Genomic DNA, 57671 nt, shown 5'->3' on the forward strand with positions numbered 1-57671 from the left:
ATTTGACACCAGTCAATAGTGAATCCTTAAAAAGTTATCCTTGATCCATCTCATGGTTTACCCCGAATCCACGGTTATATAACCTTGAAACTGATTCATTATTTTCATCAGTTTCTGGAATCCCAACTGGAAGTTAGTATTAACAAAAACGGCTAACCAGGGTTTGATTAGATTCCAGAATATATATGGTTGAATAATTAATCTTAAATTGTTCAAAGTGGACTTCCATCCCAAACTGAAATCCCACCATATATGGTTACTAAAATCTGCTGGTTCTATTGAAATTTGCGGTGAGATTGTTTCATTTTTGCTTTCGCTTTCCAATTTATTTCTAGCTTGAGCCTGCAAACTTACTAAAAAATAGGCGCTCATAACTAGCTCCCACCATTTTTCTATTTGCTGATAATTCGTCAGTCTAAAATCAGCCCATCCCAACTCATTCTTTCCTTGTTTAAAGGCATATTCCACCCAATTACGAAATCCATAAAGATTTCCTAATTTAACAGCCATATCACTTTTTAAATCGGTTTTTACATACCATGTCTGATTTTTTGGTAAATTATTTGGGTCAGTAGTGATTCGCCAATACGTTATCAGTCTAGATTCGCTTTCATTTATCTGTTGTATATATCTTTTTTCTGACTTTCCGTCACTAAATTTCCGCTCAAACTCTTGCCACACACTATACTTCGTCTCTTGGTCTGGCAAGCTAAACTCTCGATGATTACTTCTTATCGCTAATAAATAATGTTTTTTATGCTTGGACAACACAGCAATAAATGTTGGACTTTCGCCATACAAACTATCCGCTAAAACCAAATCAAAATTAAATCCAAGTTTGAGCAATGCTTCAATTATTTCAACTGCCAATTGTGGTTTGGTTTTATAGGCTCCTCCTACTTCAAGTCTTTTTCGTGGCTTATATATTAAAAATATTAAAGGAAAAGTCAAGTCTCCTAATACTCCATAAGCATTAACTGAGACAATTCCATTATCAACTTTTCCCAAGTTGCCAATATATTGTCTCGCAACGTAATCTGTGTGCTTCCCTTTCTTTTTATCTCCAGTTTCATCAATTACTAACTTAAATGAACGTCCCTCTAACATTAAGAGAGTCAGTTCTAAACGTCTGTTTTGTAAATCTTCTACTGACCAAGGTGAATTCGTAAGAAAGTTTTGCAGTGGTTGTGCATCGTGTAAACCTACTGCTTTCGCTATTTCTGGTAAAGATTTACGCTTTATATCAGATAACATCCCAGCATGAAGATGTTTAAAATTTTCAAATGTCCTGACTTCTGGAAACAAATCTCTATAGGCATCGCAGTACTGATCTACCACGGTGATCGTGGAGGTAGCCGTTCTTGAACCCAATTAAATACCCTTGCTAAGTTAAACTCTTAGTAACTAATTATACTCTCATGAGAGTAATAAAAGAGCGTTATGAGCAAAGGGAACTGACCCCTCAAACTTCTCTTTGTGTTTATGTATCGTATTAAAAGCATCATGCATCCTAACCTCAACAACCCAGTACAAAGATTAATTTATATGCTGTACAGCACAGATTATTAACAGAGTAATTACTATTAGCGCAAGGGATTTACTTTATCTTTTTATAAAAAACATCGCATCTTGACATTCAATAAACCTAAATAAGTATAAATATAAGTTTAGGAAGACATTACTTAAAAAAGAACAATAAAGAAAAATTACGTAGGAATAATTGTAAATAAAGTGACTCAACATAATAACAAAACCAACCTTCAAGAAGAAACAGATATAGGGACTTTCATCGCTCAGGCTACTACCACAGACAAATGGGAAGTATTGTCGTACAATGCCCCAATCCTACCCATACATGGCGCTCTACTTCGTACTGGTAAAGTATTCTTTTTCTGTGGCTCAGGTAACGATCCAAATCGCGTAAATAATCTCTATGACAGTGTGGTGTGGGATGTAAATAAGGGAACATTTACCCGTCAAGCGCCTCCATTGGATAGTAATAATAACCCTATTGACCTTTTTTGCGCCGGTCACTCGTTCACCCCTGATGGTATGTTGATGGTTGCCGGTGGAACTCTGCGCTACGATCCATTCTATGGTTCACCTTTTGCTGTAATGTTTGATCCCATTACCGAGAAATGGGTCAACAAACCATCAATGAATAATGGCCGCTGGTATCCTACTGTGTTAACACTAGGCAGTGGTCGGATATTAGCAGTGGCTGGGCTTGGTATAGATGGCAAGCTTAACAGACAACCAGAAATTTATTCTTCTACATTTGCAAATGGTTGGAACGCTTTTCCAATAACTAGTGCCTTACCGTCATACCCACATCTGTTTCTACTAAGTAATGGAAACATCTTTTATTCAGGTGCTCAGATGGGTGGCACTGGAGTGACACCAAGAATATTAACCCTGCCAGGGACATTTACACAATCCATTACAGAAAAAGTAGTACCAGGGCTGCAAGACCCAGCTTTCGGCGATCAAGCTGCCAGTGTGCTTTTACCACCGGCACAAAACCAAGCCGTCATGATTATCGGTGGAGGTAGTGCTACTGCGACAACAAACAGGGTAAATATTGTAAATCTAAAAGCTACTAACCCAACTTACGTAGGATCGAGGTTTCTAAAAAATGGTCGGAAGCATCTCAGCGCAGTTTTGTTACCCGATCGCACAGTGTTTGTTTGCAATGGTAGCAGAATGGATGAGAACACAGCACAATCAATGCTACCAGCAGAAATCTATAATCCAGTCACAAATTCCTGGACAGCAGTAGCTAAACAAAATATCCCCCGCGTATATCACTCTGTGGCCTTGCTCCTGCCAGATGGTAGGGTAGCCACAGCTGGGGGGAACCCTCAACGGAGAGTCGATGAACTGCGATTAGAAATCTACAGTCCTGCCTACATGTCGCAGTCACGACCAATTATTCAGAGCGCTCCTCAAGGATTGAGCTACGGGCTGCAATTTACGATTCAAACACCCCAGGCTGCGAATATTAAATGGGTTAGTCTAATTAGACCAATGGCAACTACCCATTCCTGCGATACAGAACAAAGGTTAGTGGATGTACCGATTAATTTTAGGAATGCTACTTCTCTCAATGTCACGGTAACAGACAATCGAAACATCGCACCACCAGGCTGGTACATGCTTTTTATTAGTGACAACAATGGGACACCCTCAGTAGCGACCTGGACGCGAATATCTTAGCCTTACCCGTTTAGGTTCAATACACAACTACTTAATAAAAGTCATTAATTCTTGGAGTGGAAATATGAATTACAAGCTCTCACGTCGGCGGTTTGGCCAGTTGGCACTTGCTGGAACTGTAGCATCTGGGCTTAGTTATCTAGGCAATAAAGCCTTTGCCCAAACACCAAGCTTAAATATTCCAAATTTAAATATTGTAGGTATAGGTTCTAGCTCTATCATCACTACTGACCAAACGGTTGTTCCAGAGGTAAACATCACTGAATCAGATGATAGCACTGCCCCAAATATTGTACCCACGGTTATTAAGCCCCTAGGACTTGTTTTGCAATCCTTAATTACAGGAAATTCTCAGGTACTTGGAGATAAAAGTACACCTTTATTAGAGCCTAATGAGATATTGAGTGGCTTCACTTCTTTAACCGATGGCACACTTGTTGTAGCCATTACTCCTGTTACGACTAGTAGAAGACAGGCGACATCGACTCGCATTACATTTTTGGGTACGCCTGTAAAAACTTTGATAGTCTCAGGACTTAAAAGGAATCAACAGCTTGGAAGCTTGCTAGGCACTATTGATGGGCGACTCATCGGTCTAGTAGGTAAAAAGAATGGTACACCACCCATTGTATTGGTAGATATTGACCTTCAAACAGGAGAGATAAGTCCTATTAGTAAGGTTAAATTTCCGAACGATGAGCGAGTCAGTAATCTAGCTGAGTGCCCAGATGGAAAACTCTATACGTCTTTACTTGGACTCAATGGTGATACAACATTGGTGCAGCTAGATTCAAATCCAAAAAAGCCGATCGGACTAGCACAATTGAAAGTTGATGATAAAGCATGGAATAATGGCCTACAAAGCTTAGTTTGCTCTGCAACAGGTCAGCTTCTTGCGTTTGGAGCTATGAGGTATGAGACACCCAATGCTGTATATAGTGTGGATAAGAATAGTGGAAACATGACTCGGTTACAAGACTTTGATACTACTCAGATTACGCTTGCTCGTAGTTAGAAGGGATTGAGCCAATACCCATATCTAGCAAAAAAATACCAAGCCCTCGTCTTATCTTGAGGGCTTTTTATTGGCCTTAACTCATCCCATAGCTTTTTGAGTCATTGGTCACTAGTACCAATAACCAATAATATCATGTCCGTTTAAGGACTGATCGTGAAGACCGCAGCTCTTGCTCGGGGCAGGGGGAAAGAGGGTTTTCCGATATTTAATTTTGTCCGTGGATGTGGAATATCTCTAGCACTATTTTTAATTGTCTAGTGCAAAATGTGAGCTACCAAACCTGACTTAAATCTAAAACAAAACCAGGTAACAACGGTTCACCGCTCAGTGTCTTAGGGTTATCTAATACCTCAACCGCAATATTAGGACGATAAATAAAAACTTGGCCACTTCTTAACCGCTAATTAAAACTACGTATCTGTAGTCTTGTCTAGCTGAGGTAGGAACTTATTTTATCTTAAGATATAAAAATAGAATTATTCTTTTCTATCTTTTGGATATTATTTAAATTCTCTAAGATGAATTTAACCTTTAAATAACTATATATAACGGACAACAATATTTTTAATAAAAACATCGTCAGATAGAAGAATTAAAACTTGTCTAAAAGTAATCTATAAACATTGCAATGCTTCATTAGCAAGCAATAACTAATCAATCATTAACATCCTTAGGAAAAAAGCAGATGAGTATTGAAGATAAAGCAAAAGCCTTTGCTAAAAACGTTGAAGGAAAAGTACAAGAAGCGATTGGCGAAGTAACTGGCAACCCTAACGATAAAGCTGAAGGTAAAGCTAAACAAGCCGAAGCTCAAGTCCGCCACACTGCTGAAAATATCAAAGATGAAGTAAAAAAGACTTTAGAATAGGCTGAACTTAATTTAGGAAGAAGGTTTAGGTGAAATAATTATTTACTGAACCTTCTCGCTTTCTTAAATCTGTGTCTTATCTCTGAAGGGGCGACACGCGCCTTATATTCCAACTGGTGCAAAGGTTTAACCGAATTATGGTAAAAAAAGATAGGTCACTCATTGTCAAGAAGACCTACCTATTGAAATAGTGTTCACAGATTTTGTCTATGAACACTATTTCTGGTGGTAAAATGTCCCCACTTTTAGTTTTCGCTTGCTACAGGTAGACGGATAGTGAATCTACTACCCTGCCCGGTCTCAGATGTCACATCAATTGTGCCTTGATGTGCTTCGATAATGCAACGAGATAGATATAATCCCAAACCACTACCAGAACGCTGGTGTTTTCCTTGGCGAAATCGCTCAAATAATATTGCTTGGTCTTGTTTAGAAATTCCTGGGCCTGTATCTTGGATATCAATAGTCACATTTGCCGGAGTGAGATGACAGTGAATATCTACAGAACCTTTGTCTGTAAATTTGATAGCATTGCCGATAATATTTGTTAAAACTCGCCGCAGTTCTACGCGATCGGCCATGACAGTGATTGTAGTTTCACCTCTATCAATATTTGCAGTTAATCCTTTTTCCTCAGCTAAGGGAGTTAATTCTTGGAAAACTTCACTAACTAATTCCTGAATATTGCAGGGAGAAATTTTTAAAGTTTTACAGCCTGCTTCATGACGATAAACTTCTAGCAAAGTATTTACCATTTCTAGCAGGTCTTGATTACTGCCAATCATGGTATCAATTATTTCTTGTAATTGTGGCGAAACTTCGCAAAATCTGCCTTCCAGCAATAGTTTTAAGACGCGGTTGGAGGCTACTAGTGGTATACGTAGATCGTGAGTAAAACGCGAGACAAAATCAGCCCGTAGGTTAGCCATCTGATCTCGTTCGTCGATGCTATGCTTGAGGCGCAGGAGCGATCGCACTCGTGCATGTAGTTCATCAGGATCGAATGGTTTACGAATAAAGTCATCTGCACCAGCATCAAGTCCTTCCACAACGCTAGACTCATAGTGAGCCGTCAGCAGCAGAATAGGGATAAATGGCAACGCCTGGTTCTGTCGGATGCGTCGAGTAAATTCATAGCCATCGAGTTCCGGCATCATCACATCCAAGAGAATTATGTCTGGCGGTGACTCTTCAACCATAGCCAGAGCAATTTTACTATCTTCTACCAAGCTAATTTCATAGTCCTCATCTTCTAGGACAGCTTCTAAGACTAGTAGATTATCAAAAATATCATCGACAACGAGAATTTTATCTTTTTTGACAGTTTTACTTAAAGACATGGCTAAATAAAAAAAGAAGTGCTTGGCTATCCCTAGCAAATCTAGTCATAGCTTACATCACCAGCGCTAAGATGAATTAAGGATTCAGATTTTCCTTTCAAGTTTGCTGAATTATATTGTTATACCAACACTCTTGCCTTAGAAAGGCTTACAAGATAAGGTTATTTATGTCTAATGGTAGATGAAATTCAGTAAATAATACCAAGAGCATTGCTTTTTGTATAAGATACCGAATAGAAGAATGAGATTATTTTAATCTGTACTTGAGATAGATAACAGTAAAATTAAGCAACTATGAGTGAAATCAAAATCCTCGTGATTGAAGATCACAATCTGACGAGAATCGGTTTACGGTCTGCCTTACAAACCCAGCCAGAGTTTAACATTGTTGGTGAAGCAGCCAATGCAGCCGATGGCATCAAGCTTCTGAAAAGTCTCAAGCCAGATGTTGCTACTATTGACATCGGTTTGCCTGACATGGATGGGATTGAGCTAACACGCACGTTTAGACAGTATCAAGCAGAGAACGAAGACTACACAACAAAATTGCTAATCTTAACGATGCAGAATAGCGAACAGGCAGTTTTAGCAGCATTTGCAGCAGGTGCAGATTCTTATTGTATGAAGGATATCGAAACGGAGAAACTAGTGGAGGCTGTGCAAACAACTTATGCAGGTAGCTCATGGATCGATCCGGCGATCGCAGACCTTGTACTACAACAAATACGTCAAGATTTCCCTGACGGTAACAGGGGAGCATCTGGAAAAAGAGTCTTGATTGAAGGTATTGACCCAGATACTGAGAAAAGTATAGTCAGCTATCCTTTAACTCATCGGGAAATGGATGTTTTAGAGTTGATTGTCGCTGGATGTGACAATGCAGAAATTGCTAAAAGGCTCTATTTAACAGTCGGTACTGTCAAAACTCATGTTCGGGGTATTCTCAATAAACTCTGTGTTGCTGACCGGACACAGGCTGCTGTCCGTGCTTTGCGGGCTGGATTAGTACCGTAAATATACTTACTGTTAGTTTTTTTCGGTCAAAAGTATCACCTGTGCAAAGATTCATTAAGAAATTGTTACACAGTTTAGTAAAATGACATAATTGACGAACAAATAAGTATTTTTCCTCATATACATGATAGCGGATCAATTTCCCTGGCTTACCGCGATTGTCTTGCTGCCACTCGTTGCCTCCTTGCTCATCCCTGTGCTACCTGATAAAGATGGCAAACGCGTGCGGTGGTATGCACTGGGTGTAGGTATTGCAGACTTTGCCCTGATGTGTTACGCCTTTTGGAACCATTACGATGCTAGCAGTGCTAGTTTTCAAATGGTTGAAAATTATGCCTGGATGCCTCAGTTAGGTTTAAACTGGGCGGTATCAGTTGATGGACTTTCAGCGCCACTTGTGCTGCTAGCAGGATTTGTCACCACACTCTCGATTTTTTCAGCTTGGCAAGTCGATCGCCGCCCCCGCCTCTTCTATTTTTTAATGCTGGTGCTGTATTCAGCACAGGTAGGGGTATTTGTTGCCCAAGACTTGCTGCTATTTTTCATTATGTGGGAAGTAGAACTGATTCCCGTCTACTTACTAGTCTGCATTTGGGGTGGGCAAAGACGGCGTTATGCGGCTACAAAATTTTTGTTGTACACCGCAGCAGCTTCTATATTTATTTTGGTGGCAGCCCTGGCGATGGGGTTATATGGCGGTGGTGATATGACATTTGACATAATCGCCCTCGCCAAGAAGGAATATCCCCTTGGTCTACAACTGCTACTTTATGCAGGATTGTTGATTGCATTTGGTGTCAAACTTGCTGTTTTCCCCATGCATACCTGGTTGCCTGATGCCCACGGCGAAGCATCCTCTCCTGTGTCCATGATATTAGCTGGTGTGTTGCTGAAGATGGGTGGATATGGACTAATTAGGCTGAATCTTGAACTACTCCCCGATGCACACATTTACTTTGCACCTGTTCTAGCCATTCTGGGTGTTGTCAACATTATCTATGGTGCATTAAACTCTTTTGCTCAGACAAATATGAAGCGGCGTTTGGCTTATTCGTCGATTTCTCACATGGGGTTTGTACTGCTTGGGATTGCCTCATTTACTGATTTGGGAATCAACGGCGCGATGTTGCAGATGATTTCGCATGGTTTGATTGCATCGGTGCTGTTCTTCTTGGCTGGCGTTACTTACGATCGCACCCACACAATGGTAATGAAAGATATGGGCGGTGTTGGTCAAGCTATGCCCAAAGTCTTTGCCCTATTTACAATTGGGGCGATGGCATCCCTAGCACTTCCCGGTATGAGTGGCTTTGCTGGCGAACTATCGGTATTCGTTGGGATGACAAGCAGTGACGTTTACAGTTCGACTTTCTGCACCGTCACAGTTTTTCTCGCCGCCGTTGGAGTCATCCTCACACCGATTTATCTACTTTCCATGCTGCGAGAGGTATTCTATGGTAAGGATGCAGCACTGCTATGCGACATTAATAATGCAGGTTTGGAAAATCAAGAAGATGACGGAACAGTTTGTTTTGGTACAGACTGTCTCGTACCAGAAGATGCAATCTACGAAGATGCTAGACCCCGTGAGGTATTTATCGCTGCCTGTTTTCTGTTGATGATTATTGGTATTGGTTTCTATCCCAAGATGGCAATGCAGATGTACGATGTGAAGACCGTTGCAGTCAATGCTAATCTTCGCCAGTCTTATGCCATAGTCTCGCAAAGCAATCCCCAGATTTATGCTAAGGGACTCTTGGTTCCGCAAATTTCCGAGGTTGAGGTAGCGCCCGTTTTGGGAACTTTGAAGTAATCTTTTTGACCAATAGACTTGTTAAAAATAGCGAACTCTAGGTATCTTTCTGAGGAATAACAGAGTATTGATAGTCTATCCACAGTGATAGGCTATCAATCCCAAATCATTCTCAGGATGCCCAAGATGTTTTTTCTGGAAAAGCTCCTTTTTTCCAATTTTGCCAAACCTTTACTGCTGCTCTTTGAAAAAATGCCTGCGAGTTCTGCTCTGGAGTTTCTTGAAGTTCCTTAATTTCTCCACTCAATTTATCTATCCATAAAGAGCCGAGACGATCTTCATGTGGGCCAAAGCGGTAAGTAACGCCGGTCTCATCCTCCTTTTCTTTTAGAATCAATACGTAAAAAGCCATAACAGATTAATGTGGTCTTTAAAAGTTAGATACTTTAGTTTTAACTCATTTGAGTTATGCTCATGTTACTTAGGGACTCCACAAACGGCCAGAGCGTTCGGTAGCGTCATGAGATGTACGGTAGTTAGTATGGAAAATGCCTTCAAATCTCGATTCAAAGTATTCATGTTCCAGTAGTCTCAAATCTTCAGGGTTAAAATTACCTCGCTGTAACCTGATCCAGGCATCTGCTATATCTGGATCAGGACTAAAGCGATTAAATCCAAGATCGTAATCCAACTGGTGTTCATCATAAAATAAATGTTTTTTGATCCGTCGAATGCGAAACTCTGCCCATCCAGTATTACGTGCAATCACTGCTACATCGTCAGCATCACGAATAGCATCATACGCCTCAGGAGCATACTCAAGAAAGCGCTTTAAATATTCCATTTATTAAAATTAGTTAATATAAATAGTTAATAATATATAAACCGATAATAACATTATTTTTAAATCATTAGGTAAAAAAATAGATTAATAAAATGTAAACACTCAGATGGGTATGCAAACTACTACAACAGATGATTAGCATCACTAATAAACAAATTAACCCTTTACATGGGATGCTAGTTGATGATTACTGAGTTTTTCCCATGTCTGTTGTTTCTACCATCACTGTTACCGTTCCCGCCACAACTGCTAATTTGGGGCCTGGTTTTGATTGCATTGGTGCAGCTTTAAAGCTGTACAACGAGTTCAAGTTCACTCGCATAGAAGAGGGTGGACTAACTATTCATGTCACTGGTACTGAAGCTGAACGTGTCCAAACTGATGAGAACAATCTCCTCTACCAAGCGTTTGTCAAATTCTATCAACATATAGAGCAGACACCGCCGACTGTGAAAATAGAGATTAAGTTAGGTGTCCCGTTGGCGCGGGGTTTGGGTAGTTCGGCCACAGCAATTGTTGGTGGATTAGTTGCGGCTAATCAACTTGAGGGTACGCCGATGAGTCAGTCGCAGGTAATGGAATTAGCGATCGCAATAGAAGGACATCCTGATAATGTAGTTCCAGCTTTGTTGGGAGGATGTCGTCTCGCTGCTACCAGTGGCGCAGGTTGGGAAATTTGTGATGTTCCCTGGCATAAAGATGTTGTACCAGTTGTGGCTATTCCTGATTTTGAACTTTCCACTTCAAAAGCGCGGGGCGTTCTCCCAACTGAAGTAAGTCGCGCCGATGCGATTTTCAATACAGCACATTTGGGGTTATTGTTGCGCGGCTTGGAAACTGGTAACGGACAATGGTTAAAGACAGCTTTGCAAGATAGATTGCATCAGCCCTATCGTAAAGCTTTGATTCCTGGTTATGATGCTCTCAACATTGCAGCTGTTAGTGCTGGTGCTTATGGTATGGTGATTAGTGGTGCGGGGCCGACACTGTTAGCTTTAGCGGATAAATTACACTCAGAGGCTGTGGAAACGGCGATGTTAGCTGCCTGGCAAGAAGAAGGAATTACAGCCGAGGTGCGATCGCTCTCTCTTGATACCCAAGGCGCAAAAAGCTTTTAATATTTTACTCAGCACTTAAAACTCGATTTATGGAGCAAACTCAGGCTGAAATAGCGGCACTTAACTCTCAAATTCAGATTCTTTTAGAAGAACGCGCTACACTCACTATTAATAATGTAATCTCTAGCGAGGGTGATTCACCCCAGGCAATGGTGGAAGCATATCGCCGTCAAGCCAGGGAAAATGCCCAATTATCAATTGAACTCCAGGGCATCGATGCTGCGATCGCCGCCCTAGAAACCCAGATCAAGCAAAAACAAGGTAAGTTAGTGCGATCGCAAGTTGCATCAAAAGAACTTATCCAACAGCAACAGCTAGAAGAAGCAAAAGAACTGGCACAGGTTCATGCTCAACGCATTAATCAACTAGCAGGTGAATTGGCAACAGAAGTCCGTCTCCTTAAACATTGTGCTAATGAACTGAGTCCAATGTATTGGCGGATTTATTACAAACCGTTCATTACTGGGTTCAAGACAATCTCCGTTCCTTATGTCCGCTCTGATGGGGAAGTGTGGACAATTGTCAACCGGATTGTTTAATGCCAGCATTTCTAAACTAGAAATACTTTACTAACATTGACTTTTTCAAGAATCATTTGATATGACAAGACAGTTGCTAAAATCGTCCATATCAAGAGACTTGAACCTATGACGCAAGATTTTGCACTTTTAAAGCGGGGCAGTTGCTAGAGGAGTGGGGGCACAAGGTTTCTCAGTCAGCTGTGCAATAATTGGTATCGGGCATTTTTCCCAGTGGGAGATGAGGCGAGAAAGTTCAATGCCCTAGCGATCGCATTTTCGGGGGTGGAAATAGAGGATGCTTTACAAAGCTATTAATTATCAATGCCAACTTATCTGTACCTCGCAATCTTGTGGTACTATTGTAAAACTGACGCTATTGGCTAATCTTCAGCTGTCTAAGCTATCAAGCGGTAAGCAGAAAGGCTTGATAATGTCATGTGGCGGCATAGCCAAGTGGTAAGGCAGAGGTCTGCAAAACCTCCACCCCCGGTTCAAATCCGGGTGCCGCCTTTTTAACAAATTATTTGTCACTAACCCTTGTTTTGCAAGGGTTTTGTCGTCTATTATAGCAAATCAAAAGCAGCTAAAACCCGGAAGCATCCCTTTTTGGCAGATATACCAGATAAAAATTTCTGGAGCGCAGTGGAAAGTTGACAACGTTAATTCAATACTTTCTGTTCGTTGTGCTTACCTTAACGGAACACTCGCTATTTGATGTTTTCGCTAAAGAGGGATGCTCCCGTCCTAATACAGATAGACTTTGATATCGTTTTGCTTGGTATATTGCCATAGCTGAATTTCAGCCATTTTTGAACACTTGGTGTATTTTCCTTACCCTGCATAGGTTTGAGGATTGTTTCTACCTCAAAAATGTTCTATAGAATGTAACGAAATTGTAATGGTGGCTTTAGCTAGCGTTTTTTATTGACGTAGCAAAAGTTTACATTTAGAATTGAAACGGTAAAAATCGATAAGTATTTATTCTTATTTACTCTGAAGATATAACATTTTATGAGTATATGTTCCTATCAATATTAAAAATTTAATCTTTTAAAGATAAACAATGTTTACAAAAGTAAAAATTACTTAATATAATGTAACTATAAGCGAAAAGGCAGATTGATTGTCAGAAGTGATGAATGCTATTGAATTTCCCTGGTTAACAGCCATAATCCTCTTACCCTTGGTGGCTGCCTTAGCCATCCCCCTGATCCCAGACAAAGAAGGTAGAACTGTTCGGTGGTATGGTCTGGGAGTTGCGATCGCCGACTTTGCACTGATGATTTGTGCCTTTTGGTATAAGTACGACTTTCAGAGTTCAAGACTCCAATTTGTAGAAAACTATCCTTGGATACCGCAATTAGGTTTGCATTGGGCTGTGGGGGTTGACGGTTTATCGATGCCCTTACTGCTTCTAACAGGCTTAATAAATACTCTCGCAATATTCGCGGCTTGGAAAGTTACCACCAAGCCGCGATTATTTTATGGTTTGATGCTAGCGATGTACAGCGCCCAACTTGGCGTATTCGTCGCCCAGGATTTGTTATTGTTCTTCTTAATGTGGGAAATCGAGTTAGTGCCGGTTTACCTGCTGATTTCCATCTGGGGAGGACAAAATCGCCGTTATGCAGCAACTAAATTCATTCTTTACACTGCCGCCGCATCAATATTTATCTTGATTGCCGGTTTTGCAATGGCATTCTCTGGAGATACCGTCACCTTCGACATGGCGACTCTGGGAATGAAAGAATACCCCAAAACCTTGGAATTGTTGGTTTATGCAGGTTTCTTAATTGCCTTCGGTGTGAAGTTACCCATTTTCCCCTTACACACTTGGCTACCTGATGCCCACGGTGAAGCATCTGCGCCCGGTTCGATGATTTTGGCTGGTGTGTTATTAAAAATGGGTGGTTATGCACTCATCCGCTTCAATGTGGAAATGTTGCCCAATGCCCATGTTACTTTTGCCCCAGTGCTGGCAATTTTGGGTGTGGTTAACATTGTCTACGGTGCTTGCTGTGCCTTCGCTCAAACCAATCTCAAACGGCGCTTGGCTTACTCTTCAATCGCCCACATGGGGTTTGTGCTGATTGGGATTGCCTCTTACACAGAACTAGGTATCAGCGGTGCAGTGTTACAGATGGTTTCCCACGGGTTGATTGCTGCTAGCTTGTTCTTCCTGTCTGGCGTGACTTACGATCGCACCCACACCTTGATGATGGATAAAATGGGCGGTATGGCCAAGGTAATGCCCAAAACCTTTGCTCTGTTTACCATTGGTTCAATGGCTTCTCTCGCCTTACCCGGAATGAGTGGTTTTGTGGGTGAGTTGATGGTATTTCTCGGTATTGCCACCAGTGATGTTTACAGTTCCAGCTTCAAAATTGTAGTCGTACTGCTGTCAGCAGTGGGCGTGATTTTGACACCGATTTATTTACTATCGATGCTGCGTCAAGTATTCTACGGCGACCAAAGTCAAGAGTTGCACTTGGATGCTGTAATATCTGATGTTAAACCCCGCGAAATATTTATTACCGCTTGTTTGTTGCTGCCAATCATCGGAATTGGTTTCTATCCCAAATTAGCAACGCAGACTTATGATGTGAAGGCAGTGGAATTAGCTGCCCATGCTCGTCAAGTTCTACCAGTTGTTGCTCATCAGCAACCGTCAAGTCTGTACTCGCAGATTTTTACAACACCAACATTGGCTAATTCTCAAATTGAAAGTTCGATTAACATTTCTGAGTAAATTAACTTCCCATTAAGGGGGCTGCAAGTAAATTCTAAATATTAGGGAAATCTAGGGGTGGTTTCGTAACCACCCCTAGATTTTTTGTATTATTAAAAAATTGAAGGAGATTTTTAGGTAGGGGCAATTCATGAATTACCCCTACTGTGTGGTTAAAAATTATTCAAATTTGAGAGTTCCGTCGATATTAGCAACGTGTTCATCAAGATTAATGTATGTTCCTAGAGTATCTCCGTCAGCTGTCTTGCATTCAGCACGGAGTCTGCTAGCACCAGCTAAACCAATATTGTTGCAGGTCAGAGCAAATTTCTGACTCATACTCTTGACAAAATTCCTAAGAGATCGAATGAAACAGCCCTGCTCTGCTAACGGGGTTTGAGACCTGCTAACGCTGGATATGCCGCGAGCAATGAGAATGTTTGACTGTCAAAAGTTGTAGAATCAGTCTAGATAAGGACAGGAACACAGTAAAAAACCTAGAAAAACTGCTACTTTAGGTATTTAAAATACGGATGGCTAAACCGTGTCTGGACGCAGAGGGAACTGATATGCCGACTCCACCTGATGAAACGTCAAATAAAGGAAGGATGTCCAGAGTTGATGTAGCAATGGTAATGTTAATTAATCATACGGTTATTCAAAACTTTGATAGTTCGGAATTTCAGGCTAATGGACATCACAAATTCAAGCAACGTCGTTAAATTACTTAAGCAGTTGGCGATTAGATCGGTTAAAACCTAGTTTAGTCAGATGCAAGTTTGTAGCCATAAGGCAACAACTATAACTCGTTGCAAGTCTATTAGATTAAGAAATATCAGGGTTTTGGCAAACTAGATTATATGTCTAATCAACTTTCTACTCAAACTTCTTTGTCTACTCAAACCTCTAGTGCATTATTTCCGCTCATAGTTGCCCCAGCAAAAGTAATCCGTGGTTCTGGGGTGTTAGCAGCCGCCGCCGCCGAGATCGCCTGTTTGGGAAGTCGTCCCTTAATTGTGGGGGGTGAGTCTACTCTCGCCATCAGCCGAAAAAATTTGCAACCAATTTTAGAAACGCAACAGTTACATTCTGCCCTAGCTTCTTATGGTGCAGATTGCTGCGAAGCTAGCCTAAAATCTTTACAGAAAAAGGCAAAAGAACATAAAGCTGATGTAATTGTCGGTGTTGGTGGCGGAAAAGCCTTAGATACAGCGAAATTACTCGCACAGCAGTTGCAGTTACCAGTGGTGACAATTCCGACATCAGGGGCTACCTGTGCAGCTTGGAGTGCTTTATCGAATGTATATTCGGAAGATGGAGCATTTCTCTACGATGTGGGACTATCTCGTTGTCCCGATTTACTAATACTCGATTACGACTTGATTAAAACTGCGCCACAACGGACTTTAGTAGCTGGAATTGGTGATGCGATCGCTAAATGGTACGAAGCCTCAGTTAGCAGTGGGCATTTGCAAGACACTTTAATTATTGCTGCGGTGCAACAAGCGCGAGTTTTGCGAGATATCCTTTTGCAAAAGTCAGCCCCTGCCTTGAAAGAACCAGGTAGTGAAGTTTGGCAAGAAGTCGTAGACGCAACTGTTTTGTTAGCTGGGGTAGTTGGGGGACTTGGAGGGGCGCAATGTCGCACAGTTGCAGCCCATGCCGTGCATAATGGTTTAACTCATATTTCAGGACATGGCAGTATTCATGGCGAAAAAGTTGCTTTTGGGATTTTGGTGCAACTGCGTTTAGAAGAAATGCTACAAGGCAATCAACTAGCAGCATCAGCACGGCAACAGTTGTTAAAGTTCTACACAGAAATTGGACTACCCCAAAAATTAAGTGATTTGGGATTGGGCAATATTACATTAGGCGAGTTGCAAACAGCTGCCGATATTGCTTTAGTTCCTAATTCTGATATCCATCGACTACCCTTTAAAGTCGCGCCAGAACAGCTGATGGCAGCAATGGTTTCCACCACTGCACCTATAGATAGTAGAGACACTACAAATCGAGTTTCGCCCAAGGGAATCAGTGACGAGGTTTTATGAGTTTAAATTGGATTGTCCCAGCAGAACGCATACAAAAACTACCACCTTATGTATTTGCCCGTTTAGATGAACTAAAAGCTAAAGCACGGGAACAAGGTTTAGATTTAATTGATTTGGGTATGGGAAACCCCGATGGTGCAACGCCAGCACCAGTTGTAGAAGCTGCGATCGCTGCTTTAAAAGATCCCGCCAATCACGGTTATCCACCCTTTGAAGGGACTGCTAGTTTCCGCCGCGCCATCACCAACTGGTATCGTCGCCGTTATGATGTGATTCTCGATCCTGATAGCGAAGCCTTGCCATTGCTGGGTTCTAAAGAAGGATTAACCCATTTAGCGATGGCCTATGTTAACCCTGGCGATTTAGTTTTGGTTCCTTCCCCCGCTTATCCCGCCCATTTTCGCGGCCCAGCGATCGCCGGCGGCAAAATCCACAGTTTGATTCTTAAACCAGAGAATGACTGGTTAATTGATTTAGCTGCGATTCCTGACGAGGTTGCAAAACTTGCCAAAATTCTCTATTTCAACTATCCCAGCAATCCAACTGCTGCCACAGCCCCTCGCGAATTCTTTGAAGAAATCGTCGCCTTCGCCCGTAAATATGAAATTTTGCTGGTGCATGATTTATGTTATGCCGAGTTAGCTTTTGATGGTTATCAACCCACTAGCTTGCTAGAAATTCCCGGCGCAAAAGATATTGGTGTAGAATTTCACACCTTATCTAAAACCTACAATATGGCTGGTTGGCGCGTTGGGTTTGTCGTGGGGAATCGTCATGTAATTCAAGGTTTGCGGACGCTGAAAACTAATTTGGATTACGGCATTTTTGCTGCTTTGCAAACAGCAGCTGAAACCGCTTTACAGTTGCCAGATGTGTATTTGCACGAGGTACAACAACGTTATCGTACCCGCCGCGATTTCCTCATTGATGGGTTAGAAGAGTTGGGTTGGGATATCCCTAAAACCAAGGCGACAATGTATCTTTGGGTGAAGTGTCCTGTGGGCATGGGTTCCACTGATTTTGCCTTAAACGTGTTGCAGCAAACTGGTGTTGTTCTAACCCCAGGTAACGCTTTTGGGGTTGCAGGTGAGGGTTATGTCAGAATCAGTTTAATTGCAGATTGCGATCGCTTGGGTGAAGCCTTACACCGCTTCAAGCAAGCTGGTATCCGCTATCAACCTGAAAGCGTAGTTTCTCCTTCAGGAGCGATCGCCGATCTCGTTAGTTGAGTAGAGGAAGGAAACCCAACATTACATGGCTCAAATTTTTGCTGATGATGTTTGATTATCATGTAAAAAAGTAGAAAGAGTTAACAATGATTGACATATACCAACAAAGTTAACTCTTAAAAACTCATCTTTGTGTTTTATGTTTATAATTAAGAACGCCTCTAAATATGAGGTAAATTCTTCAACTGAGGATAAAGGTGATGCAATTTTTAGTATCTTTAGCCACTACATATATTAACGATCAAGCATCCAAAAATATTTGGGATAGGTTATCTCAAATATTAGGAGATACTGATGGAATTTGCTACTATAGATACCCTTCTATTACATCCTCAACCAATTCAGTTCCAGATTTAACATTACTTGCTTGTGGATATCAACCAATTATTATCAAATGCTTGCCTTATAATCTTGATGAAATTCAAGAAATTGATGATGAAGAATGGATTGTAAATGATATAAAAAATGACTCTCCATTACTTGAATTAGATGATTATAGTGAAGGATTAAACACTAAGTTTGGTAGAAAAAGAAACTTACGTCGTCGCTTAGAAGTTATTAAAGTTGTCGCATTACCTTTTATATCAGAGATTGATTTTCGCCAGCGATTTAATCTAGAGGAGTTATTGTTAGATAACACAAAAATAATTTGGTCTAATTTATCAGTTGATAATGTTTTGGTTCCTATACCCATAGATAAAAAATTAAATTATAATGAATGGCAATTAGCTAAATCTGTTTTTCAAGGTGTTGCTTTAGACAAAGGTACAATTGATAAATCAGAACAAATTCAATCTTTAGGTCAAGCAATTATCGAATTGGAAAAACAAATAACGTTACTTGACCCAGAACAACATAAAGCTGCTGTTCAAATAGCACCAGGGCCTCAGCGTATAAGAGGGTTAGCGGGGACTGGCAAAACAGTTGTACTAGCAAAAAAAGCAGCTATTATACATAACACACCAGAACTTTCAGAAAAACGTATTCTTTTTACATTTAATACTCAGAGTCTTTATAACCAAGCAAAATCTTTAATATCAAAATATTATAGAGATGATAATACTGAAGATCCTGATTGGGAAGGAAGACTTCATATTCGACATGGTTGGGGAAGCTCAGATACTGAGAGACGTTCTGGAGTTTATTCTGACATTTGTAAACGATATGAATTACCAACAATGTCATTGAGGCAAGCACAAAAGATAGATCCAAAAACTCCTTTCCGTACTTGTTGTAAGCAAATTTTAAATATAGGAATAGAGCCTTTTTATGACTATATTGTAGTTGACGAAGCACAAGATTTCCCTCCTGAATTTTTTCAGATACTGTTTCAACTTTGTATTCCTAATGAACAAACAGGATTAAGATGTATTTATTGGGCTTATGATGAATTACAAAGTCTTTCATCTTTAGAAATCCCAGGGGCTACTGAGTTATTTGGTTTAGATATTAACGGTAGTCCTAATATAAATATTGATGGTGAAGATTACCCTGGAGGAATGGAAAAAGATATTGTATTACGTCAATCTTATCGCTGTCCTCAAAGTGTTCTTATGTTGGCTCATGGAGTAGGATTGGGAATCTATGCGCCTCGTGGTTGTGTGCAAATGTTATCAGACAAAGTGTCTTGGTCAGCAATTGGTTATGATGTTGTACAAGGAAATTTAGCAGAAGGTGAAGATACAGTTATTCTTAGACCTGAAGAAAATAGCCCAAATAAAATTTCTGAGGAATATGAAACAAAATTGGATGAAAAAGTTATAGGCATTCAAGTTTTGCAAAATGTAGAAGAAGAATTAGCTTGGGTATCCCAATCTATTTACCAAGACATTAAAGTAAAGAAAGTTCCTCCAGAAAAAATTGTTGTAGTTAGCTTAGATCAGCGCAATGCTATTAGTTATTTCCAAGTTATTCAAAGGCATCTACATAAGCTTAATATACCTTCACTTATACCAGGATTGATTAGAGGCACTGCTGATTTTTTTGCAGAATCAGGAGCGGTTACTTTATCAACAGTATGGAAAGCTAAAGGTAACGAAGCTCCAATAATATATATAATCAATTTTGATTATCTTTATCAGTATGCTGAAGAAATTGAAAGTAGAAATAGGGCATTTACATCTATATCTAGATCGAAAGGATGGATAAGGATTTCTGGTACTGGAAAGCAGATGCTTGCTGTGGAAAAGGAATTAGAGAAAATAATAAAAAATATACCATATTTTAGATTTAAATTTCCTGATATGGAGAGGGTTCGCCGTCTTGATGCCGCAGAGACATCTAGAAGGCGTAAGCAAGTAAAAACTGTTGAGATTGCTACTCAACAAATTTTAAAAATAGATGATGACGCTTTAGCTTCCTTAAATCCAGAAATCCTGAAGAAACTAGAAGAAAAAGTTACTCGTATTAGAGAAATAAGCGAAAGGGTAGGAGATGAAGATTAATGAAGCTCTAAGTATGCTCAATTCAGCATTTATAGACTGGAAGAATTTGTTAGTAAATCCATGTTATATCCGAAATCAAAATACTATTACTTGGAATAAATATGAATCACTATTTTTTGAAGATAACGTAAAATTAGAAGATGTAATTAAATTAATAGAATCTCAACAATACTCTTTTCAATTTGTAGATGATGGTGCAATTGTTCAAATTTATTATCAATTTGATAAAAGAGGTGAAAATTTAACAGGTGCAAAACTTGCTTATTATAAGATTTTCAATATCTTAGATGATAATGAAAAATCCGAAATAGATGAAATTAATGATGATACTGAAAATGGGCAATCCGAACTAGATGAACTAGAAGAATTTGATCCTAGTGAAAATTTGCCTTCTTTATACGGGAAAAATACTGTTTATTGGTTTAGAATTGATTATCAACCTCTAATAGAAACTGTAAGTTTGGAAAAAAATAAAAAGGAAGTTATTGAATCAACAGGAATATTGCATAGTAAGTGTCACTTACATATTAGTGGGTTTCCCAATTCAAGGTTTCCAGTTTGTGGTATTCCAACACCCAAGCAATTTATAGAAATTATCATTGCTTTCTGTTACCCTGAAAAATATCAAAAATATCGCCTTGATCAACAGGGGAATTATGTAGACCTAAATTGTATAAAAGATGTTAACAAGATAATTGTTGATTTTGATAATGACAATATATTTCAAATGATGACACATATTAAAATTCCCTCTCGCATTTAGTCTGGTTCATATTATTGAGTTAATTTTATTATCTTTTTATTACTAATTCTATCCAGAAAAATTAGATTAAGGTAATAAGGCTAATTAAGCACTAAGAAAAATATTAATTAAGTAGTAAGACAAAATTAATTATATAAACTTAGACCTGAAATCCTTATCTAGCCTAAAACCTAATGTTTAAATTCAGATACTGTATTTGATGAATGGGTAAATTAGAGATTGATATAATATGCATCTTAGTAAAAAATAGTCTTGTTCAAGGGCGATGTCTGACGACAAGCCGCTGCGCGTCTACGCACCTAAGCTATAGTTTATAGTTCACAATAGAGATAGCATATCCTTATAATATCAATATCATTGATGCCAACTTCCTCCTCAGCTACCATTCCTCATTTAATTGCTGCTAGCTTTCATGCCCTTTCTGATCCACTGAGGATTAGTGTGTTGGAATTGCTACGAAAGCGAGAATTATGTGTGTGTGATTTGTGCGAAGCCTTGGGGGTAAGTCAGTCAAAACTATCTTTTCACCTGAAAACCCTCAAGGAAGCTGCTTTAGTTAACTCCCGTCAGGAAGGACGCTGGATTTATTACAGTTTGAATTTACCCCAATTCAATATTCTAGAGGAATATTTGGCAGATTTTCGCCATAATCAGATAATTTTATCCGCGCGTCCCTGCTGCGATTAAGAAAGAGTTTAGATGAGTTAATTCATTGAAACCAGAATCTCACAGCTTCATGCCCTAGAAGTGTCAACTAGGACTGATTCCGTTTGCGCTGAATTAATTTGTTTAGCTCTCAACGATGGGAATGGTTAATACCGCGACTGTATTCCTTAACGCATCAACTTTTTTTGATGGATTTTTATATATGGTGCTATGCTTGGTATTGACACATCAAGTTTTTTTGAAATGACATAAATATGCTTTAAAAATTACCCATAACGGTGAAGTCAATGAACGCAATAGCAAAAAAATTAGCTCTCTTATTTGGAGTGTTGGCTTTTGCGAACAGTTGCACAGCCACACCCAATTCATCAATAGAAACTCATCAATCGCCAAAGGTTACACAGGTCACTGATGCGACAAAGGTGACGACGATTAAGATTGATGGTTCTAACACAGTGTATCTGAATAACGTAGGCGATCGCTAAAGAGACTTTGAATAATGTCAGCTGTATGAACTCTGTAATGAACAAAAAGACTTCAAAACGCCTCTCTTTTATTGATCGCTTCCTGACCTTGTGGATTTTTTTAGCAATGGCTATCGGTGTTGGTCTGGGCTATTTCTTTCCTGGAGTAGAAGCGTTTATCAACCAGTTCCAAGTAGGAACAACCAATATACCAATTGCCATCGGGTTAATTCTGATGATGTACCCACCTTTAGCCAAGGTGCGATACGAAGAGTTAGGGGATGTATTTCGCAACGGAAAAATTTTGGGTGTGTCACTACTTCAAAATTGGATTATTGGGCCAATTTTGATGTTTGCTCTGGCGACTATCTTCTTACACGGTTATCCAGAATACATGACGGGATTGATTCTGATTGGATTAGCCCGTTGTATTGCAATGGTAGTTGTGTGGAGTGACTTAGCGCGAGGCAATACAGAGTACACGGCTGGATTGGTTGCCTTCAACAGCATCTTTCAAGTTATCTTTTATAGTCCTTATGCCTGGTTTTTCATCACAGTACTGCCGCCACTATTTGGGTTACAAGGCAGTATTGTGAATGTCAGCATCGCCGAGATTGCCAAAAGTGTGTTTATCTATCTCGGTATTCCCTTTTTAGCAGGATTTTTCACTCGTTTCTTCTTAGTAAAGGTGAAAAGCAAGCAGTGGTATCATGAGGAATTTGTGCCTAAAATTAGCCCGATTACGCTGATTGCTCTATTATTTACAATTATGATTATGTTCAGCTTGAAAGGGAATTTGATTGTTCAGATACCCTTGGATGTGGTGAAGATTGCAATTCCACTAATCGTTTACTTCATCATCATGTTTCTGGTCAGCTTTTACATGGCTTGGCGCGTTAAGACAGACTATTCTAGAGCCGCAAGTGTAGCGTTTACATCAGCAGGAAATAATTTTGAACTGGCGATCGCAGTGGCAATTGCCGTGTTTGGCATTAATTCGGGTGTTGCTTTTGCTGCCGTTGTCGGGCCTCTGGTGGAAGTGCCTGTACTGATTGGTCTGGTTAATGTTGCCTTCTGGTTTGAAAAACGTTATTTCACAACACCTGAATCGAGAATCTGATAAATTTTGGACTAATGCTCAAACAAATGGAACACGAACAAATTCAACCGATTTCAGAAAACCTGTGGTGGGTGATTCCAGGGAAACTAGCAGGTGTTCGTAAGCCCATATCAGAGGAGTTGAAAGAGTTAGAGACGGCAGGTATATATGCAATTGTCTCTGTTATGGATGACCCCTCTAATTTAGATTTGTATCAACAAGCTGACATTCCTTATCTCTGGTTGCCAATCAAAGGAGGCACTCCACCCAATGGGGAACAGCTTCAGGAATTACAAAACTTTATTGACAGCCAAAATGCTCTTGACAAAGCTGTTGCAGTTCATTGCACGAGTGGGAGACGAAGGACGGGAACAATGTTAGCTGCTTACCTAATTTATAGTGGCTCGTCTTATCAAAACGCCATGCAGACCATTCAAAGCGCCAACTCGGAAGTGGAACTTCGAGAAGCACAACACAACTTTTTGCAAGAGTTGGCAGGAAAGTAAGTATTCATATTTAGCCATAGCGGAGCTTTTGTTGCATAATGACCTTCGATCGCAAACCGAGAATTCTATTTCTATACGGTTCTCTACGAGAGCGTTCATACAGCCGACTACTAGCCGAAGAAGCCGCAAGGATTATTCAAGAATTTGGTGCAGAAGTGCGGTTTTTCAATCCTTGGGAATTACCCATTTATGGCAGTGTGCCAGATACTCATCCCAAGGTACAGGAATTACGGGAATTGAGCATCTGGTCTGAGGGGCAAGTGTGGTCTTCTCCTGAGATGCACGGTAATATTACCGACTATAAATGAGGTTTGCGATCGCTCGAATTAATTTAGCTGGTTCCACAGGTTTGGTGATATGCTGCCCAAATCCGGCGGCGATTGCCTGATGACGATCGGCCTCACCTGCATAAGCGGTAAGAGCGATCGCTGGAATTGTCCCTCCTTGTTCTGGTGACATGGCTCTGATTTGACGGATCAGCATATAGCCATCTACTTCTGGCATTCCAATGTCGCTTAACAGCAAATTTGGCTGGAACTGAGGCATAGTTTGTAATGCTTCCACAGCCGATGCTGCCTGAGTTAGTACCGCGCCAGATTGCTCTAGAATGAAAGCAATTAACTCTCGCGTATCACGCTCATCATCCACAAGCAGAACTTTCACCCCATTTAGATCGGGTAAACGATCGGGTTGTCTATCAATCTGGTGGCTATCTGGATGAATCTCGATCGTCGGTATCATGACTGTAAAGGTTGCTCCCTGTTCTTCGCCTAAACTTTCTGCCTTAACTGTGCCTCCATGTAGCTCAACGATGTGACGTACAATAGCTAATCCTAATCCCAAGCCCCCAAATTTTCTGGTAGTTGCACCATCAGCTTGTCGAAAGTAGTCAAATACGAATGGTAAAAAATCTGGGCTAATTCCCTTACCTGTATCGCTGACTCGAAGTTGAGCCTGAGAACCAATAGACTCTAAACTAATTTCTACCTCTCCCCCTTGGGGCGTAAACTTAATCGCATTAGAAAGTAAATTCCAGATAACTTGCTGCAAGCGACCGGAATCACCTGTTACTATAAATTTTGAATCGCACCTTTGGGGCGCTGGAAGCGCGACTTGGATTTGGGATTTGAGATTGTCAGGTTGGTTGTTAAAATCGATAGATTCTAAATTTATGTGATAATTTTCTAATCCAAAATCTGAAATCGTAAATCGCAAATTAATAGATTTGGCTTGGGCGGCTAGACGTACAGTTTCTATTGCAGATGCGATCGCCATTTCCAGATTCACAGGAGCAATATTCAGACTCAGTTTACCTTGCAAAATCCGAGAGACATCCAGCAAGTCTTCAATTAATTGAGTCTGAAGCTTGGCATTGCGCTCAATGGTTTCGAGGGCGCGAGTGGTGGTTGCTTCATCATACTTTTTCGTTTGCAGTAACTTCGACCATCCCAAAATCGGGTTTAGCGGTGTGCGAAGTTCGTGAGAAAGAACCGCCAAAAACTCATCTTTAATTCGGTTAGCTTGGATCAATTCTTCTTTCCGTCGCTGTAACGAAGTCATTAACTCGGCGCGTTCCAGAGCAACCGCCACCTGATCGGAGGTTGCTTGCAGTAAAGCAATTTCTCCAGAGGTGAAGTTAGTGCGGGTGCGACTGGCAAAGGAAAGGACACCAAGCAGCTTTCCCTGAGCAATTAACGGTTGACCGGCATAGGCTGTAATTTCCAAATTCTGGAGAATGTGGGCATTTGGATGAGTAGAGTTCAGCACATCATTGACGACAATTTGACGGCGTTCTTGCGCTATTAGTCCGCACATCCCTTGATTAAATTCTAGGTATTCAAGTGCTTGAAATACTTCATCACTGATGCCGTTCCAAGCTACTAACCGAAGTTTCTGCTGATTTTCGTGCGTCTCAATTAGATAGTGGAAGTAAAAATGCAAATCCATTTGCGCCGATAGTTTGCTAAACAAGCTGTTCATTAGATCCAAGGGGCGCTCGGTTGAAAGCAAATCACTGGTTGTTTCAGAGAGCAGTTTGAGTCTTTCGCTGCGCTTTTGCAAGGCAAGTTCTGCAAGCTGGCGTTCGCGAAGGATGCGTTCGCGTTCGGTGATATCAACTGCAACCCCTCCTACTAGAAGTTGCCCAGAGGTATTTGCAATGGGAAATTTATACACCAAAAATTCGCCCAGAGTGCCATCTGTGCGTGGGGCAGACTCGATGGTTTCAACAACCTGATTTGTCTGGGCAACCATTCTAATATTATCAAGGAGGGGTTGAGCGATTTTGGCTGGGTAGAGGTCGAAAATGTTTTTATTAATCGCTTTATTTTTGGCGACATCGAATATGCTCAGATAAGTTGGACTGAGGTAAAGCACACGTCCGTCTGCATTGGTAATCCATGCTGCGGCTGGAATATTATCCATAAAAGCTTGAAATTGCTCTTGACTCTGACTTAGCGCTTTTTTAGCTTGGTTGAGATCGCTAATATCGAGAATGAATGCAACTGATTTCTGCCGCGATTCTCCTAAAAGGGAGTAGCCAACTACAACTGGGACAATAGAACCATCCTTGCGAATACATTCCTTTTCATAAGGTGTACAGGTTCCCTTCGCTATGGCCTCGGTAAGAGCCAGTTCATCTAAATATTGATATTCAGATGGCGTGATATCACTCCACCGCAATCCACCTGTCTGGATATCTGCTTGGGTATAGCCCACAATTCGCAAAAACTCGTCGTTGGCTTCAGTGATGCTACCATTTACATCACCAAAGATAATGCCAACTATATTTGCTTTGACAAAACTCCTGAGCCGTTCTTCACTTTCTTGGATCGCTTTCTCTGCTTCCTTGCGATCGCTAATATCTGTAGTGCTGCCAACTATACGTACTGGTTTTCCATCAGCATCCCGTTGCACCACTATCCCCCGATCTAATATATAGATGTACTGGTTCTCTTGGTTGCGAATGCGATATTCGGTAGCATAGCGATCGCCATTTGCCAAAGCAACTTCTACGCGCTGCAAATCCTCTGGATGAACAAGTTCAAGCCACCAATTACCTGTCGGTTCAGCAATGTCAAGGGAATAGCCCAAAATACGCGTTAACCCATCGGTTCTGTCAACGGTATCCTGTTCTAGATTCCAGTCATAAATAAGACAATTGACCGCAGATGCTGCTAATTCAAAACGCTCGTTAGCTAACCTCAGACGTTCTTCTTTCTCCCGCAAGATTTGTTCGGCTTGTTTGCGTTTGCTCAAATCAACAACAAAGCCAATGACAGTTTCTTCACTGTCTTCCACGAAGACAGAACCGAGCAAAACGGGGACTCTTTTGCCATCTTTGCAGATATATTCTTTCTCAAAGGGTTTACAGACTCCGGTAGTTTTCAGTTCTTCTACTGAACGCTCACTCAATAGAAGATACTCAGGTGGGGTAATCTCACGCCACTTTATTTGGTTAACAGACAAATCTTCTCGCGTATAACCGACCATTTTCAGAAAAGCATCATTGGCTTCCATAATGGAGCCGTTCTTGATATCAGTGACAATGACTCCAATGATGTTGGATTGTGCCAGTCGGCTAAACCGCGTTTCGCTATTTTGCAACAATTTCAGGCTTGTCTCGGCTTTGCCTCTGGCAGTTCGCAATTCTGAAGAGAGGGCAGTAATTAAGAAGGATACTAATGAGAATGTGGTTAATTGTACCAAGACGTTCAAGTTGAGTAAATCGAACGAATAGACTGGCTCGATCAAAAAATAGAGCGCAGTTGTTACAGAAAGAGCGATCGCTAATACTCCAAGTCCCATGCCACCATACCAGGCGCTGACTGCCACAGCAGCATAAAATAATGTAAATACGCTCGGATCGAAGACTGGTAGCAACAGTCCCGTCAATAGCAGCGCCGCTATGACTGCTAGAATCATCACACCATAAGTTAGTAACCAAGAGCGCATCATCAAAATTTTTGTGGGTACTTTCACCATCATCTTAAGAGTCCTCCCGTTGCTCCGCTTTTGGGAGATACTCGTTCGCTAGTCTTTTGCCTGGTTCGCCCATCTTTTGTAACATTTCTTCAATCAGCTTTAGTGCCATCTGTGAAGGCACTGTAGATCCGTTCTCCCAGCGATTGACTGTTCGCAGAGAAACTCCCAACTTGGCTGCAAACTTTTCCTGAGATAGATCCAGTTGCTGCCGAAGTTCACGGATTAAATCTGAAATTTTTAGTAGCTTTCCTAGTTCCATAATAGGAAGATTAAGACAGGTGTCTCGCCATTTGTCTCCAACTTGAGGAAGAATTTGAACAGTCATTAGTTGTTATCAATTTCATCTTTTGGCGAAATCCAATATTATTTATTAGTCTTTATTGGTTGCTGTTCACTGATTTAACTCGTTTGCAATAGTTCTGACAATCGTTCGCTGTTTTAAGTGGTGCGACAAAATAAGCCAACTATAAAATAAATATTAAATTTTCTTGGCTATGTGATGCCAAAACAGTATTATTTCCAACAGTTTGATTATTTTCAAGCATCACACATTGCTACAAATTTATAAGTAGTCTGCTAAATTAGCATACTTCATACCAAACGGAGTTTTTCCACTATAAATACTCTCTATAGCAGCAATTTTATTTGAATTGAGAACCAAATCTGAAAATTGGTTTCAAAATCGGGAGCATCCCAATTTAGCAAAAATAAATATACGGGACTGATACAAAAACCCTTTTCAATGCTCTTCCCTTTGTGTCCAACTCTTACGAGACGCTGCGCGTAGCTTGCTTCCCCGTTCGCGCAGCGTCTCGTAGAGAAGGGGTATGTGGTTCGTTTTTTATCCTTCGGGGTAAGTCACAATCCTGTATATAAATTAAACTTGCACATTTGGGATGCTCCCTCAAAATCTGTAGTTAATTTTACTTCTATGGTAAGATTTCAATGGCAAAACTATAAAGCTATAATGCGGTTTTAATCAAATATTTGCCCGATGTTTAACCGCTTTGATTAATCAACACTCCAAAAACCTCCTCGACACTCAACTGGAAAATGCACCAAGTGAAGGCTATATATTTAGCTGGTTTGATTGGTTTTGCCTCTGGTATCCTCCAGGCTGGCTAATTTTATTCAACCGCCATTGGCAGCACTATTACACCGATCCAGATGGTTGGAATTGGCTGGAATATGGATTATTTTTAATTCCTGGCGGATTTTATCTGGCAATGCTAATTCGTTGGTTGCGTCTTGGTTTCCGTTCACCCCGAAAAGAAATAGGTGAATTTGATCCCAAATATCAACAAGCTTTTCGCCAAGAAGTTCTCAGGGCCATCGTCAAATACTATTTTCGGGGAGAATTAAAACAAGTCGAAAACTTGCCGCAAACAGGGCCGTTGATTGTGGCAATGAATCATTCAGGGATGTGTTTTCCTTGGGATTTTTTGACTTTGGGTTATTTATTAAGCGAAGCTAGGGGATGGGTAGTACAACCCGTAGCAAGTCCAACATTATTCGATCATTCTTGGGTGATTTGGTGGCTACCACCTAAATGGTCGCAGGTTTTGGGCGGTGTGCGAGCCGAGTTAGATGATTTTGAGGCAGCTATGGCCCAAGATAAAATTATCTTATATGCGCCTGAAGGTATTCGCGGCCCTCTGAAAGGTTGGAAAAGACGCTATCAACTAGAAAAGTTTGATGTGAGTTTTGTTAAATTGAGCGATCGCTATCATATCCCTATTTTGCCAGTAGTTTGCATTGGTAGTGAATTTTTACATCCTTGGGCTGTTAATTTCCAGAAATTGCAACGACTAGTCAAATTACCATTTTTGCCTTTCTCACCTTTCATCTTTGTCTTAATTCTGTTTCCTTCAATGGGAATTTGGGCAATGAGAACTCGTTTGAGTTATTATATTCAGCCTTTGGAATCAGCAGAATTGCCTAATTTAAACAAAGGGCGTACAGATGTTTATCGGCAAGCACAAAAATTACGAGAAAAACTGCAAATTAAAATTAATCAGAGACTATTTATAAAGTAAATATTAAGTAGGGTGTGTTACAGTTTTAGCCTAACGCACAGTGTTATGTGAAAAGATTTGATATCCACCATATACTTGTTCGCGATCGCCTATTCTCGAATTTAACCCTTAACTTACTATAGGACTAGTTTTTGATTTTTGAAATATCACGTAGGGTGCGTTAGCGTAGCGTAACGCACCATCAGCTTACCCTGGGTGCGTTATGACGTTCCGTCTAACACACCCTACAAATACTTATATTTTTTCAAAAATCAAATATGATTCCTATACCATAGTTAATTCACCCCGCCGAAACAGAAAGTTGCTTGATGAGTGAAACAAATGCCGAATATCAAGTCAGACTTGATGAGATGATTAAGACAGGGAAGCTAAAAGCAGAATATAAAGACATACTTTTAGAAATCGGTGAGTTGGGAAGCAAGGCTTGTGCTTTAGGATTAATTTCCGGTTTAGGATGGGGGGAAGATGCCAATTATATCGTTCTCAATGCATACGAAATACTTGATAAAGACGGTAATTTTTTGTATTTCACCTTGTCGGAAGCGCGTGACTACCTTCATAATTTAATTGCAGATTCATAATAATATTAGTTAACAGTTTTTGCTCTTAATTTGTGTTGCTTCTTATTACAATGACTAAATTGATTTTTCCATAATAAAATTTATCAGCTTTTGCCCTCTACGTTCTACTTCTTGCTGTTTCACAATAATAAAACTCTGCCTTTCAAAAAAAGGTTTAGCTGTAATACTAGCTTCTGTAAATAACTTTTCAACTCCTAAAGCTTTTGCTTTTGATTCAAGCTGTTCTAAGATTTTTTTACTAACCCCTTTTCTTTGAAAATCTTTATGACAGTAAAAACGATCGATATGTCCATTAGCCTCTAATTCCCCAAAACCAATAATTTTACCATTCTCCTCTGCTACATAAGTAAACTTACTTCCTAAACCTTTAATCCAAACATCAATATTCATATTTGCTGGTGCCCAAGCATCTACTTGTTCTTGTGTGTAATCATGAATATTCACTTCATGAATAGTGTCGTAGAACAATTTCATAATTTCTTCGGTATCAGCGATTTCGTATATTCTTAATCTCATTTTTTTCAAAAATCAAATATGAGTCCTATAGAAATATTATCAGCGCTGGTGGAACTACTTCAGGTTCCGTTTTGCCCACACCAGCCGGACTTAGGGACTTCCAATTAAAAAAATATCCAATTTTGTAGGGTGCGTTAGCGACAGCGTAACGCACCGCCAGATATCTCGGTGCGTTACGGCTTTCGCCTAACACACCCTACTGTATATTTATTTTATTGTTTGGAAGTCCCTTACGCAAATAACATAGGTAAGAGCAATATAACTTTGTGCCTACGTAAATTACCTCAGAGAGCGTGTAGTTTTGCGTAAGTCATAAGCAGAATTTATCAGATTAAATCTGGTATACAAAATTTGTATAGTACAAATATACTATTTACTGCTAAAATGCCTTAGAAGTCAGCTAGCCTTACTTGAGGTAGTATGAAAAAAATCTCAGACACGGACAAAAAGCCCATTTTGCTGAAAGTCTCGATGTTGCAGCCTACACCTGTAACTACTGCAATTGTGCCACTGCAACCCCAACAGGAGAAAATCGTCAGCGAACGGGAGCGTTTGATAACACAAGTCGAGCGGATTAATCGGATGGCGGGAGAGTTAGAAGCAGCGATATTGGAGTTGAAAGCGATCGCTAACACACTCAATAGTCAAAAACGTTACCCACTCTTGAAGAAGGAGCTAGGTAAACAGATTTGTCAGTATTTCGCAGTTAGCGTCCCTTGGGTAAAACGAAAGCCTGACGAATCATTTATTTTGACAACGCGAAAAGTTGATTTATTCCGAGCCGAAAGGGAAGCCGCACTGCTAGCACAACAACTTCGTCAGCAAAGCAAAAAAAGATTAGCATCGCAGCGACATAGAAAAAACAAAAGTCGGGTGGAGACTGACATAAGACGTTTGTGCCAAAAGGCATTAGTCAACAAATCTTAAAATTATCAACATTCAACGGCAGTTCACGCCTGGGGTTGTAACAGTTATGCTGATTGGAGTGGCAGAAAGAACTTCTTCGTTAAAATTGCTAGATACTACACTGCCATTACTAATTGCCAACAAACATGGTTGCAATTAGACAAAACTGCCCTAATCTTTGCACTTCCGTAAACCAGAGTGTAACATCAGGGACAATCAATCAGCGCACAGAAGAGGTAAAAAGAAGGTGTTAAAGACACTTTTAGTAATTGCCGTTGGTTTTTTACCGTCCCTGATTTCCCTGTGGGCGATCCGCAAAACCCATGCGCGATCGCGCCTACGGATGAGGCAAGCAGCCATGAATTTTCAAGCGGTGCAGGGACGGCAAAACCTTAGACCTGTTGAAGGCGATCGCTATTATTTAGAAGGGGTGGGTTATCTGATTGGCGATATCAGCTGCAAATTTAATGCCCGTTCTGGCTACATGCGTTGTGCTGTTAATCCCGACGGCCCATGTAACGGTTGCCGTCACTACGAGCCTAAAGGATTACCTGGTAGCGAAAAAGGGGTTTAAAAGTACTTACTTAGTAGTAAACTGAACTGACAAAGCGATCCCCAAATAGAACCGGGGAACGATCAAATCATTACTAATTATAATAATTTGTATTTAGAAGCACTTTGAATATTTGTCTTTGCATGGTGAAATAAGAGTGATTTAATAGAATTCGTGCAAAAGTTTAAATCTGCGTCATTTTGTTTGCAGATTATGAAAGTTAGCATGAGCTTTTGCCGAATATCTAATAACTACATGATTATTTAACGATGAACAACGCGATCGCTCAGACAACAGCATTATTATCAACTTGCGCTTTGCTACTAACAGGCTGTGGCGGTGGCTCTGTGACAAATACTCCAAATAGTACTACAAACAACACTACAACTAACACCACCCAGACAACGACTACATCAGGTGCTATTCCCATCGGCATTGCCTTAGCACAAACCAGCAACGTAGCATTACTTGGTCAAGAAGGATTTGTGGGAGCCAGAATTGCCGAGAAGTATTTCAATAGTAAAGGTGGCATTAATGGCACTCCGATTAAATTGATAAGTCAAGATACTAGCGGTGATGAAGCTGGAGCAATTAATGCTTTTCAAACTTTAATTAATAAGGATAAAGTTGTGGGTATTGTTGGCCCTACTTTGTCACAGCAAGCTTTTAGTGCTGACCCCGTTGCCGAACGTGCGAAAGTTCCAGTTATTGGAGCATCAAATACCGCAAACGGAATTCCAGAAATTGGTGATTATGTAGCTCGTGTATCTGCCCCCGTTTCTATAGTTGCACCTAATTCGTTGAAAGCTGCACTCAAACAGAATCCTCAAATTAAAAAAGTAGCAGTTTTTTACGCCCAAAATGATGCATTTAATAAATCAGAAACCGAGATTTTTCAAAAGGCAGTTAAAGAACAAGGGCTAGAATTAGTAACAGTTCAAAAATTCCAAACTACTGATACAGATTTTCAAGCCCAAGCTACCAATGCTATTAACTTAAAACCAGATTTAGTAATTATTTCAGGACTAGCTGCTGATGGTGGTAACTTAGTGCGACAACTGCGAGAACTAGGTTATAAAGGCATAATTATTGGTGGTAATGGTCTAAATACACCCAATGTTTTATCGGTGTGTAAAGCCCTTTGCGATGGTGTGCTGATTGCTCAAGCTTACAGTCCTGAATATCCTGGTGAGATTAATAAGATATTTCGCCAAGCCTATATTGAGCAATATAAAAAAGAACCAGCCCAATTTACCGGTCAAGCTTTTGCGGCGGTGCAGGTGTATGTCGAAGCTCTTAAAGAGTTGGATAAAAAGTCCAAAATCAGTACATTACCTCTTGATAAACTGCGGACAGAATTGAATAAGCAACTACTAGCTGGAAAATATGACACTCCTTTAGGTGAGATTGCTTTTACACCAGTAGGTGATGTGATTCAAAAAGAATTTTACGTCGCCCAAATTAAGATGGATAAAGACGGAAACACTGGAAAATTCGTATTTATAAAATAGTTGCAATATGGATATCACTCTATTTTTGCAACAATTTCTGAACGGATTATCTATCGGTAGTATCTATGCAATTTTTGCATTGGGATATACCTTAGTCTATTCAATTTTGGGCATCATTAATTTAGCTCATGGCGCGATTTTTACCTTGGGTGCATATTTCACTTATGCCCTTATGGGTGGTAGCTTTGGATTTAATGGCTTGCTAGCTAATGCAACCTTGCCAATAAAATTACCATTTGCTATAGCCTTAATTTTAGGAAGTACCTTGGCGGGATTGATCGGAATAGTGATGGAACGGGTTGCTTTTCAACCTTTGCGTCGTCAAGGATCTGATCCCTTACTAACTGTTGTTTCCAGCTTGGGAGTAGCAGTGGTAATTGTTAACTTAATCCAGTATTTGGTAGGCGCAGAAAGTTACACATATCCCGCAGATACTTATGGGAATTTACCACCTTCTATTAACTTTGGTACTCAAGAAAAGGAAATTCCCATTCGCACCGTTCAGGTGGTAATTTTTACGGTATCAGTTGTAATTGTGGCAATTATTACCTATTTTATCAATCGGACTAAGTATGGTAAGGCCATGCAGGCGATCGCAGAAGATCCGACTACAGCTAGTTTATTAGGAATTAATAGCGATCGCTTTATCATCCTAACATTCTTCATCAGCAGTTTTTTAGCAGGATTAGCAGGAACCTTAGTCGCCTCTAGCGTTAGTATTGCTGGGCCATATTTTGGTATTGCTTTTGGTTTGCGGGGTTTAGCGGTAATTGTCTTAGGTGGTTTAGGTAGTATTCCCGGCGCGGTAGTGGGAGGTTTGGTAATTGGATTAGTTGAGGCGTTTGTCCCTGCTGAATTCTCTGGATATAAAGACGCAGTAGCCTTTGGAATTTTGTTTATTATGCTATTAGTTAGACCCCAAGGTTTGCTAGGGCGGCGGTTTATTCAGAAAGTTTAAAGAGACATAGCACTATGAAAACATACACCAAACAAAAATTAACTTTCGATCAATTCTTAGAACAATGTCCAGAGGAAGGTTTATATGAACTTGTGGATGGAGAAATTGTAGAAGTGCGTGCAACCAGAAATCATGATGATGTCGCTGACTTTGCGGCTGACTCTTTCAAAGATGAAATTAAACGTTTAAATCTGAATTATGTAGTAAAAACCACAGCAGTTTTTAGAACTATAACTGCCAATGGAATAGAACAAGGGCGCAAGCCTGATGTCAGTGTGATAGATAAAGATGTATGGCGCTCAAATCGTTCTGCTTATTCTGCACTTGAAGAACCCATTCAGTTAGCTATAGAAGTGACATCAACTAATTGGGAAGATGACTACGTTGATAAATTAGATGAATATCAACGCTTAGGTGTTACAGAATATTGGATTGTAGATTATTTAGCAATTGGATTAAGAGAGTATTTAGGAAATCCCAAAGTTCCGACTGTATTTGTTTTTCTATTAGATGCTGAGGAAAAATATCAACGCACACAGTTTAGAGGTTCAGAAAGAATTGTGTCACAGACTTTTCCTGAACTAACGCTGACAGCAGAGCAAATATTAACAGCTTAATAGTTGATAAAAGTGATAGTTTGATTAAGCTTAATCCAAATTTTTAAAATGGCTGATTTTTTCGCTACTTACGGTTCTCTAATTGTCTCTATGGTATTGGGGGCGTTATTAGGATTATCACTTTACTTACCGCTAATGACAGGGCAATTGTCTTTAGCTAGTCCGGGATTTTATGCTCTAGGTGGATATATTGCTGCAATTTTATCCACAAAAGTTTTGACATCTAGCAGTAGCTTATATCCCATTCCATTGTTGTTATTGGAGATGTTAATTGCGGGGATAATTTCTGGCTTATTAGGGGTAATGGTGGGAATTCCAGCGTTGAGATTACGAGGAATTTATTTAGCGATCGCTACTATCGCTTTTGTGGAAGTTCTGCGTGTCATTTCCCTAAATCTAGATATTACAGGCGGTGCTGTCGGGATTTTTGGCATTCCTCAACCTTTCCAAACCCAACTGGAATATTTATGGATTGTTCTGCCCTTACTATTAATTAGTATGGTGCTGCTTTATCGCTTAGAACGCATCCGCGTCGGTAGGGCTTTTATTGCTATCCGCGAAGATGAATTAGCTGCGGGCGCAATGGGAATCGATCCAACTTATTACAAAGTTCTAGCGTTTACACTAGGGGCTATGCTTGCAGGGGTTGTAGGTGCAATTAGTGCCCACTTCCTTAATACCTGGAATGCTCGTCAAGGTACTTTTGATGCCAGTATTATATATTTAACTTTCGTTTTAATTGGTGGTTCGAGAAGTTTTTTAGGGCCGGTAGTCGGAGGTATGGTATTTACAGCCTTACCAGAGATTTTGCGAAGTCTCGCCGATACAGGTGGTTTACCCAATTGGCTAGCACAATTTTTGCGCGATGGTAGACTAATTATTTTTGGCTTACTAATAGTAATCGGTACAATCTTTTTCCCCCAAGGGCTAATTACTCCAGATATTTTTCAAAGACGTAAAAGCCAAAAGTGAACTATTCACAATAACATGCAAAAATGTCACACAGTATTTCAGAAACTAAAAGCAGTATTGTCTTAGAAGCAAAAGCATTGACTCGCCGCTTTGGTGGTCTAGTGCCGGTAAACAATGTATCTTTTAGTGTAAACAAACATGAGATTTTTGGACTGATTGGCCCTAATGGTGCTGGCAAAACAACACTGTTTAATTTAATTACCGCTTTCATTCCACCTTCTAGCGGTCAATTAATTTATCAAGGTGCAGCAATTTCCCAACTACGTCCCCATCAAATTGCTGCTTTAGGTATCGCCCGTACCTTCCAAAATATCCGCTTGTTTGGGGAATTATCGGCCTTAGAAAATGTGATAATTGCTCGGCATTTACACACTAAAAGTAATATGATTAAAGGAGTTTTGGGATTACCACCAGCGCCTAGTGAAGAATTTAAAACTAAGCAGAAAGCTTTAGATTTATTGGATTTGGTAGGATTGAGCGATCGCGCTGACGAAAAAGCCAAAAACTTTGCCTACGGCGATCAGCGGCGGCTGGAAATTGCCCGCGCTTTAGCATTAAAACCGCAAATTTTACTTCTCGACGAACCGGCGGCGGGCATGAACCCCAACGAAAAGCAGCAATTAAGCGAATTTATCCGTAGCCTGCGCGATCGCTTCAATTTAACGATCGTCCTCATTGAACACCATGTACCCTTGGTTATGGGTTTGTGCGATCGCATTGCCGTGTTAGATTTTGGGCAGTTGATTGCTTTGGGTGAACCAGCTGTAGTTAGAAACGATCCGGCTGTAATTGAAGCTTATTTGGGTAATGAATAATAACTAACTTGAGAATTACAAAATCTGTTGCAATTCCTCAATAGTATTTGCAGTGACAATATTTCGTAAAATTGTCTTCAAACGCTCTAAATCCTGAATATGGTTAATTTCTGGCATCAATTGTAAGCCGCGATCGCCAAATTTCAACTCTAAATTAATTTCAATCCCAGAAAGTATTCCTCGTAGTTCCCCGCTTGCTTTCCCGCGTGTTTCTCCTTCGCGTAGAATTTCTTGATACCAAGGTGACTCACGTAATACGGTCATATCCCGCCTCATGATTTGTTGCACTAAAGGCGTGTCTAACACAAAGTTAGCAAAAAATGCCAGCAATGATTCTAACTCGTTCAATTGTGCATCTGCTCGTAGCGCCTGTAATGCGCGTTGCACAACTGATACCTCTCCCCCTCCTCGCAGGATTGGCACAAAGGGTAACAACGATGGTAGTGGTTGCTGAAACACTATTTCAGCATCTATCTGTTTTAAGAAATGTATGATTGATGTATCTTAGAGGTTGTTTGAAAAGTGTTTTGCTGTGACTTTAGGCACTTTTAGATCCCCCCTAACCCCCCTTAAAAAGGGGGAAGAATCAAAGTCCCCCTTATTAAGGGGGATTTAGGGGGATCTAAAACTTTTGATACCAGCAAGAGGACTTTTCAAACTTCCTCTTAGATTTTAAATCAATATTTCTGGATATAAACCGCCGATGAAAGCCGATAGTAAGCCAAACTATACAATTTTAGAAGTTCAAGAACTTGATGTTAATTATGGCGGCATCCAAGCTTTAAAAAAGATTAATTTAGTTATTCAAAAAGGCGAGGTAGTGACTCTAATTGGTGCTAATGGTGCTGGTAAAACTACTACACTCCGCGCCATATCTAAAGTAGTTAATCCTAAGAGTGGCGGAATTATCTATAATGGACATAATATTACCCGCCGCCAAACTCACGAAGTTGTACAACTTGGTATCGCCCATTGTCCTGAAGGACGGAGAGTTTTAGCGCGACAAACAGTATTTGATAATTTACTTTTGGGTGCTTATATTCGCTCCAATCAAGCCGAGATTAAAGCAGATATTCAGCACCAATTTGAGCTATTTCCTCGCTTGTCACAAAGACGCAATCAACTAGCAGGAACTCTCAGTGGTGGCGAACAACAAATGTTAGCGATCGCACGGGCTGTCATGAGTAAACCACAACTCTTGCTTTTAGACGAGCCTAGCTTAGGTTTAGCACCTGCGATCGTTCGGGAAATCTTCTCTATTATTGAAAATCTCCGGGCTACAGGCGTGACTATTTTGTTAGTTGAACAAAATGCGAATTTGGCGCTACAAATTGCCGATCGCGGTTATGTTTTAGAAGCTGGTTCTATAACTTTAACAGGTGCAGCATCAGAATTGATTAGTGATGAGCGAGTTAAAAAAGCTTATTTAGGGTAATTAATTGATTAAATGAAAATTTTGGAGGTACAAGCACATGGTAAAATCACCCACTAAACCCCTAATTTTAGAAGAGTTTTTGAGCCTACCAGAAACAAAGCCTAGCTCAGAATACATCAATGGACAAATTATTCAAAAACCAATGCCTCAAGGAAAACATAGTATTCTTCAGGGTGAACTAGTCAGTAATATCAATTCTGTAGCGAAACCTCAAAGAATTGCCCTTGCATTTCCAGAGTTGCGCTGTACATTTGGCGGACGTTCAATTGTCCCTGATGTAGCTGTGTTTGCTTGGGAACGGATTTTATTAGACGAGCGTGGAGAAGTGGCAAATGTCTTTAAGACATATCCAGACTGGACAATTGAGATTCTTTCGCCCGATCAAAGCCAGACTAAAGTAACCGGAAATATTCTACATTGTCTAAAGTATGGTAGTCGCTTCGGTTGGCTGATTGATCCAGATGAGCATTCTGTTTTAGTTTATCCACCAAAGCAGCAACCAGAACTTTTACAAGAAGAACAAGAAAAATTACCAGTTCCAGATTTAGTTAGCGGCTTTCAATTAACTGTAGGGCAACTATTTGGATGGTTGAAGTTATAAGCAATTGTATAAGTTCCTATATAGCTTTGGGAATACCAAAGGGATAGCTACAATAACCCTATCTTGCTACCAGACTATAGAGGCTTGACGATTATTACCTGGTAACAATTCCTTTGTTGATAGGATTGTTACTAGTGGAGTTTGTCACCTGAAAAGCTTATGTCATTTACAGATAGATTTAACCAACTTGCAGTAATTCTTTCTAATGAACTGGGCGTGCAAGCAAAAAATATTACTCTTAATACACGGCTTCGGGAAGACCTCAAAATAGATGGTGATGATGTTGATGCACTATTTTGTAAAATTGCTGAACAATTTAGCATAGATTGGCAGGGGTTTGTTTTTTACCATTACTTCCATGAAGAACCACATTTATTTTCTCTACTTTTTGAATGTTACTATCGCAAACGTCACGGCACACTCAAAACAATTACCGTGAGCCATCTACTATAGCGGTGTGCAGTTCAGTGAGATACAAAAACTTTGCTGAAATGATTTGACAGCAAGGACTTTGGTGTTCTCATCCAATCGATAACCGCTATATCAGTTATTGAGCGTGGAGTTTGGTTTGAACCGTCTCAGTCTGGTACTTACATTTGAGTTCTTTACACAATCTTAACTAATTTATACTTATAACTTTTCCTAATCCTTAGTATGTAGGGTGTGTTAGCGACAGCGTAACGCACCACTATCAAGGGTTTCGTGCGTTACGCTGTCGCTAACACACCCTACGTATCTTTTCAGAAATCAAACCGGATTACTATAGTCGATATTGCTTTAGAGACTTGGCTAAAAAGGCTTTAATAAAAGCTATATTGACAGCACTTATAACTTTTACTAATCATTAGTATTATTAAATATTATTACGATTTTTGTCCTATATTAATATTTGCAGGCCTCCTTGCAGATATCTATATATTTGTTTAGCGGCGAATTCTATTCACCGGAATGATTAAACTTATGAGTCAAATAGTCTGGATAGCAAGACACGCTAACCGCCTCGATTTCGTAAACCCCGATTGGTTTCTCACCGCCGAACGACGCTACGATCCACCCTTGTCTGATGATGGTATGCTTCAGGCACAGCAGTTAGCTAGACGATTGAAAAAAGAAAAGATTGGACATATTTTCGCTTCTCCTTTTCTGCGAACCGTACAAACAGCAAACGCAGTTGCAGAAATGCTCAACTTGCCGATTAAACTCGAAACAGGCTTGAGTGAATGGCTAAATCCAGTTTGGATGACGGAAGAACCCGAAAGACTGTCAACTCCAGCATTAGCAAAGTTATTCCCCAGAATTGACAACAGCTATACCTCACGGATCGCCGCCAAATTTCCTGAAACTCACGAAAAAGTGCGAGAACGTTCTGGGCAAACTGCTAGATGTTTAGCTACTGAGTTCTTCCCAGAGGATATACTGCTAGTGGCGCATGGTGCATCTGTGTTGGGCGGAGCAATGGGGCTAGTAGGGGACATTGCCAAAACAGAAGTCAAAGCTTCTTTGTGTTCTCTGGTAAAAGTGGTACGCCAAGACCCAGAATGGTTATTAGAACTAACGGGAGATACTTCCCATTTAACCCACATAGAAGAAGTTATTCGATTTGCTTAAACCTTTGATAGAGATTTGCGTTCATGGCTTCTGGTACGTTGGGTATATCCTACAAAAAAAGTAATTAATTCACGTATAAATTCTATGACTTTGTTACTAGCAGGAGACATCGGCGGGACGAAAACTATTCTGCGATTGGTTGAAACATCAGATTCACCAGCTTCACATACTATTTATCAGGAAAGTTATCACAGTGCTGATTTTCCCGATTTAGTACCCATAGTGCAGCAGTTTTTGCTCAAAGGTAATACACCAGTACCAGATAAGGCTTGTTTTGCGATCGCCGGGCCCATCGTCAACAATACTGCCAAGCTAACCAATTTAGTCTGGTTCCTGGATACCGAACGCCTACAAGAAGAGTTGGGTATCCCGCATATTTCTTTGATTAACGACTTCGCCGCCGTTGGCTATGGCATTTTAGGTTTACAAGAAAAAGACTTTTTGACGTTACAAGTTGGTCAATCCAAACCCGAAGCCCCCATTGGGATTATTGGTGCTGGTACTGGCTTAGGGCAAGGATTTTTAATTAAACAAGGAAACGACTATCAAGTTTTTTCCTCAGAAGGTGGACACGCTGATTTTGCTCCTCGAAACGAGATCGAGTTTCAACTGTTAAAATACCTGCTGGATAAGCATGATATCCAGCGCATTTCTGTAGAACGGGTAGTTTCTGGAATGGGAATTGTGGCAATTTATCAATTTTTGCGCGATCGCAAATTTGCCACCGAATCACCAGATATCGCCCGGATCGTCAGAACTTGGGAACAAGAAGCCGGACAAGAAGAGAAAAGTGTCGATGCTGGTGCTGCTATTGGTACAGCTGCATTGCAAGGTAGCGATCGCCTTTGCGAACAAACCTTGCAATTATTTATAGAGGCTTATGGTGCAGAAGCCGGCAATCTGGCCCTTAAACTCCTACCTTATGGTGGTTTATACATCGCTGGTGGGATTGCGCCCAAAATTCTCCCCTTAATCCAAAATAGCGGTTTCTTATTAAACTTCACCCAAAAAGGCAGGATGCGCCGCCTCCTCGAAGAGATCCCCGTGTATATTATCCTCAACCCGCAAGTGGGGCTAATAGGTGCTGCTTTATGTGCTGCTAGGTTATAACAGCTAGCATCATCAGTAAGATCGGCATCTCAAAAGGTAAAACTTATGACAGTTAAAAATCTGTTGCCATTAATCGCCGCCACCTTTATCTGTGGTGGTTCTATTCTCGTGGAAGCGCGTCAACCTAAACCTCCCGTGGCTGTTGTCAAACCAACAGTCTCTAAAACCGTACAGCCACGATGGAAGTTATACACCCCTCCCGATGGACGTTTTACTATTTTGATGCCGGGAAACCCCAACAGAAATACCCAATTCCAAAAAACTTACATGGGGGAAATTACCTTAGAAATATTTTTCGCTCAACCACCAAAACAGGAAGTAGCATACATAGTTACTTACAATGATTTTCCTTATAGTTATGGTCAAATAACTGACCCCCAAGCTGTACTTAATAATGCCAGAGATATGGCTTTAAAGACTACGAAAAGCAATTTAATTAGTCAGCGAAATATTCGTAGTTATAATAATCATCCTGGTAAAGAGATTGAGTACATCAATTCTGGAGGAAAAATCACTATAAATAGAATGTATATTGCCGAAGGAAGGCTATATCAAGTAATGGCAATAACTACAAAAAAACAGCAAAAGACATTAGCTAAAACTATTACTGGGTATTTAAATTCCTTCAATGTAGTTTTGAAAAACTGAAATAATTCGTACCCTGCGGGTACTCTGTTGGAGAACTCGCAGAGTAGCCGCTACGCCTCTATGGATGTAATCCACTCTGACCTTCGCTTCAAAGCCTCTCTCCTAAAAGGCTACAAGCGTTGGATCTGCTCTTGTTGGGTCTGTATTCCATGCAATTGAGAACCGCTATATTACCTAGAGCGGTAAAACTTGCTAGAGGTAGGTTGGAAGCATAGTAAACTCGTTTGATATTTTCTAAGACGCATACGTAATTAAGCCTTTAGTCTCACCTCTCCAGTTAGTTTTGCCGTTCTAGTATATTACAAGTAATTGAGCGAACTCAATATAAGCAGGTAGACGCAAATAATTAAAAATAGTATATAGTCTGTAACAGACTTTGTAATGCACTGCAAACCTGATAAAAAATCTTGGATTGTCGCTAACAAGATTTTTCCTTTGACTCCTAACTCATAAATTCTGCTGGATTTTAATTATTTAATTTTTTAGCTGAAATATTAGCTAAAGTTATACAATTTATACGCTACTCAACCACTTACTAAAACATGATTTCTAACACTAGGATGTCATGCTAAAACTAATTAGCAAATTACACATAACCAAGTGAAATAAATGGCTAATATTACTGATACTGCCGTTAACGCTGGTTCTTTTAGCACCCTAGTTGATGCAATCAAGGCTGCCAATCTGATAGATACTCTCAAAGGCGTTGACTCGTTCATCGCCTCTGCATCTACAAGCCAAGCGTTTGCCCTGTCCATCTGGTACTGTAGAGACGTTGCTCAACAATATTAATAAAATCCAGGAACTCCTGACGTATCACGTTGTTTCCGGTAAGGTAATACCCATAAAGCCGATTGAAGGTTCAAGTTTTAAAATTGATCCTTTCAATAGTATTAATGCAGATTATAATCAACAGCCTCAAGACCCGATGCTGCTGATGATAACCGTGTCATCCACATCATTATTGATTCCTCGGTAAATATATAGATAGCGAGTAACATCTGTGGGGTAGTGACTATAGATAGTTTCTACCTCATTACTGTCTAGATATATTTTAAAGAACTCAACTTTCATCAAATATCAAACCTCTCTCCTAAGAGGCTAAAGTTTACACACAAGTCTTCTAACAATTGAGGCTTTGAAAATGAAACATTTATTTACGAGTCAAAGTAATTTGATTACTGGTTCCAGCCAGAATCATATATCTACAGAAATCAGTCAATCTATGAAGGGAAAGTATACTTGTCTTTGCTGTTCAAATACTTTACTCCGTCACGTGAGTTCAGGGGGAGCTTACTGGCGTTGTAGCTACTGCTATCAAGAAATGCCAGTTTAGCAATAAGGTCTTTAATCAAGTTCAATTAATTATTGTTATCCATTATGAATTTATTTCAATCTAATCAATCAGAGCTTGCTTGGTGGGTAGAAATTAACACAGCTGTTCCGCGCTGTACTTATTACTTTGGCCCTTTTGATAGTGAAAAAGAAGCACAACTTTCTAGAAGTGGCTATGTCGAAGACTTATATCAAGAAGAAGCCAGAGACATCATTGCACTAGTCAAGCAGTGTCAGCCTGATGTCCTGACAATTTTTCACGATAAAGCAGAAGTCCATGTATCTAGTTTTTGAAGCCCGTTCCGCAGATATTTTGCTAAAAGGGGTCTTTCGATAATATAAGTGGTTGCATAATTTTGAGGTATAAGCTCTACTACTTGTTTAACCAGATTTAGGAAGTCTTCTAAATGTCCATCTGCTATACCTCTACCTAGCCACATAAGAGCTATTAGCTCTGCTTTTTCTTTCTGGGAAAATTCGTCAATATATTTGTGTAATATATTTACTGAAGACCTTCCTGTAATGTTGAAATCCTCTAAGTGGTTAGATAATTTATCTATAAATATTTCTGGTTTATTTGTTATCCCAGATTCCATTTTTCCATAAACTAATTCAGCAATTTCAATAACGTTACCTATTTTGTTGATTGATAAAAACTTCATATCTTTATATTGGTTATGGAGTCAATAACTACAAATTAAAAAATAGAGATTATTCAGTTATTTCTCTGACGAGAATTTTATAAATATAAAGATATATTAAACTAAGACAATACTTATATAAAGCAATTATAAAGTTATCCCATAGCAAGTAACCACTAACTAAGCATTACAGATAAATGTTTAAATTCAGGTTTTCCTAAAAGGTTGAAATGTATATAGCGGTGTGCAGTTCAGTGAGATACAAAAACTTTGCTGAAATGATTTGACAGCAAGGACTTTGGTGTTCTCATCCAATCGATAACCGCTATAAGATGAATATATAATGTTTGATTTCAACACAAAAGGTTAAAAAAATGAGAGTAGAGTTTGGGATTTTGTATAACTTTAAGCGCGTAAAATGCTAGAATCACACAAAGGCTATAAGATTGCAGATATTAATAAAAGTTAAAGTCCATGATTTGAGGAGCAGGGTTTTTGTCCTATGGCCAAGCGATCGCTCCAGGCATCACTCATCGGTATTCAAGAAGCTAAAAGAGCATTTGCTCTCAAGGGGTGGACTCAAGATAATCTAGCAGGGGAAGTAAACCTCAAGACTAGACAACCGATTTGGCGGTTTTTCAGCGGCCGTCCGGTTGAACGTCATACCTTTATTGAAATTTGTTTGGTGCTGGAACTGAATTGGCGGAAGATTACGATTGATCCGCCGGCAGAATTCATGGAACTAGAAGAATACAGCCAGATCAGTGGGCTGGATATTGACGGCTTAGTGGAATTAGTGCGATCGCAACGCTTCGACAAAATTCAAGACCAGTGTGGGATTTTGCAGTTATTGGATATCAGCCGTCCTGTTGCGATCGATGATATATATATTGATGTAAATATTTTAGAGTCAATTGCCAGTCTTCAGTCGTTAGAAATTACTGAACTGCAAAACCTCGATCCAAAAGAATTTAACCGTTTTGGCTTAGGTGAAGTTGACCAAAAACAAATACCTGGTACACACGCAGTTAAAACATACTCCAAGCTCAGGGTGCTAGGCAAACCAGGAGTAGGTAAAACTACCTTTTTGCAATATCTTGCCATTCAATGTAACCAAGGTGAATTTGCGGCGAATCAGGTGCCAATCTTCATTACCCTAAGAAATTTTACTGAAGAATCTAAAGTAACCAACGAGTTCAGCCTATTAAAATACATCCGCCAGGAGTTCCTCACATCGGAAATTTTAGATCCGTCAGTCATTGAAACTTTACTTAGTGCAGGCAGAGTGTTAGTGTTGCTTGATGGCATGGATGAAATTCTGAACCAACAAAGCAACACTGTCTTAAGCGAAATTCGCAGATTTTCAGATAAATATCACAAAAATCAATTTGTGGCCACCTGTCGAACAGCATCTCAAAAACTCAGCCTCAGAGGCTTTACCGATGTTGAGATTGCCCCATTTACCTCAGAACAAATCCGAAGCTTCGCTCAAAAATGGTTTGTGACATTTACCAAGACCAACATTCCAGATGGTGAGGCGGAGTCTGTTCGGTTTATTCAGAAGTTAGACTTAGATGAAAACTGGCAATTTCGCCAACTTGTAGTTACACCTCTATTTCTGCATCTTGCTTGTTGGGTGTTTCACGGTCAAGAAAAATTTCCGACTAAGCGGACTGACTTTTATAAGGAAGGTTTAGACCTGCTATTGGGCAAATGGGATGAAGCCAGAGGCATTGAACGGGATGAAGTTTACCGAGGGTTTTTATTACCACAAAAGCTCAAGTTATTGAGTCAGATTGCAGCAGCAACATTTGAGCAAGGTCAGTACTTTTTTGAGCAACGCATCGTTGAGCAATACATTGGTGACTATATTCAGAATTTGGACAAGGTGCCAATGGATGCTGAAGAACTCCAAATAGAAAGTGAAGCGGCCCTGAAAGCGATGGAGGTTCAACATGGGCTACTAGCAGAACGGGCGCGGGGAATTTTTTCCTTCTCCTATCTGGCGTTTCAAGAATACTTCACGGCGAGAAAAATCGTTGCCAGTTATAACCTAGAGGCATTTGGGCAAGCTCTAGAAGGATTAGTTAGTCACATTACAGACCCGCACTGGCACGAAATTTTCTTGTTAACAGCTACCATGCTCCGAAGCGCAGACTCTCTGGTACAGTTGATGAAACAACAAATTGATGCACTCGTTGCTCAAGACTCTCATTTACAAGAGTTTTTGACCTGGGCGAGCCAAAAATCTCGCACTATTCCAAACCAACCAAAAGAGGCGACAACTAGAGCATTTTACCTTGCCTTGAGTCGGACTCCTCACATAGCTTCTCACTTTGCTCTAGCCAGCAGCCTCGACCAGGGAATGTTTCTGGATGCGGCATTAGATGACCTGCTAGTGGAGTGTGCAATTGATGGGAGCCAGGACTTTGCCCACATCCACGCCTGTGGAGATTCTCTAAGCAACATTATGGGCATTGTTCTGGATGTTGGCCTCTATAAATCTCTGCAACAACTCTCTGACCAATTCCCAAATTCTCGTCAAACTCAAGAACGATTGCAACTATGGTGGCAGACAAACTATTCAGCCTGGGCTGAACAGTTAAAGATGACGGTCATTAATTATCGCAACATTAACCACCAGTGGCACTTTAGCCCTGAACAAAAGCAAGTACTGCAACGATACTACGATGCCAATCAGTTACTACTTGATTGTTTGCATAGCAATTGTGAAGTGACGGCTGCTATCAGGCAGGAAATTGAAGCCAGCTTATTATTACCTCAAAAGGAACTTGAGGATAGGGAATGGCAATAGCTCTCTTGCTTAAGGGAGCATCTCACCTTTGCAAATATACCAGGCGATTAGAAATCGCGGCTGGGAGCATCCCAAATGTGTAAATTTATTTTTTGGTAGTGCGGGCTTCTAGCCCGCTTCCTGGACATTAGGGAGCAAGATGCTCCCACTACAAATTTTATTTTGGCAAAATTGGGATGCTCCCTCGCGGCTACACAAACGAAGTCCGCCTACGCGGACTCGAAGAATTTGTTTTGTTTGTATACCCGCGATTTCCATTCGCCAGGGCAGGCGTGTTTTTACAAAAGTGAGATGCTCCCCTTCTCTTACGCACCATCCCAGATTTTCAGTGTATTATGCTAATGCACGCTACTAAAACTACGCGGGTTACATAAGAAGCTTAATTTTCTGTTAATCAAACTGGGCTACCCTATAGGAAGCGGCTTTGCATCTATATTTATGTCACCGCTAATTCTATTGCTCTGGCTCTAAATTGACACTAATGGGCATTGCCATCCATGCCCTTATATTAAAAAGTTTCCTACGTTTTGTGTCGTAGTCAATCAACTCATTTAGGAAATCAAACAACACCCACCCATAGTACAAGAACAGAACCTAGTAATTTTAACCATTAAATGGTTCTCTGCTAATTTGTATTTGACCTATCTGGTTGTCTCACCTCCTTAAAAACTACAGATTTTTCAGGTTGCTTTGCACTGAAAGTCCTAATTGCAGGTCTTGTTATGAATTTAATCAATGGCTTTTGCTTGACAGATGGGATACTCGAAGGTGTACAAGTACTCGTTGTAGAGAACGATCGCGATAGTAGGGATTTGTACGCCATTCTTCTTCAAGGTCTAAGCGCAAATGTGATTACTGCTGGTTCAGTAAAAGAAGCTTTAGAAATCTTAAGTTGGTTCAGACCCAGCATCGTCGTTTGTGAAATCAGGTTCTTAGGTGAAAGTATTTATACATTACTAAACAAATTGACTGCGATGGAAGCAGACAATGGAAATCATATCCCAATCATTGTGACTTCAACATCTACCACAGGTACTCACGATCAAATTCCAGATGTAGAGTTTGAAGAATATTTACTTAAACCATTCGACCTTGACAAATTTGTTTCCATGATTAGGAATCAAGTACAGAAAAATGTAGCGGAAAATTTTTGCACTGATTTAGTAGTTTTACATCCAGTAGAGATTTTTCCCTTGTCCTATAAAAGTTAGCTTAGTGCTGCAAGCAGATCCCCCCAACAACCCTTAAAAAGTGGTTCGCTACAGGCGGGGGGATCTGCTCGTATGGGGAGCAAATCAAACTATGTTACGCACTAGTACCGCAAGGCGGAATTCAAAATTCAAAATTCAAAATTCAAAATGAATACAGCGTAAGCCTTTCGTTGATTTGAAATGGTAGCTTTATTTACGCCGTGGTGTACTAGTGGACTTCCAGAAAATAAATTATCCAATTTCATTCCTTCAAAACGAGTTTACCTCCCCCTGCTCCCTGCTCCCTGCTCCCTGCTCCCCTGCTCCCCTGCTCCCCTGCTCCCCTGTTTACACAGCGATTGATTATTTTTTTATTTGGAAGTCCCTAGTGGCTAAAGTCACCCGTTCAGGTGAAGACATACACAAATACTAATGCCTAGTATGAAGGAATATTAAGCAAGTATGAAGCTTAATTATGCGTCTAGTTGTTAGTTTAGTAATAAAAATTTAATCCCAAAGTACCAACTCCGTATTCTGCACTTGTCCTTTAACTAAAAGGTACTACTACCCAACAATATTTACAGGCTTCTATATAATATGGCTACTCACATAGAAATTCCAGTTATTGGCAAAGTTAAGTATCCATTACGCTGGCTAATTGGGGTGATAGCAGGCGGTGCTTTGGTTGTGGGTACTGTGACAACTTACACCCTGGTGAATCAAGGGACAAACAAAGAAGATATTGCTCAGTTAACTGTGCCTGTGGCAGCGCAAAACGTTACTTTGCTGATTACAGCTAGTGGTAAAGTCGTGCCGGTTCAGAGCGTAAATATTAGTCCGAAGAACCCCGGAGTTTTATCGCAATTATATGTCGAACAAGGCGATCGCATTCAACAAGGGCAAATCCTCGCCCGCATGGATAGTGCGAGTATTGAGGCTCAAAGGAGTCAGTACCGAGCTAACTTAGCCCAAAGTCAAGCACAATTAGCCGAAGCCCTTGCTGGTAGTCGTCCTCAAGAAATCGCTCAAGCAAAGGCGCGGTTAGCACAAGCTCAAGCCCAGCTAGCCGCAGCTAAGGCTGGTAATCGTCCCCAAGAGATTGCCCAATCTCAATCCCAAGTGGATGCGGCTCAAGCCAAGGCGAACTATACCAGCGAACAGGTAAAGCGTTACCAATACTTATACCAAGAGGGAGCAGAGAAAAAACAATTACTCGATCAAGCTATCAGCGAAGACAAAAGTGCTAAAGCCAGTTTAGAAGAAATAAAAAAACGATTGTCGTTAGTTCAAAGTGGCACTCGAACTGAGGAAATCGACCAACGTCAAGCTGCTGTGAATGAAGCACGGGCGGCATTGACCTTGTTACAAGATGGCACTCGTTCTGAGGAAATTGTTCAGCGCCAAGCGGCTGTTGCCAGCGCTGAAGCTCAATTGAAGGGAGTGCAAGTGCAGTTGGAAGATACAATTATTCGCGCTCCCCTTTCGGGAATTGTCACGCAAAAGTATGCCGAACCAGGGGCCTTTGTGACACCGACAACTTCTGCTTCTACGAGTGCGTCGGCAACTTCCAGTTCAATTGTCGCTGTAGCACGCGGTTTAGAAGTATTAGCTCAAGTTCCCGAAGCTGATATTGGCAGAATTAAACAAAGGCAGCAGGTGGAAATTGTCGCTGATGCCTATCCCGATCGCATTTTTAAAGGTCATGTGCGCCTGATTGCTCCAGAAGCAGTGGTGGAACAAGGTGTGACATCATTTCAGGTGCGGGTTGCTCTTGATACTGGCATAGATAAACTGCGTTCTGGCTTAAATGTGGATCTGACTTTTTTAGGCGATCGCGTTAATAATGCCTTAGTGTTACCAACGGTGTCAATTGTCACCGAAAAGGGCAAAACTGGCGTACTTGTACCAGATGCAAAGAATAAACCCCAGTTCCGCGAAATTACCGTTGGGGCACAAATCAAAAACCAAACTCAAATTTTAGAGGGAGTTAAAGAAGGCGATCGCATTTTTGTTAATCCACCCAAAGACTACAAAATCGAAAAGGCCAAAGAAAAACAGAATAATTCGTAATTATTAAGACATGAATTTTTTAGAAAGTGTCCAAATGGCGGGGAAAACCCTGTTATCAAATAAGCTGCGTAGCGCCCTCACTATGTTGGGTATAGTTATTGGCAATGCCTCAGTAATTGCCATGATTGGTATTGGCGAAGGTGGGCAAAAATACGTTAATAAACAGTTGGAGTCATTAGGGCCAAATGTGCTATTTGTACTGCCAGGTAATCGAGAAACTCAGAGGATCTCCTTTGAAGTACCAAAAACTCTGGTGTTACAAGATGCGGAAGCGATCGCCTCTCAAGTCCCAACAGTAGTGGGAGTTGCGCCAGAGTTAAATACTAGACAGGTAGTTATATTCCGCAACCGAAACACCGATGTCAACATCATTGGCACAACTCCCAGCTTTCTATCGGTGCGGGATTTTGAAACTGCTAAAGGCAGGTTTTTCTCTGAGGTAGACATCAAGCGAAACAATCAAGTCGTTGTGCTAGGTGGAGATTTGGCAGAAAAACTATTCGGTAATAGTAATGCGATCGGTCAGCAATTGCGAGTCGGAAATACCAGCTTTCAAGTGATTGGAACGTTAACAGCCAAAGGTTCCAGCGTCGGAGCAGATTATGATAATGCTGCTTTAATACCAATCACCACCTCGGCAAACCGACTTGTAGGAAAGAATTCTCCCTATGGTATTTCTTTAGATTATCTCGTTGCTGCCGCTCGTGATTCCGAGAGCGTGGATGCAGCAGAGTTTCAAATTACTAATTTGCTGCGCCTACGGCACAAAATTAATGGTGAAGATGACTTTACTCTTCGCTCTCAAAAGGATGCTTTGCAAACTGTTGGTCAAATTACAGGTGCATTGACAATAATGCTAGCTGCGATCGCAGGTATATCCCTGTTTGTTGGCGGCATTGGGATTATGAATATTATGCTAGTCTCCGTTACCGAACGCACCCAAGAAATCGGATTGCGAAAAGCGATCGGCGCAACTGAGCAAGATATTTTGCTCCAGTTTATCATTGAGGCGGTGATAGTTTCCGCAGCTGGCGGATTAGTTGGCACTGCGGTTGGGATCAGTGGCATTCTATTAGTGGGAGCTTTGACTCCTTTAGAAGCGAGTCTTTCTCCTGTAGCGATTACTATGGCAGTTGGTGTTTCTGGGGGTATTGGTTTATTCTTTGGCGTTGTTCCTGCACGTCGCGCGGCTAAACTCGACCCCATTGTAGCTTTGAGAAGTGCTTAGTAATGGCGATCGTTTATTCTTCCTGACTCGATTGAGTCAGGGAGATATTCCCTAGGTAATTCAATAAATCACTTTGACTAAAGAAATCCAACATAGATTAAACCTGCTTATGTTTTAATTATTTGCGAAAGTAAACAAGTTAAAATAATCGACTTCAGTCTTGCATCTTTATTGCCTTACTACAAGCTAATCATTCTGGAAAGATAAATTGTGATTAGCTTATATATCTTAATAATAACTAAGTCAATATCCAATCAGAATAGCATTTGTAGCGGTAGCTAATACAGTTGTAGAGATAAATCAAAAACTCGCTCCACCTGTCAAATTGTGTCCTTCGCTGAATACATCAATAATTGCCGAAGGAGTTCACTAAAATAGTTATTGCGGCAATTACATACCTGCCAGTTAAACAGACCTAAGAATAATAGTAGATTAGCGGGTTACAATGCAGCTTTAGTAGTAGTAGCATGGAAAAAATGTATGTTATTCGTTGCTACTGACCTGTAATAAAATGCCCTGCCGTTGATGAAAGCCTCCTATACCGTAAGCGCCAAAAATACAGTTGTATACCTAAAATATTTTTGCTCCGTTGAGTCGGGATGGTTTTGGCGGTTTCTACGCCAATGCAGTCTTGGGCTTGGCTTTTAGCTCCCAAGACCGCATAGGCTCTTTATGAGGGCGGAAAGCCTGCGGCGAGCAACTCTTAGAACAACTCAAAGAAACAGTATATTTTTTTATCTATCCTACTCCATTGCGTTTAGTTATGCTCAGGATTGAGCTTAAATGAGAATAATATTGGGTAAGTAGGTAGGCACAAATAAACCTAACTATGTAACAAAATGTAAAAAGCTCAAAACCTTTGTGATTGCTTCACTTTGCTGCACTCCGTTCGCAATGACATAGTTATAAATTTTCCCGCCTACCTACTTAGTTAATCGTCTCCTAATAAGTATTTTAAAATCATAACCAATGCTTACTAATTCCAGATACAAAATTATAGAAAAGATTTCAGATGGTCTAGATACTGTAGTTTATCGAGCGCTGGAATTTGCAAATGAAAGAATGGTTATCCTAAAAATTCTTAAACATGAATATTATAATCTTGAATATGTAACAGAGTTTAAACACGAGTATGACATTTCTAAATCATTAAACTTACCAGGGGTTATTAAGGTTTATGGATTAGAGAATTATCAAAATAGTATTGCTTTAGTTTTGGAGGATATCGGAGGGCAAAATCTTAAACAATTTATTGATAGTAGTAGATTGAATATAATAGATTGTTTAAAACTAGCTGTTCAGCTTATAGATATTATTATAGATTTGCACGATAGACATATTATTCATAAAGATATTAAACCACAAAATATCATTATTAACCCCAAGTCAAAGCAGGTAAAAATTAGTGACTTCAGTATTGCATCACGCTTATCAAAAGAAAATGTAATGCTCAGTAATCCTAATTTACTTAAAGGAACACTGGCTTATATGTCTCCAGAGCAAACAGGTCGGATGAATAGGTCGATTGACTATCGCACAGACTTTTACTCTTTGGGCATAACTTTTTATGAAATGCTGACTTCTCAGTTGCCATTTAATTGTAACGATCCCTTAGAAATAGTTCACTCTCACATTGCAAAACAGCCTCTACCTCCTCATCATATCAACTCAGAAATTCCAGAGGCAGTATCTAATATAGTAATGAAACTATTATTGAAAACTCCTGAAGAAAGATATCAAAGTGGTTTAGGGCTAAAAGCAGATATAGAATTTTGTTTAAAACAATTATTAAATAATCGAAAAAACGAAAATTTTATTCCTGGCAAATTAGATAAATTTAGCCAGTTTACCATACCTCAAAAACTCTATGGACGCGAGGAAGAAGTAACATCTCTATTGTCAGCTTTTGAGCGAGTGAGCATTGGAAGAAGTGAGATGATACTAGTTTCAGGCTATGCAGGTATTGGTAAATCTTGTTTAGTTAATGAAATTCATAAACCTATCCTCCAAAAAAGGGGATATTTTATTTCTGGTAAATTCGATCAGTTTAAGCGCAATATTCCTTATGCGGCTCTAATTGAATCATTTCAAGAGTTGACCCAACAGCTATTAACAGAGAGCTACGAAAAAATAGTTATTTGGAAACAGCAGCTTTCAGCAGCATTTGGTGAAAATGGTCAAGTTATTATTGATGTTATTCCTGACATTGAAAAAATTGTAGGTCAACAGTCACCTGTAGCACAATTAGGTACAACTGAATCACAAAATCGCTTCAATCGAGTATTTCAAAACTTTATTCAGGTATTTGCTCAGAAAGAACATCCTCTTGTTGTATTTTTCGATGATTTACAATGGGCAGATATAGCCTCTCTCAAACTGATTGAGATGCTGATGGGTGATGATAGCCAATATTTTTTGATGATTGGAGCCTATCGAGATAATGAAGTCATCTCAACTCATTATTTTAATCAAAGCTTAAATGAAATTCAAAAGTCAGGAGCAATTATAAGTAATATTATATTACAGCCTTTAAATATTAGTAATGTTTCTAATTTAATATTTGATACCCTTCATAGCACAACAGAAAAAACAAAAATACTAGCTGAATTTATTTTTAATAAAACTCAGGGTAATCCTTTTTTCTTAACTCAGCTACTGCAAACGATGTACCAAGAGAAACTATTAAATTTTGATTTTAATAGTGGGGTATGGGAATGGGAAATTAACCAAATTAAAACTATTAGCTTTACAGATTACGATCCTTTAGAATTAATTGCTAGAAATATTAAAAAATTACCTCACAAGACACAGAAAATATTAAAATTAGCTGCTTGTATTGGCAATCGTTTTAATATAAATATTCTAGCTATTGTCAATGAAAAGTCTCAGCTAGAAACCGCATCGGAATTATGGGAAGCACTTCAAGCAAGCCTAATTCTGCCACTGAGTGATAACTATAAAGCTCCATTGCTTTTTGACGAAAACACATCTATACCCTTAAAATTTCAGGAATTAAAAGTTTCATATAAATTTTTGCACGATCGCGTCCAGCAAGCAGCTTATTCCCTGATTCCAGAATCGCAAAGAAAACAAACCCACCTGAAAATTGGGCAATTATTACTAGAATCACTTCAAACAAAAGAAATTGAAGAGAATATTTTTGATATTGTTAATCACCTCAATCTGGGGACTGAATTTATCCACGAGCAATCTCAAAAAGATCGGGTAGCTAAATTAAATTTGATAACTAGCCAAAAAGCAAAAGCATCATCAGCATACGAAGCGGCTCTTAGTTATTCAACAGTCGGTCTAGAATTACTGACACCATCAAGTTGGGAAAGTAATTACGACCTGATGCTAGCACTTCATCTAGAAAGCGTAGAATTAGAGTATTTAAATACTAATTTTAACCGAGCAGCCATTCTCACTGAAACTATTCTAGATAAAGCTAGCAATCTGCTCGATCGAGTCAAGGCTTATCAATTACAAGTCCAGTTTTATATGGCTCAAAATCAGATGCTTAAAGCCATTGATACTGGACTAGAAGCGATCGCAAAATTGGGTATATCTCTATCACCAGCACCAAATCAGCAAAGCACTGTAGCTAATTTACCTCAGCTTCAAGATTTAGAAAATTTTCCAGTTGTAAAAGACCCTTATATACTGGCGGCTTTAAAAATGCTTGTTACTGTTGGTGGTGCTGCTTTTATTACTGACACAACAGGTACAACTTTTCCCCAGATAATCTTGACTGTTGTCAATCTCTGCATTGAACACGGTCATTCAGCTTTGGCTGCTGCTGGATATTCTTGTTATGGCATGGTGTTGTGTAGCTATCTAGAAAATATTGATGCTGGATATCACTCTGGTCAAATAGCTTGGCAGATATTAGAGCAGTTTCAAGCCAAGGAACTCAAAAGTAAAGTATATGCGCCATTTTATGGTTTCACTTTTCATTGGAAAGAGCATATTAGGGAAAGCATTACTCCTTTACAGGAGGGGATTCAGAGCGCGTTGGAAATTGGAGATATAGAATATGTTGGCTATTGCTCTATCCACTATTGCGGCCATATATTTTTTACAGGAGAACAACTCGAATCAGTAGATCAACAGCAATTATCATATATTGATTTACTACAAAAATTTAAACTAGATTTTCCGATAAACTACATTAAAATTTGGCATCAATTGACATTGAATTTGCAAGGAAAGTCACAAGAAAAATATCATTTAATTGGCGATAGTTTTAATGAAGTAGCAATGCTACCATATCTACAAGCTACTAATAATGTTACTTCTTTATTTGCTGTTTATGTTGCTAAATTGATTCTCCTTTACTTATTTAAAGATTATAGTCAAGCAATTGATAACGCCAAATTAGCTTCGGGATATATAAGTAGCGTGATGGGGATGGTGACAGTTAGCATCCACAACTTTTATTATTCTTTAGCTATGCTTAGGTTATATCTCAATGTTGAACCTAACACTCAACAAGAATATATAAATGCCATCAATTCCAATCAAGAAAAAATGCGGATATGGGCTCGTCATGCTCCTGCTAATTATCAGCATAAATATAATTTAGTGGAAGCAGAAAAAGCCCGGATTTTAGGGCAAACCTTTATAGCTATGGAGTATTATGAGCTAGCTATTCAAGGAGCAAAAGAACAGGGATATTTTCAAGAAGAAGCACTAGCCAACGAGTTAACAGCAGAATTTTACTTTTCCCGTGGTAGAGATCAGCAGGCGAGCTTCTACCTGAGAGAATCTTATCATGCTTATGTACGTTGGGGAGCTATTGCAAAAGTAAGTGATTTAGAGTCAAAATATCCTGATTATTGCCCATTAATAGTAAATCAGGAATCATCTAGTTGGAAGGCTAACTTAGTAACTACTTCAAGCAAAATAAACAATTTAGCATCTTTTGATTTGTCTACAGTTTTTAAAGCTTCGCAAGCTATTTCTAGTGAAATTATGCTAGATGATTTGCTAGCCAAGTTAATGAAAATTGTGATGGAAAATGCTGGAGCACAAACCAGTTGCTTGCTTTTAGAGAAAAACGGTCAAATGGTAATAGAAGCATCCGTGGGAGTTAATAAGAATAAGATACTTTTGGAAACTTCTATGCCTCTAGAAAACAGTCTATATGTACCAATATCTATACTAAATTATGTTATTAGAACTAAAGAAAGTGTCATTATTGGTGATGCTAGCAGTGAAGGAAGATTTGTTAACGATTCTTATATTATTAAAAATAAATGTAAGTCAATTTTATGTACACCAATAATTCATCAAAGTAAACTCATTGGGATTTTGTATTTAGAAAATAATCTGACAACCAATGCATTTACTACTGAACGGTTAGAAGTTTTAAAAATTCTTGCCTCTCAAGCAGCTATTTCTATTGAGAATGCCAAGCTGTATTCTAATCTATCTAAACTAAATGATAATTTGCAAGAGGCTAAACAGGACTTAGAGATTTATAGCAAAGCTCTGGAGCTAAAGGTTGAAGAGAGAACACAGGAATTACATGATAAGAATTTCCGTTTAGAAGAACAAGCACAACGCTTAGAACTTACACTAAAACAACTACAAACTACACAATTGCAGATAATTCAAAGAGAAAAAATGTCTGCTTTGGGTCAACTAGTTGCTGGTATAGCTCATGAGATTAATAACCCAATTAATTTTATTTATGGCAATATTTCTCATGCTAGTGAATACATTGAAGATATATTATATCTAATTAAAATGTATCAGCAAGGAGCGCCGAATATGACTCCTCAAATGCTGGCTGAACAAGAGGATATAGATTTGGAGTTTTTGCTTCAAGACTTACCTAAATTACTATCTTCAATGAAGGTTGGAGCCGATCGCATCCGTCAGATAGTTCTAAGCT

49 protein-coding genes, 1 tRNA gene and 2 pseudogenes (1 of these 52 running past the window's edge) are annotated in these 57671 nt (G+C 39.8%); 41 read left to right on the forward strand and 11 right to left on the reverse strand.

The genetic code is table 11. From position 1 onward, the window contains the following. Window positions 1-57: 57 nt before the first annotated feature. The gene (locus CDG79_RS11990; protein WP_094342338.1) at window positions 58-1371 is read right to left on the reverse strand and encodes an IS701 family transposase; all 1314 of its coding nucleotides are present in this window, start codon (window positions 1369-1371) and stop codon (window positions 58-60) included. A gap of 360 nt (window positions 1372-1731) precedes the next feature. On the opposite strand from CDG79_RS11990, the gene CDG79_RS11995 reads away from it, so the two are divergent. The 3 genes from CDG79_RS11995 to CDG79_RS12005 all read left to right on the forward strand — a co-directional run bounded on the left by CDG79_RS11995 (window position 1732) and on the right by CDG79_RS12005 (window position 5102). Continuing rightward, the gene (locus tag CDG79_RS11995; RefSeq protein WP_094342339.1) at window positions 1732-3216 is read left to right on the forward strand and encodes a galactose oxidase-like domain-containing protein; all 1485 of its coding nucleotides are present in this window, start codon (window positions 1732-1734) and stop codon (window positions 3214-3216) included. Window positions 3217-3280: 64 nt separating this feature from the next. After that, the gene (locus CDG79_RS12000; protein ID WP_094342340.1) at window positions 3281-4231 is read left to right on the forward strand and encodes a hypothetical protein; all 951 of its coding nucleotides are present in this window, start codon (window positions 3281-3283) and stop codon (window positions 4229-4231) included. A 688-nt stretch (window positions 4232-4919) separates the two neighbouring features. Further along, complete coding sequence (locus tag CDG79_RS12005) at window positions 4920-5102, forward strand: CsbD family protein (RefSeq protein WP_094342341.1); 183 nt, start codon at window positions 4920-4922, stop codon at window positions 5100-5102. A gap of 245 nt (window positions 5103-5347) precedes the next feature. Here CDG79_RS12005 and CDG79_RS12010 read toward each other — a convergent pair whose 3' ends face one another. Beyond that, window positions 5348-6442: a hybrid sensor histidine kinase/response regulator gene (locus CDG79_RS12010; protein ID WP_094342342.1), complete on the reverse strand. Its 1095-nt coding sequence runs from the start codon at window positions 6440-6442 to the stop codon at window positions 5348-5350. A gap of 294 nt (window positions 6443-6736) precedes the next feature. Between CDG79_RS12010 and CDG79_RS12015 the strand changes: the two genes are divergently transcribed. Together CDG79_RS12015 and CDG79_RS12020 are read left to right on the forward strand one after the other, a co-directional pair. After that, window positions 6737-7456 (forward strand): response regulator, encoded by a 720-nt coding sequence (locus CDG79_RS12015; protein ID WP_094331395.1) that lies wholly within the window; start codon window positions 6737-6739, stop codon window positions 7454-7456. Window positions 7457-7580: 124 nt separating this feature from the next. Then, the gene (locus CDG79_RS12020) at window positions 7581-9269 is read left to right on the forward strand and encodes an NAD(P)H-quinone oxidoreductase subunit 4 (protein WP_094342343.1); all 1689 of its coding nucleotides are present in this window, start codon (window positions 7581-7583) and stop codon (window positions 9267-9269) included. A 112-nt stretch (window positions 9270-9381) separates the two neighbouring features. On the opposite strand, the gene CDG79_RS12025 is transcribed toward CDG79_RS12020, so the two are convergent. Continuing rightward, complete coding sequence (locus CDG79_RS12025) at window positions 9382-9621, reverse strand: hypothetical protein (protein WP_094342344.1); 240 nt, start codon at window positions 9619-9621, stop codon at window positions 9382-9384. A gap of 69 nt (window positions 9622-9690) precedes the next feature. Then, a complete protein-coding gene (locus tag CDG79_RS12030) occupies window positions 9691-10053 on the reverse strand; it encodes a hypothetical protein (RefSeq protein WP_094342345.1) in 363 nt (120 codons plus the stop codon). 203 nt (window positions 10054-10256) lie between these two features. On the opposite strand from CDG79_RS12030, the gene thrB reads away from it, so the two are divergent. The 4 genes from thrB (at window position 10257) to CDG79_RS12050 (ending at window position 14441) form a co-directional block, all read left to right on the forward strand. Continuing rightward, window positions 10257-11171 carry a homoserine kinase gene (gene thrB, locus CDG79_RS12035; protein ID WP_094342346.1) on the forward strand — a complete coding sequence of 305 codons (915 nt, stop codon included), beginning with the start codon at window positions 10257-10259 and terminating at the stop codon, window positions 11169-11171. A gap of 29 nt (window positions 11172-11200) precedes the next feature. Beyond that, window positions 11201-11710, forward strand: a complete 510-nt coding sequence (locus CDG79_RS12040; RefSeq protein ID WP_094342347.1) for a hypothetical protein — start codon at window positions 11201-11203, stop codon at window positions 11708-11710. A gap of 421 nt (window positions 11711-12131) precedes the next feature. Next, a tRNA-Cys gene (locus CDG79_RS12045) sits at window positions 12132-12202 on the forward strand. 625 nt (window positions 12203-12827) lie between these two features. Further along, window positions 12828-14441: an NAD(P)H-quinone oxidoreductase subunit 4 gene (locus CDG79_RS12050; RefSeq protein WP_094342348.1), complete on the forward strand. Its 1614-nt coding sequence runs from the start codon at window positions 12828-12830 to the stop codon at window positions 14439-14441. Between the two features lie 159 nt (window positions 14442-14600). Here CDG79_RS12050 and CDG79_RS12055 read toward each other — a convergent pair whose 3' ends face one another. Beyond that, complete coding sequence (locus CDG79_RS12055; protein ID WP_317616585.1) at window positions 14601-14858, reverse strand: CVNH domain-containing protein; 258 nt, start codon at window positions 14856-14858, stop codon at window positions 14601-14603. A gap of 95 nt (window positions 14859-14953) precedes the next feature. Between CDG79_RS12055 and CDG79_RS42295 the strand changes: the two genes are divergently transcribed. The 10 genes and pseudogenes from CDG79_RS42295 to CDG79_RS12105 all read left to right on the forward strand — a co-directional run. Continuing rightward, window positions 14954-15142: a hypothetical protein gene (locus CDG79_RS42295; RefSeq protein ID WP_094342350.1), complete on the forward strand. Its 189-nt coding sequence runs from the start codon at window positions 14954-14956 to the stop codon at window positions 15140-15142. A gap of 138 nt (window positions 15143-15280) precedes the next feature. Further along, window positions 15281-16471, forward strand: a complete 1191-nt coding sequence (locus CDG79_RS12065) for an iron-containing alcohol dehydrogenase family protein (protein WP_094342351.1) — start codon at window positions 15281-15283, stop codon at window positions 16469-16471. Continuing rightward, a complete protein-coding gene (locus tag CDG79_RS12070; protein ID WP_094342352.1) occupies window positions 16468-17700 on the forward strand; it encodes an aspartate aminotransferase in 1233 nt (410 codons plus the stop codon). Before CDG79_RS12065 ends, CDG79_RS12070 begins: the two co-directional genes overlap by 4 nt. A gap of 200 nt (window positions 17701-17900) precedes the next feature. After that, window positions 17901-20144, forward strand: coding sequence for a DEAD/DEAH box helicase (locus CDG79_RS12075; RefSeq protein ID WP_094342353.1), 2244 nt, complete (start codon window positions 17901-17903; stop codon window positions 20142-20144). Then, the gene (locus CDG79_RS12080; RefSeq protein ID WP_094342354.1) at window positions 20134-20907 is read left to right on the forward strand and encodes a DUF2290 domain-containing protein; all 774 of its coding nucleotides are present in this window, start codon (window positions 20134-20136) and stop codon (window positions 20905-20907) included. The genes CDG79_RS12075 and CDG79_RS12080 overlap by 11 nt, the downstream gene beginning before the upstream one ends. Window positions 20908-21267: 360 nt before the next feature. Further along, window positions 21268-21594: an ArsR/SmtB family transcription factor gene (locus tag CDG79_RS12085; protein ID WP_094342355.1), complete on the forward strand. Its 327-nt coding sequence runs from the start codon at window positions 21268-21270 to the stop codon at window positions 21592-21594. A 266-nt stretch (window positions 21595-21860) separates the two neighbouring features. Then, window positions 21861-22058 (forward strand): hypothetical protein, encoded by a 198-nt coding sequence (locus tag CDG79_RS12090; RefSeq protein WP_094342356.1) that lies wholly within the window; start codon window positions 21861-21863, stop codon window positions 22056-22058. Between the two features lie 37 nt (window positions 22059-22095). Continuing rightward, window positions 22096-23157 carry an ACR3 family arsenite efflux transporter gene (gene arsB, locus CDG79_RS12095; protein WP_094342357.1) on the forward strand — a complete coding sequence of 354 codons (1062 nt, stop codon included), beginning with the start codon at window positions 22096-22098 and terminating at the stop codon, window positions 23155-23157. Between the two features lie 14 nt (window positions 23158-23171). Then, window positions 23172-23642 (forward strand): phosphatase domain-containing putative toxin, encoded by a 471-nt coding sequence (locus CDG79_RS12100; RefSeq protein WP_223278106.1) that lies wholly within the window; start codon window positions 23172-23174, stop codon window positions 23640-23642. Between the two features lie 38 nt (window positions 23643-23680). Continuing rightward, window positions 23681-23938, forward strand: a pseudogene (locus CDG79_RS12105) (NAD(P)H-dependent oxidoreductase); the annotation flags it as partial. On the opposite strand, the gene CDG79_RS12110 reads toward CDG79_RS12105, so the two are convergent. Next, window positions 23934-27629 carry a hybrid sensor histidine kinase/response regulator gene (locus CDG79_RS12110; protein ID WP_094342358.1) on the reverse strand — a complete coding sequence of 1232 codons (3696 nt, stop codon included), beginning with the start codon at window positions 27627-27629 and terminating at the stop codon, window positions 23934-23936. The pseudogene CDG79_RS12105 and the gene CDG79_RS12110 sit on opposite strands and share 5 nt — an antisense overlap. A 1-nt stretch (window position 27630) precedes the next feature. Beyond that, a complete protein-coding gene (locus CDG79_RS12115) occupies window positions 27631-27951 on the reverse strand; it encodes a helix-turn-helix domain-containing protein (protein WP_317616584.1) in 321 nt (106 codons plus the stop codon). 682 nt (window positions 27952-28633) lie between these two features. On the opposite strand from CDG79_RS12115, the gene CDG79_RS12120 reads away from it, so the two are divergent. Together CDG79_RS12120 and CDG79_RS12125 are read left to right on the forward strand one after the other, a co-directional pair. Continuing rightward, window positions 28634-29662: a 1-acyl-sn-glycerol-3-phosphate acyltransferase gene (locus tag CDG79_RS12120; RefSeq protein WP_094342359.1), complete on the forward strand. Its 1029-nt coding sequence runs from the start codon at window positions 28634-28636 to the stop codon at window positions 29660-29662. A 308-nt stretch (window positions 29663-29970) separates the two neighbouring features. Then, window positions 29971-30243 carry a hypothetical protein gene (locus CDG79_RS12125; RefSeq protein WP_094342360.1) on the forward strand — a complete coding sequence of 91 codons (273 nt, stop codon included), beginning with the start codon at window positions 29971-29973 and terminating at the stop codon, window positions 30241-30243. A gap of 54 nt (window positions 30244-30297) precedes the next feature. On the opposite strand, the gene CDG79_RS12130 is transcribed toward CDG79_RS12125, so the two are convergent. Further along, the gene (locus tag CDG79_RS12130; RefSeq protein WP_094342361.1) at window positions 30298-30759 is read right to left on the reverse strand and encodes a GNAT family N-acetyltransferase; all 462 of its coding nucleotides are present in this window, start codon (window positions 30757-30759) and stop codon (window positions 30298-30300) included. A gap of 420 nt (window positions 30760-31179) precedes the next feature. On the opposite strand from CDG79_RS12130, the gene CDG79_RS12135 reads away from it, so the two are divergent. The 7 genes from CDG79_RS12135 (at window position 31180) to CDG79_RS12165 (ending at window position 37091) form a co-directional block, all read left to right on the forward strand. Beyond that, on the forward strand, window positions 31180-31686 hold the full coding sequence (locus CDG79_RS12135; protein WP_094331761.1) for a hypothetical protein: 507 nt from the start codon (window positions 31180-31182) through the stop codon (window positions 31684-31686). Window positions 31687-31912: 226 nt separating this feature from the next. Then, on the forward strand, window positions 31913-32239 hold the full coding sequence (locus CDG79_RS12140; RefSeq protein WP_094342362.1) for a DUF6464 family protein: 327 nt from the start codon (window positions 31913-31915) through the stop codon (window positions 32237-32239). A 248-nt stretch (window positions 32240-32487) separates the two neighbouring features. Then, window positions 32488-33729 carry an ABC transporter substrate-binding protein gene (locus CDG79_RS12145; protein WP_094342363.1) on the forward strand — a complete coding sequence of 414 codons (1242 nt, stop codon included), beginning with the start codon at window positions 32488-32490 and terminating at the stop codon, window positions 33727-33729. 7 nt (window positions 33730-33736) lie between these two features. Further along, entirely contained in the window at window positions 33737-34687 is a 951-nt protein-coding gene (locus CDG79_RS12150; RefSeq protein WP_094342364.1) for a branched-chain amino acid ABC transporter permease, read from the forward strand. A 14-nt stretch (window positions 34688-34701) separates the two neighbouring features. Next, window positions 34702-35304 (forward strand): Uma2 family endonuclease, encoded by a 603-nt coding sequence (locus CDG79_RS12155; RefSeq protein ID WP_094342365.1) that lies wholly within the window; start codon window positions 34702-34704, stop codon window positions 35302-35304. 48 nt (window positions 35305-35352) lie between these two features. Continuing rightward, complete coding sequence (locus tag CDG79_RS12160; RefSeq protein WP_094342366.1) at window positions 35353-36276, forward strand: branched-chain amino acid ABC transporter permease; 924 nt, start codon at window positions 35353-35355, stop codon at window positions 36274-36276. 23 nt (window positions 36277-36299) lie between these two features. Then, on the forward strand, window positions 36300-37091 hold the full coding sequence (locus CDG79_RS12165) for an ABC transporter ATP-binding protein (protein WP_094342367.1): 792 nt from the start codon (window positions 36300-36302) through the stop codon (window positions 37089-37091). Window positions 37092-37106: 15 nt separating this feature from the next. Here CDG79_RS12165 and CDG79_RS12170 read toward each other — a convergent pair whose 3' ends face one another. Next, window positions 37107-37550 (reverse strand): hypothetical protein, encoded by a 444-nt coding sequence (locus CDG79_RS12170; protein ID WP_094342368.1) that lies wholly within the window; start codon window positions 37548-37550, stop codon window positions 37107-37109. A 244-nt stretch (window positions 37551-37794) separates the two neighbouring features. On the opposite strand from CDG79_RS12170, the gene CDG79_RS12175 reads away from it, so the two are divergent. The 7 genes and pseudogenes from CDG79_RS12175 (at window position 37795) to CDG79_RS12205 (ending at window position 43480) form a co-directional block, all read left to right on the forward strand. Beyond that, window positions 37795-38526, forward strand: a complete 732-nt coding sequence (locus CDG79_RS12175) for an ABC transporter ATP-binding protein (RefSeq protein ID WP_094342369.1) — start codon at window positions 37795-37797, stop codon at window positions 38524-38526. A 37-nt stretch (window positions 38527-38563) separates the two neighbouring features. Further along, complete coding sequence (locus tag CDG79_RS12180) at window positions 38564-39127, forward strand: Uma2 family endonuclease (protein WP_094342370.1); 564 nt, start codon at window positions 38564-38566, stop codon at window positions 39125-39127. A 159-nt stretch (window positions 39128-39286) separates the two neighbouring features. Next, window positions 39287-39580 (forward strand): DUF1493 family protein, encoded by a 294-nt coding sequence (locus CDG79_RS12185; protein WP_094342371.1) that lies wholly within the window; start codon window positions 39287-39289, stop codon window positions 39578-39580. Window positions 39581-40087: 507 nt separating this feature from the next. Beyond that, window positions 40088-40735, forward strand: a complete 648-nt coding sequence (locus tag CDG79_RS12190) for a histidine phosphatase family protein (RefSeq protein ID WP_094342372.1) — start codon at window positions 40088-40090, stop codon at window positions 40733-40735. An 84-nt stretch (window positions 40736-40819) separates the two neighbouring features. Next, window positions 40820-41845: a glucokinase gene (locus CDG79_RS12195; protein ID WP_094342373.1), complete on the forward strand. Its 1026-nt coding sequence runs from the start codon at window positions 40820-40822 to the stop codon at window positions 41843-41845. A gap of 45 nt (window positions 41846-41890) precedes the next feature. Beyond that, a complete protein-coding gene (locus tag CDG79_RS12200; RefSeq protein ID WP_094342374.1) occupies window positions 41891-42493 on the forward strand; it encodes a hypothetical protein in 603 nt (200 codons plus the stop codon). Between the two features lie 609 nt (window positions 42494-43102). Continuing rightward, a pseudogene (locus tag CDG79_RS12205) lies at window positions 43103-43480 on the forward strand (fasciclin domain-containing protein). Here the strand turns inward: CDG79_RS12205 and CDG79_RS42300 are convergent. Beyond that, window positions 43412-43567, reverse strand: a complete 156-nt coding sequence (locus CDG79_RS42300) for a hypothetical protein (RefSeq protein WP_189524975.1) — start codon at window positions 43565-43567, stop codon at window positions 43412-43414. The pseudogene CDG79_RS12205 and the gene CDG79_RS42300 overlap by 69 nt on opposite strands. A gap of 306 nt (window positions 43568-43873) precedes the next feature. On the opposite strand from CDG79_RS42300, the gene CDG79_RS12215 reads away from it, so the two are divergent. Further along, complete coding sequence (locus CDG79_RS12215; RefSeq protein WP_094342376.1) at window positions 43874-44122, forward strand: DUF1816 domain-containing protein; 249 nt, start codon at window positions 43874-43876, stop codon at window positions 44120-44122. On the opposite strand, the gene CDG79_RS12220 is transcribed toward CDG79_RS12215, so the two are convergent. Beyond that, the gene (locus CDG79_RS12220) at window positions 44086-44490 is read right to left on the reverse strand and encodes a DUF3775 domain-containing protein (protein WP_094342377.1); all 405 of its coding nucleotides are present in this window, start codon (window positions 44488-44490) and stop codon (window positions 44086-44088) included. The two genes, CDG79_RS12215 and CDG79_RS12220, sit on opposite strands and share 37 nt — an antisense overlap. Window positions 44491-44971: 481 nt before the next feature. Between CDG79_RS12220 and CDG79_RS12225 the strand changes: the two genes are divergently transcribed. The 5 genes from CDG79_RS12225 to CDG79_RS12245 all read left to right on the forward strand — a co-directional run. Further along, window positions 44972-47284 (forward strand): NACHT domain-containing protein, encoded by a 2313-nt coding sequence (locus CDG79_RS12225; RefSeq protein WP_094342378.1) that lies wholly within the window; start codon window positions 44972-44974, stop codon window positions 47282-47284. A gap of 722 nt (window positions 47285-48006) precedes the next feature. Further along, window positions 48007-48495 (forward strand): response regulator, encoded by a 489-nt coding sequence (locus tag CDG79_RS12230; RefSeq protein ID WP_094342379.1) that lies wholly within the window; start codon window positions 48007-48009, stop codon window positions 48493-48495. A 576-nt stretch (window positions 48496-49071) separates the two neighbouring features. Further along, window positions 49072-50544, forward strand: a complete 1473-nt coding sequence (locus CDG79_RS12235) for an efflux RND transporter periplasmic adaptor subunit (protein WP_094342380.1) — start codon at window positions 49072-49074, stop codon at window positions 50542-50544. A gap of 10 nt (window positions 50545-50554) precedes the next feature. Further along, window positions 50555-51772 carry an ABC transporter permease gene (locus CDG79_RS12240; RefSeq protein ID WP_094342381.1) on the forward strand — a complete coding sequence of 406 codons (1218 nt, stop codon included), beginning with the start codon at window positions 50555-50557 and terminating at the stop codon, window positions 51770-51772. A 969-nt stretch (window positions 51773-52741) separates the two neighbouring features. Next, window positions 52742-57671: the 5' portion of a trifunctional serine/threonine-protein kinase/ATP-binding protein/sensor histidine kinase gene (locus tag CDG79_RS12245; protein ID WP_094342382.1), read on the forward strand. 557 nt of this gene lie beyond the right edge of the window; the window shows 4930 of its 5487 coding nt (coding positions 1-4930); it begins with the start codon at window positions 52742-52744; its stop codon lies beyond the right edge, outside the window.

The organism is Nostoc sp. 'Peltigera membranacea cyanobiont' 232, assembly GCF_002245985.1.
In the GTDB taxonomy this organism is placed as follows: Bacteria; Cyanobacteriota; Cyanobacteriia; order Cyanobacteriales; family Nostocaceae; genus Nostoc.

What these genes read in the sequence shown, in the direction of transcription:
- CDG79_RS12000 (WP_094342340.1), top strand. Translation starts at nt 3,281, where the DNA reads ATGAATTACAAGCTCTCACGTCGGCGGTTTGGCCAGTTGGCACTTGCT.
- CDG79_RS12005 (WP_094342341.1), top strand. Translation starts at nt 4,920, where the DNA reads ATGAGTATTGAAGATAAAGCAAAAGCCTTTGCTAAAAACGTTGAAGGA.
- CDG79_RS12010 (WP_094342342.1), bottom strand. Translation starts at nt 6,442, where the DNA reads ATGTCTTTAAGTAAAACTGTCAAAAAAGATAAAATTCTCGTTGTCGAT.
- CDG79_RS12015 (WP_094331395.1), top strand. Translation starts at nt 6,737, where the DNA reads ATGAGTGAAATCAAAATCCTCGTGATTGAAGATCACAATCTGACGAGA.
- CDG79_RS12020 (WP_094342343.1), top strand. Translation starts at nt 7,581, where the DNA reads ATGATAGCGGATCAATTTCCCTGGCTTACCGCGATTGTCTTGCTGCCA.
- CDG79_RS12025 (WP_094342344.1), bottom strand. Translation starts at nt 9,621, where the DNA reads ATGGCTTTTTACGTATTGATTCTAAAAGAAAAGGAGGATGAGACCGGC.
- CDG79_RS12030 (WP_094342345.1), bottom strand. Translation starts at nt 10,053, where the DNA reads ATGGAATATTTAAAGCGCTTTCTTGAGTATGCTCCTGAGGCGTATGAT.
- thrB (WP_094342346.1), top strand. Translation starts at nt 10,257, where the DNA reads ATGTCTGTTGTTTCTACCATCACTGTTACCGTTCCCGCCACAACTGCT.
- CDG79_RS12040 (WP_094342347.1), top strand. Translation starts at nt 11,201, where the DNA reads ATGGAGCAAACTCAGGCTGAAATAGCGGCACTTAACTCTCAAATTCAG.
- CDG79_RS12050 (WP_094342348.1), top strand. Translation starts at nt 12,828, where the DNA reads ATGAATGCTATTGAATTTCCCTGGTTAACAGCCATAATCCTCTTACCC.
- CDG79_RS42295 (WP_094342350.1), top strand. Translation starts at nt 14,954, where the DNA reads ATGGCTAAACCGTGTCTGGACGCAGAGGGAACTGATATGCCGACTCCA.
- CDG79_RS12065 (WP_094342351.1), top strand. Translation starts at nt 15,281, where the DNA reads ATGTCTAATCAACTTTCTACTCAAACTTCTTTGTCTACTCAAACCTCT.
- CDG79_RS12070 (WP_094342352.1), top strand. Translation starts at nt 16,468, where the DNA reads ATGAGTTTAAATTGGATTGTCCCAGCAGAACGCATACAAAAACTACCA.
- CDG79_RS12075 (WP_094342353.1), top strand. Translation starts at nt 17,901, where the DNA reads ATGCAATTTTTAGTATCTTTAGCCACTACATATATTAACGATCAAGCA.
- CDG79_RS12080 (WP_094342354.1), top strand. Translation starts at nt 20,134, where the DNA reads ATGAAGATTAATGAAGCTCTAAGTATGCTCAATTCAGCATTTATAGAC.
- CDG79_RS12085 (WP_094342355.1), top strand. Translation starts at nt 21,268, where the DNA reads ATGCCAACTTCCTCCTCAGCTACCATTCCTCATTTAATTGCTGCTAGC.
- CDG79_RS12090 (WP_094342356.1), top strand. Translation starts at nt 21,861, where the DNA reads ATGAACGCAATAGCAAAAAAATTAGCTCTCTTATTTGGAGTGTTGGCT.
- arsB (WP_094342357.1), top strand. Translation starts at nt 22,096, where the DNA reads ATGAACAAAAAGACTTCAAAACGCCTCTCTTTTATTGATCGCTTCCTG.
- CDG79_RS12100 (WP_223278106.1), top strand. Translation starts at nt 23,172, where the DNA reads ATGCTCAAACAAATGGAACACGAACAAATTCAACCGATTTCAGAAAAC.
- CDG79_RS12110 (WP_094342358.1), bottom strand. Translation starts at nt 27,629, where the DNA reads ATGATGGTGAAAGTACCCACAAAAATTTTGATGATGCGCTCTTGGTTA.
- CDG79_RS12115 (WP_317616584.1), bottom strand. Translation starts at nt 27,951, where the DNA reads ATGACTGTTCAAATTCTTCCTCAAGTTGGAGACAAATGGCGAGACACC.
- CDG79_RS12125 (WP_094342360.1), top strand. Translation starts at nt 29,971, where the DNA reads ATGAGTGAAACAAATGCCGAATATCAAGTCAGACTTGATGAGATGATT.
- CDG79_RS12130 (WP_094342361.1), bottom strand. Translation starts at nt 30,759, where the DNA reads ATGAGATTAAGAATATACGAAATCGCTGATACCGAAGAAATTATGAAA.
- CDG79_RS12135 (WP_094331761.1), top strand. Translation starts at nt 31,180, where the DNA reads ATGAAAAAAATCTCAGACACGGACAAAAAGCCCATTTTGCTGAAAGTC.
- CDG79_RS12145 (WP_094342363.1), top strand. Translation starts at nt 32,488, where the DNA reads ATGAACAACGCGATCGCTCAGACAACAGCATTATTATCAACTTGCGCT.
- CDG79_RS12150 (WP_094342364.1), top strand. Translation starts at nt 33,737, where the DNA reads ATGGATATCACTCTATTTTTGCAACAATTTCTGAACGGATTATCTATC.
- CDG79_RS12155 (WP_094342365.1), top strand. Translation starts at nt 34,702, where the DNA reads ATGAAAACATACACCAAACAAAAATTAACTTTCGATCAATTCTTAGAA.
- CDG79_RS12160 (WP_094342366.1), top strand. Translation starts at nt 35,353, where the DNA reads ATGGCTGATTTTTTCGCTACTTACGGTTCTCTAATTGTCTCTATGGTA.
- CDG79_RS12165 (WP_094342367.1), top strand. Translation starts at nt 36,300, where the DNA reads ATGTCACACAGTATTTCAGAAACTAAAAGCAGTATTGTCTTAGAAGCA.
- CDG79_RS12175 (WP_094342369.1), top strand. Translation starts at nt 37,795, where the DNA reads ATGAAAGCCGATAGTAAGCCAAACTATACAATTTTAGAAGTTCAAGAA.
- CDG79_RS12180 (WP_094342370.1), top strand. Translation starts at nt 38,564, where the DNA reads ATGGTAAAATCACCCACTAAACCCCTAATTTTAGAAGAGTTTTTGAGC.
- CDG79_RS12185 (WP_094342371.1), top strand. Translation starts at nt 39,287, where the DNA reads ATGTCATTTACAGATAGATTTAACCAACTTGCAGTAATTCTTTCTAAT.
- CDG79_RS12190 (WP_094342372.1), top strand. Translation starts at nt 40,088, where the DNA reads ATGAGTCAAATAGTCTGGATAGCAAGACACGCTAACCGCCTCGATTTC.
- CDG79_RS12195 (WP_094342373.1), top strand. Translation starts at nt 40,820, where the DNA reads ATGACTTTGTTACTAGCAGGAGACATCGGCGGGACGAAAACTATTCTG.
- CDG79_RS12200 (WP_094342374.1), top strand. Translation starts at nt 41,891, where the DNA reads ATGACAGTTAAAAATCTGTTGCCATTAATCGCCGCCACCTTTATCTGT.
- CDG79_RS42300 (WP_189524975.1), bottom strand. Translation starts at nt 43,567, where the DNA reads ATGAAAGTTGAGTTCTTTAAAATATATCTAGACAGTAATGAGGTAGAA.
- CDG79_RS12215 (WP_094342376.1), top strand. Translation starts at nt 43,874, where the DNA reads ATGAATTTATTTCAATCTAATCAATCAGAGCTTGCTTGGTGGGTAGAA.
- CDG79_RS12220 (WP_094342377.1), bottom strand. Translation starts at nt 44,490, where the DNA reads ATGAAGTTTTTATCAATCAACAAAATAGGTAACGTTATTGAAATTGCT.
- CDG79_RS12225 (WP_094342378.1), top strand. Translation starts at nt 44,972, where the DNA reads ATGGCCAAGCGATCGCTCCAGGCATCACTCATCGGTATTCAAGAAGCT.
- CDG79_RS12230 (WP_094342379.1), top strand. Translation starts at nt 48,007, where the DNA reads ATGAATTTAATCAATGGCTTTTGCTTGACAGATGGGATACTCGAAGGT.
- CDG79_RS12235 (WP_094342380.1), top strand. Translation starts at nt 49,072, where the DNA reads ATGGCTACTCACATAGAAATTCCAGTTATTGGCAAAGTTAAGTATCCA.
- CDG79_RS12240 (WP_094342381.1), top strand. Translation starts at nt 50,555, where the DNA reads ATGAATTTTTTAGAAAGTGTCCAAATGGCGGGGAAAACCCTGTTATCA.